The sequence below is a fragment of the Mycolicibacterium sp. lyk4-40-TYG-92 genome, assembly GCF_030209435.1.
Lineage (GTDB): Bacteria > Actinomycetota > Actinomycetes > Mycobacteriales > Mycobacteriaceae > Mycobacterium.
Genome location: NZ_JARVRX010000017.1, coordinates 169,472 through 226,720, shown reverse-complemented (window position 1 = coordinate 226,720; position 57,249 = coordinate 169,472). Strand labels below are relative to the sequence as shown.

Here is a 57,249-nt window from a genome sequence, read left to right as displayed (position 1 = left end):
TGGCGCTCAGCGGCGACAACGACGCCGGACTGCGGGTCAGCGACCTCGCCGCGCAGATCGGCTGGGAGCGCAGCCGGCTCTCACATCAGCTGCGGCGCATGGAGGAACGAGGCTTGACCGAGCGCCGCCCGAGTGCCGAGGACGGCCGCACCTCCAACGTCGTGCTGACCGCGAACGGTCGGCGCGCGATCACCGAGGCCGCACCCGGACACGTCGACCTGGTACGCGCGCTGTTCTTCGATCCACTGCCGGAGAACCTGGTCGGGCCGTTCACGGCCGCGTTGGAGCACATCCACGTCAACCTCGATCACAACAGTTCGCTCCCGCCGGCGCCGAGCTAGTATTAGGTGATCTATCACCTAATGTGCAAGGAGTGATCAGTGAGTGAAGTTGTCACCCGCCTGATGGAGGCCAATCTGCTGGCCGTGTTCGACGAACGCGATCCGCAGCGCCGGGCGGCCGCGATTGTCGACACCTACGCCGAGGATGTGGAGTGGATCGATGACGACGGCACCACTGTCGGCCGCGACGAGTTGAATACCAAAGCTGCTGAACTGCAGGAGAAGTTGGCGGGACTCCATTTCGTGAAGGCCGGTCCGGTCCGGCAGACCCGCGGCCTGGGCTTCCTGGCGTGGGAGGTTCGTACCCCCGATGACGCCACCGTCGCATCGGGTTTCGATGTCGCCGAGATCGCCGACGAGCGCATCGTCCGGTTGTGGACGGTCCTGAACGCCGGGGAATAGGTGATACATCACCTAAGTTGATACGGGCGTAAGCGCAATCCACACAGAAATGGAGCACGGTCATGGGACAGCTCGATGGCAAGACAGCACTGGTCACCGGAGGGACGTCAGGCATCGGACTGGCGACTGCCAAGCGCCTCGCCGCCGAGGGTGCGTACGTGTTCATCACCGGCCGTGATCGTGCCCGGCTCGACGAGGCCGCCGCAGCCATCGGCGCCCACGGTGTGCAGAGCGACATCAGCAAGCCCGAAGAACTCGACACCCTGGCCGCTGAAATCGCCAAGCACGGCAAGGGGCTCGACGTCGTCTTCGCCAACGCCGGCGGCGGCGACTTCGCCACCCTCGCCGATGTGACGCCGGAGCACTACCGGCTCAACTTCGACCGCAACGTGGCGGGCACGGTGTTCACCGTGCAGAAGACGTTGCCGCTGCTCAACGAGGGCGCGTCGGTCATCCTCGCCGGATCCACCGCAGCGTCCGAAGGGGTCCCGGCTTTCGGGCTCTACGCCGCGTCCAAGGCCGCGATCCGGTCTCTGGGCCGGACCTGGGCCGCCGAGCTGGCCGACCGCAAGATCCGGGTCAACACCATCGTTCCCGGACCGATCGAAACGCCCGGGCTCACCGGCCTGGCGCCCGCCGATCAGAAGCAGGATCTGCTCGACGGCATGGCCGCCCAGGTGCCGATGAAACGTCTGGGACATCCCGACGAGATCGCATCCGCGGTGCTGTTCCTGGCCTCGGACCAGAGCAGCTTCATGACCGGCGCGGAGTTGGCCGTCGACGGTGGCCAGATTCAGCTATAAAGCAAAATCGGGATGACGCCGGCCGGCGTCATCCCGATTTGGTGAGTGCGGGTTACGGCACCACCGACGACCCGATGGTGGGCATGAACTGGCACTGCTTCTCGGTCGTCGTCACCTGACCGAAGATGGTCGACATGATGCTGCCCGAGCCGGTGTCGACGATGGCGGTCAGCGTCGTCGGCCCCTGCGGGTTGATGTCGGCCTGCGGCTTGAGGGTCGCGCTGCCCGACTTGCCGGTGGTCAGGTTGACCCAGGTGACGTTGAGCGGCAGCTTCTGCTCGGCGGCCGGGCCGGGCGTGCCGACTGCGGTGAACACGTAGGCGGTCTGGCCGGGGCCGGGGCCCGGCGTGGGAATCTTCGCGGGGCCGGCCACGCTGATGGCCGTCGCCAGGACGTTGCCGCCGTCGGCGAGGCAGCCGTTGCTGATCGACGGGTACATGAAGTCCTGGGTGATCGGCGTGCCCGGGCCGAACGCGCCGGCCGGAGCTGGAGCGGCTTCGGGAGCGGCCGCCGGCGCCGCTGCGGGCGCGGCTTCGGGAGCGGGGACGGTTCCCGCGGCCTGGGTGACCGGGGCAGCGGCCGGAGCAGCTTCAGGAGCCGGAGCCGGAGCGGGCGCCGGAGCAGGGGCCGCGGCGGGCGCGGGCGCAGCCTCGGGGGCCGGTGCCGGAGCGGCCTCGGCCACCGGGCCGACGGCGTGCACCGGGTCGACGCCGGCGGGCAGATGGGCCTCGGCGCCCGGCACCGCGCCGGGAGCCGGTACGTGGTTCGCCGCCGGGTCGGCCGCGAACTGGTTCACGGCGTTGGCCAGATTCTTCGAATCCGACGTTGCGCCTTTGTTGCCGGCGAACGCCCGGGCTGCTGCCATCAGCAGCTCCGCGGCGCCCGCCGGGTCAGCGGCGGCCTGCTGGATCACCGGGGCGAGAGTCTGCATGGCCGGCAGGCCAGGAGCCTGAAGGCCATCGATGGGCAGCGGCAACGGCAGTGGCGAGGCCGGATCGGCGTGCGCGGCGGTCGCCACACCGATCGTGAGTGCGACGGACGCGCCGAGTGCGACGAACAGCTTGCTCGATTGCATGACTCTCTCTCCGGTTTCGTATCAGTTGTCTAGTTGCGGATCACGGCAGGCCGGAGGTGATGACCGGCGCCAAGCTGGTCAGGCTCATGAGTCCCGGCACGACACCCGGGATGGCCTGTGCCGCCGGAGCAGCAGCCGCCACCGCGGCGGGTGCGGTGGCCAGCGGCGAGGTCGCAGCCGGAGCGGCGAGCGGCGCCGTGGCGGCGGCCAGCGGAGCAGCGGCAGCCGGAGCAGCGGCAGCGAGCGGCGCGGCCAGTGGTGCGGTTGCGGCGGCGAGCGGTGCGGTCAGCGGCGAGGTCGCGGCGGTTGCGGCGGTCGCGGCGGGTGCGGCGGCAGCCGCCGGCTGCGGCAGGAGGTTCGCCAGCGGGGTGCCGGCCGGCAGCAGCGAGGTCAGGTCACCCGGGAAGGCGACCTGCTTCGGCAGCGGAACCGGCGAGCCCGGAATCTGCGGCAGGTTGATGTTGGCCGACGGGATCAGGCCCTGTGCCGGGGCGGGCGCAGCAGCGGCGGCCGGGGCAGCGGCAGCCGGCGCGGCGGCGCCGGGAACCAGGTTCTGCGGCAGGGTCACCGACGCGGTGGCGGCGGGAGCGGCCGGAGCGGCAGCCGGCGCGCCGGACGTCAGGGCCTGCGTGACACCCGACAGCGCCTGGACCGGAGCCTGGGCGAGTTCATTCACCAGCGGCGTGCCGGGCACGACGGGTGCCGGGGCCGCGGGGGCCGGGTCGGCGGCCGCGACCGCGCTCAGCGCGATCGCCATCGGGACTGCGCCGGCGGCGGCAATCATGCTGGTGGCCAACAATTTTCCAGTGCTACGTGTGCGCATTTTGGGGGTCCTCCCGGAGCGGTCGTGGTGCGTCAGGACCGACGCTATGCCGTTACTGGTGTTACTCAAGTGACACGTGTGGCATTTATGGATCCGTTACTGATCAGAAGGCGAAGGGTGACCGACCGTTACAGTCGTGCGATAAACACCGCCACGCGAGCAGTCCTCCGCTGGGCGCCACTGATGCTGGCGCTCAGCGTCGCCGCACGCTTTGCCTGGACCTACCTGGTGCCCAACGGAGCCAACTTCGTCGACCTCCACGTCTACGTCGGCGGCGCGGCATCTTTCGGCAGTGGTCACCCGCTGTACGACTACGTCTACGCCGACCAGACGCCGGACTTCCCGCTGCCATTCACCTACCCGCCGTTCGCGGCGGTGCTGTTCTACCCACTGCACTTCGTACCGTTCGGTTTGCTGGCGTTCTGCTGGCAGGTCGGCATCATCGGTGCGCTCTACGGCGTGGTGTGGATCAGCCTGCGGCTCATCGGATCCGCCGATCCCGCGCACCGGCTGGCCATGGCGTGGACCGGCGTCGGCATCTGGACCGAGCCACTGCGCAGCACGTTCGACTACGGGCAGATCAACGTCGTCCTCGTGCTGGCCGTCCTCTACGCCGTCTACAGCACGCGCTGGTGGTGGTCCGGCCTGCTGGTCGGTCTGGCCGCTGGCGTGAAGCTGACCCCGGCGGTGACGGGGCTCTATTTCCTGGGTGTCCGCCGCTGGGGTGCTGCGGTGTTCGCGGCCGTCACGTTCGCCGGCACCGTCTTGGTGTCGTGGCTGGTGCTGCGCGATCAGGCGCTCTACTACTTCACCGACCTGCTCGGCGACGCCAACCGCATCGGTCCCGTCGCGACGTCGTTCAACCAGTCCTGGCGCGGCGCGATCTCACGCATCGTCGGCCACGACGCCGGTTTCGAGCCCGCGGTGCTGATCGCGGTGGTGCTGACGGCCGTGCTGGCGGTGTTCGCGTGGCGCGCCGTCTACGGTCCCGACCGGCCTGATCGGCTGGGGGCGCTCCTTGTGGTGCAGTTGTTCGGGCTGCTGTTCTCGCCGATCTCGTGGACCCACCACTGGGTGTGGCTGATCCCGCTGATGATGTGGCTGTGGCACGGGCCGTTCGCGGCGCTGCGATCCGCGCGGGTGCTGCGCTGGACCTGGCTGGTGCTGCTGCTGATCGGGGTGCCGTGGCTGCTGAGTTTCGCGCAGCCGACGATCTGGGTGATCAGCCGTCCGTGGTACCTGGCCTGGGCGGGGCTGATCTACCCGGTGCTGACGGTGGTGACGCTGGCGTGGATGGCCCTACGAACCGGGCCTAGACGACCAGCCCGTTGATGTCCTGGGCCATCGCCACGTCCTTGCCGGTGATGCCGCCTTCGGAATGCGTGACGAGAGCGAAAGTCACTGTCCGCCAACGGATGTCGATGTCCGGGTGATGGTCTTTGGCTTCCGCGTGGATCGCGACCCGGCGGACGGCATCGATGCCGTCGAGGAACGCCGGGAACTTCACGGACCTGCGTAATGCACCGTCGGCTCGTTCCCAACCCTCGGGCAGTGCGGCGTCTACTTGTTCATCGGTGAGGACAGCCATGACCCCATTGTTCCGGCGAGCGTGGGGGATTACGAGGAATTCGTGCCGAATTTCCGCGTAACCCCCATGCGTGGCGGTGCTGGCGTTTGACGCCGACGTGACGGTGCGCGGGCAACATCCACCTTGACCCAGTCGGGAGACGGGCGGGAGGCGAACCCCGATGGCACTTGCGGTACACCCTGTTCATAGCCGGAACGCCGACAAAGCTGCCCACTCCGATGCCCACCACGCATCCGCTCGCAGTGGCGCGGTCGGGCAGCACAACGAATCCGCCAGCGTGGCGCCCTGGCCAACGCGCACCGATCGAGCAGCAAGCCCGCGGATACCTCCCTCGAGGATTCCCGCGACCTGGAAGTCTTCTACTCAGCACGGTACTGACGTGCCGGTCCGGCGCACCCTCGATGCGCCGTCACGGCTGCAGGCCAAGCTTGCCATCGGGCCCGTCGGCGATACCTTCGAGCAGGAAGCTGATCGGGTCGCCGAACAGGTCATGCGGACGGCCGACCCGAACCTGCAGGTCGGTTTCGCGCCGCCGCAGATTTCGCGCAAATGCGTTGAGTGCGAAGAGGAAGAGGCGGGCAACGGCCGAATTCAGAAGGCGCCGGCGGAGCTGCCGGCACCGTCGCACGCCGATGCTCCGCCGACGGTGTATGACGTTCTCGACGCACCTGGACAACCCCTCGACCACGCCGCCCGCGACTTCTTCGAACCGCGTTTCGGCAGAGACTTCAGCACCGTGCGCGTACACACAGATGCCGCAGCTGCGGCATCCGCGCGCGAGGTGAACTCGCTGGCGTACACCGTCGGGAACGACATCGTGTTCGCCGATCAGCGCTACGGACCAACAACTCCCACCGGGCAAAGGCTGCTGGCACACGAGCTGACCCACGTCGTACAGCAGGGTGCTGCGCCGAACGCCGTTTCGCCGGCTCGAACAGCTACTGCCGCCCGATCAGCCGGCGCGAATCCGACGGTTGCGCCGCGTGTTCAGCGTCAGCCCGCGACCCCGCTGCCGGTACCCGAGATCGTCCTGGAACAGGTGGTGATCAGAGGGACCGTGACGGTGGCCAATGACGTAGTCCCCGCAGCCACCGCTGCCGTCGCGGCAGAGGCGGGAGTGTCATTGGCGGCGCTCGGACTGGTCGCGATCGGCACGCTCGCAATGCTCGGCGCGACATATTTCGTCTGCAAGCTCATTGACGAACACCACGACCTGGACGAGTACGGCGGCACGCTTCCTCCGGGCGGGCTGCCGGAGCCCAAGACGCTGAAGGGTCCGGTAACGATCGGCGGGAAAGAGTACGGACCCGGTGAGTTCCAGCCCGATCCGCAAGGCGGTGCGCAACCGCAGCCTGCACCCGCCCCCGAGCCAGAGCCGAAGAAGAAAGAAGACTGTCCGCAGTGCAAGGCCGTCCGATTCGGTACCACGGCCGATTACGGGGCGTTGGACGACTTCCAGCGACCGCGTGGCATCAAGGCCCTGCTGAAAGGCATGCCCGACCAAGGCACAGAGGCGGATCAGTCGATCCGTCCGCCTGGCTGGACCGGCGGCGTGGTCAACCAGGCACGAGCACATCTGCTGGCGGCCACTCTCGGCGGATCCGGCTCAGAGCCGAGAAACCTGGTCACGATGGATCAGGGCGCCAATCTACGGATGTTCCATGAGTTCGAGGGCGAAGCCGCCGAGATCGCGGCCACGAACCCAACGCACTGCTACGCGTACACCGTGACTCCGGAATACCTCGGAACACCCGGGAAGGCGGAAGATCGATCCTTGATGATGCCGCACCGGGTGACGGGAAACCTTGTCGATCTCTGCACCGGCGAAGTGGAGATCAACCAGCGTCACGTCGACAATCTGTTGCCCCATTGATCCTGTGCCAAAGTCCTGAGACGGACGAATCGCGCACGTTCTGGCGCTCGGCGAACAAGTAATCTGACCGACGTGATCGTCGTCGCCGGAGCCCTGATCGCCGACGCCAGGCTGCTCGTTGCTCAGCGCAATCGGCCGCCGGAGCTTGCCGGCCTGTGGGAGCTGCCCGGCGGGAAGGTCGCGCCGGGGGAGACCGACGCGCAGGCGCTGGCCCGCGAACTCCATGAAGAACTCGGCGTCCTGGTGACCGTCGGGGAAAAAGTGGGCGAGGACGTGCCGTTGTCCGACACCGTCACGTTGCGGGCGTATCGGGTGTCGACCGACGACGCGCCCCACGCCCACGATCACCACGCCGTGCGCTGGGTGGGCGCGGCCGAACTCGACGACCTGCCCTGGGTGCCCGCGGACCGCGCGTGGCTCTCAGAGCTGAAGGCCACGCTGACCAAGAGCCCGACTCAGTAGCGCAGCTTGTCGCCGACAACGCGCGAAGACGCCATCGCCGTGCCGTGCTGCGCGGTGTAGAGCGGGTGCAGCAGCGCGGGGTACTTGCAATGCGGGCAATCGGTCTTCGGCTTGTTGACCGTGGAGAACGCCAAATGGTGACACGCAGCACACCTCACCACGAAGAAGCCGCCTGCCCAATTGGCCAATCCGGCGAATATCGCGGCCGTGGCGCCGAGCGCCAGGACGAACCCCACAACGCCGGTCAACACTTCGTAGATGGTCATGATGACGACCTCCCCGCGCTGGTTCCCTGGAACTGACGAGACGCTTCCACGGTACTCGTGAAACCAGTAAAGAGGCAGGTCAATAGCTCTACATCAAGCCTTGCGGGCGCGCTTGAAAACCTTCTCGAGATCCTTGCCGTGGACCCCGTGGTGCGCCGCCTTCTGCACCTTGTGCAGAACCAGCGGACACCGCTTGCACCGGGGCTTGCTGCGGCAGCACTTCTTCTTCGGTTTAGCCCCGGCGAGCTTGCTGGCCTTCATCGGTTAGCAGTTTTGCCAGGGCGTCCGCAGTTTCGCAAACCGACCCCCTCGCTGCGACAATCTTGGGCGTGAGTGAGCAGGCCAGCGCCGGATTCAGAAATGTCGCCATCGTCGCACACGTCGACCACGGCAAGACGACCCTCGTCGATGCCATGCTGCGGCAGTCTGGAGCGTTGACCCACCGGGGCGACGACTCGACCGAACGCATCATGGACTCGGGTGACCTTGAGAAGGAAAAGGGCATCACGATCCTGGCCAAGAACACCGCGGTGCACCGGCACAACGCCGATGGCTCCGTGACCGTCATCAACGTGATCGACACCCCGGGCCACGCCGACTTCGGTGGCGAGGTCGAGCGCGGTCTGTCGATGGTCGACGGCGTCGTGCTGCTGGTCGATGCCTCCGAGGGCCCGCTGCCGCAGACCCGCTTCGTGCTGCGCAAGGCCCTGGCTGCGCACCTGCCCGTCATCCTCGTGGTGAACAAGACCGACCGGCCCGACGCCCGCATCGCCGAGGTCGTCGAGGAGAGCCACGACCTGCTGCTCGACGTCGCTTCTGACTTGGACGAGGAAGCCCAGGCTGCCGCCGAGAAGGCGCTCGACCTGCCGACCCTGTACGCCTCGGGTCGTGCCGGCGTCGCTTCGACCGTCCAGCCCGCCAACGGTGAGGTGCCCGACAGCGAGAACCTGGACCCGCTGTTCGACGTGCTGCTCGAGCACATCCCGGCGCCCAAGGGTGACCCGGACGCGCCGCTGCAGGCGCTCGTCACCAACCTCGACGCGTCGGCCTTCCTCGGTCGTCTGGCGCTGGTCCGGATCTACAAGGGCAAGCTCAAGAAGGGCCAGCAGGTGGCCTGGATGCGTGAGGTCGACGGCGCACCCGTCATCACCTCCGGCAAGATCACCGAACTGCTGGTCACCGTCGGCGTCGAGCGCACCCCGACCACCGAGGCCGTCGCCGGCGACATCGTCGCCGTCGCGGGTATGCCGGAGATCATGATCGGCGACACCCTCGCCGACCCCGAGCATGCGCACGCCCTGCCGCGCATCACCGTCGACGAGCCCGCCATCTCGGTGACCATCGGCACCAACAGCTCGCCGCTGGCGGGCAAGGTGTCCGGCCACAAGCTGACGGCCCGAATGGTCAAGTCCCGCTTGGATTCCGAGCTCGTCGGTAACGTGTCGATCCGCGTCGTCGACATCGGCCGCCCGGATGCCTGGGAGGTCCAGGGCCGTGGTGAGCTGGCGCTGGCCGTGCTGGTCGAGCAGATGCGTCGCGAAGGCTTCGAGATGACCGTCGGCAAGCCGCAGGTGGTCACCCGGCAGATCGACGGCAAGCTGCACGAGCCCTTCGAAGAGCTGACCATCGACTGTCCCGAGGAGTTCCTCGGCGCCATCACCCAGCTGATGGCCGCCCGCAAGGGCCGCATGGAGCAGATGACCAACCATGCCGCCGGGTGGGTCCGGATGGACTTCATCGTGCCCAGCCGTGGCCTGATCGGCTTCCGCACCGACTTCCTGACGCTGACCCGCGGCACCGGTATCGCCAACGCCGTGTTCGAGGGCTACCGCCCCTGGGCCGGCGAGATCCGCGCCCGGCACACCGGCTCGCTGGTCAGCGACCGGACCGGCACCATCACCCCGTTCGCGATGATCCAGCTGTCCGATCGCGGCCAGTTCTTCGTCGAGCCGGGCCAGGACACCTATGAAGGCCAGGTCGTGGGCATCAACCCGCGCGCCGAGGACCTCGACATCAACATCACCCGTGAGAAGAAGCTGACGAACATGCGCAGCTCGACCGCGGACGTGATGGAGACGCTGGCGCGGCCGCTGGAGCTCGGCCTGGAACAGGCCATGGAGTTCTGCGCCGAGGACGAGTGCGTCGAGGTGACCCCCGAGGTCGTGCGCGTGCGCAAGGTCGAGCTGACCGCCAGCCTGCGTGCCCGCGCCAAGGCCCGCGAGAAGGCCCGCAACTAACTCTCACCACACCGAAAGGCCGGTTACCGCACGCATTTTCGCGACGTGTGCTAGCCGGCCTTCTGGTTTTGGTCCAGCCAGGCGACACCCTCGTCGGCCGCCTTGATCAGCGCACCGCGCTCACCGAAGTACGTCGACACCGCGCCGACCCACGGCAGCGCGCTCAAGCGCTGCCACCACTTGTTCGGCTGCGGCCGCTTGGCGATCTCCTCGAACGTCGCGCGCAGGATGCCGGCCAGCTGCCAGATGCTCTTGACGACGACGACCGGCAGCGACGACGTGACGGCCTCCAGGGGCTTCCAGCCGTCCGGCGGGGTTTCGGGCAGCGTTTCGGAATCGGCGGACGGCACGCTCAAGTTGTCGAGGTAGTCCGCGGGCAGCTGCCGTCGGCACAACACCGCGGCGAGCAGGCGGACCTGCTCGCGCTGATCGGTGACGCCGTACTCGCGGGCCACCGCGCACAACACGATGGCGTGGTTGACGAACCCGGCCAACTCGCTCACCGGCAGCACCCGGGCCAGCACGCCGAACGCGCCCGGCGTGGCCACCAGCAATGTGTTCAGCGCGCCGACGCGGTGCACCCACCAGTGGATGCGTTCGTCGCGGCTCAGCCGCTCCCAGGCGGCGGTGCCGGGCAGGTCGGCGGCGTTCATCAGGTGGGCGCCCGCGTTCAGCGCGCGGTCGGCGGTGCTCGGGCTGCGGCCGGCCTCGGCGCGGCGGTGCCCGACCCGCAGCCGGCGGACCAGGTCGCCCAGCCCGCGCGGCGGGCGCAACAGCCGGTGGGTGCGCCTGCGCAGCCCGATCGGATCGGCTTGGGACAGCACATTGAGCAATGGGTTGATGACGGCGACGGCGCGGCTCAGCGCGTCGGCGACGTCGGCATCGGACAGCGGGGTGTACGGCTTCGGCAGCAGGCCCATACCGGAGATTGTGGACCACATCTGTGGCGAGCGGAGCGACGGGGATTTGCCGCGGGGCCCTCGGATGGTGGTTCGGCGTCACCCTGCCGATACCCTGAACGGCGTGCCGACCGCCCGCCGCCAGCTGATGACGACCGGCGCACTGGTGTCGGTCCTGGCACTCGCGGGCTGCACCGTCAGCCCGCCCCCGGCGCCGCGCAGCACCGAGACGACCAAGACCGTCGTCCCACCGCCGCCGAAGATGAGCCAGATCATCATGGCCATCGACTGGATCGGCCCCGGGTTCAACCCGCATCTGCAGTCTGACCAGTCGCCCGTCAACGCGGCGGTCTCGGCGCTGGTCCTGCCGAGCTCGTTCCGGCCCATTGCCGATCCGGCGTCGCCGTCGGGGTCGCGCTGGGAACTCGACCCGTCGCTGCTGTTGTCGGCCGAAGTGACCAACCAGAGTCCGTTCACGGTCACGTACAAGATCCGTCCCGAGGCGCAGTGGACCGACAACGCGCCCATCGCCGCCGACGACTACTGGTACCAGTGGCGTCAGATGGTCAGTCAGCCCGGCGTCGTCGACCCGGCCGGCTACGACCTGGTGACCGGTGTCCAGTCGGTCGACGGCGGCAAGACGGCCGTCGTCACCTTCGCCCGGCCGTACCCGGCCTGGCGGGAACTGTTCAACAACATCCTGCCCGCGCACATCGTCAAGGACGTGCCGGGCGGGTTCGGCGCCGGACTGGCGCGGGCCATGCCGGTGACCGGCGGTCAGTTCCGCGTCGAGAGCATCGACCCGCAGCGCGACGAAATCCTGCTGGCGCGCAACGACCGCTACTGGAGCGTGCCCTCGGTGCCCGACCAGGTGCTGTTCCGGCGCGGCGGATCGCCTGCCGCCCTTGCGGATTCGATCCGCAACCGCGACACACAGGTGGCCCAGGTGCACGGCGGGCAGGCGACGTTCGCGCAACTCGCGGCCATTCCGGGCGTGCGGACGGCGCGGATCGTCACCCCGAGGGTCATGCAGCTGACGCTGCGCGCGCAGCGGCCTGGACTGACCGATGTCCAGGTCCGCAAGGCCCTGCTGGGTCTCCTCGATGTCGGCCTGCTGGCGGCCGTCGGCGCGGGCAGCGACAACACCGTGACGCTGGCCCAGGCTCAGATTCGGACGCCGTCGGACCCCGGCTACGTACCGACGGCGCCGCCGGCACTGGACCGCAACGCCGCGCTGGATCTGTTGGTGCGCGCCGGGTACAACATCGAGCCTGCCGTCGCGCCGCCGTCGCCTCCCGGCACGCCACCGCCGCCGGGCCACGATCGGCTGGTCAAAGACGGTAAGCCGCTCGGACTGGCCATCGGTGTCGCCGCCAACGATCCGACGGCGGTCGCGGTCGCGAACACGGCCGCCGACCAACTGCGCAGCGTCGGCATCGAGGCCACCGTGCTGGCCATGGATCCCGTCGCCCTGTACGCCGAGGGTCTGGACCGGGTCGACGCGATCGTCGGCTGGCGTCATGCCGGCGGCGATCTGGCGACGGTGCTGGCATCGCGCTACGGCTGCCCGGGATTGGACGCGACGGCGGTCTCCACCGCCACGCCCCCGGCGCCCACAGGGCAGCCGACGTCGACGTCGAAAACCGCTGTGCCCCAGCCATCGACGCCGTCGGTGACGTCCACGGCGCCGACCATCCCGCTGCCCAAGCCGCTCGGCGGCGATCAGTTGGTGCAGGCGCCCAGTAACTTGACCGGCATCTGCGACCACGCGATTCAGCCCAGGATCGACGCGGCGCTGGCCGGCACCGAGAAGATCTCCGACGTGCTCAACGAGCTGGAGCCCAAGCTCTGGGCGATGGAGACGGTGCTGCCGATACTGCAGGACACCACCATCGTCGCCGCCGGGCCGACGGTGCAGAACGTCAGCCTCACCGGCGCCGTCCCGGTCGGGATCGTGGGCGACGCCGGTAAGTGGGTCAAGGTTCCCTGAGCTGTGGGCGAGTCGGCTGTGGCTCAGGAGCTTTCGCGCGGGTAGCTGACTGTTCCCGCAACAGCCGGATGCCGTGCGACGCGTAGGCGGCCACCGCGAAAACCAGCAGCAGCCAGATTGGCGGATGCGCCAGTTCCCAGACGAACAGCGCCGCGAAGGCCGGCGCCCGCTGGGTGATCGCGAGGACGCCTGCCGCACACGTCAGGGCCACGGCGGGTACGTGCAGGTTCGTATCGGCCAGGCGGTTGAGGGTGAACGTCGCGACGGTGCCCGCGGCCGCGCCGGTGGCCAGCGCCGGGGTGATCAGTCCGCCGACCGCGCCGACCCGCAGATACAGCGCGGTGAGCAGTGGTTTGAGGACCAGGAGAACCGCTGCGGCGGCGAGACTCAGTTGCGCGTCGACGCTGACGATCAGCACGCTGCGGCCATTGCCCGGCAACTCGGGCCGGTAGATCGAGCAGATGCCGGTCACCAGCCCGGCCAGCGCGACGCCCGGGATGAGCACCCAGGAGGTCAGCTGCGGCTTGGGACCCGCGACGGCCATCAGCTTGTTGAAGATCAGGCCGATCACCACCGAGAGCGGTGCGATGGCCAACGCCAGCATGGTGAATTGGTACGACAGTGCCGGATCCGGCCAGATCAGGTCACGCTCGAAATGGGTGACCGGATGCGACACCGCGACCGCCAGGCTCGACGTGATGAGCGCCGTGCCGACGACCTTGGGATGCCAGGTGCCCATCATGACGCGCGCGGCGAAGAAGGCCCCGCCCAGCGGGACGCTGTACACCGCGCCCAGGCCGGCGCCCGCGGCGCAGGACAGCAGAATCTCGCGGTCGCGGGCCGTCAGCGTCCCGAGCGTCGACGACGTGAGCCGCCCGAGCCACGTCGTCCCGTAACTGCTGAGCACCGCGGCCAATTGGCGCGGCGCCGTCTCCCGGCCGAGCGATGCACCGGTACCGACGGCCAGCGCCTGCAGCGCGGCGTCGGCCGCCATCGGCAGATGCTGCATCGGCTTCTTGCCGGCGATGGTCGCCGACAGTGACGGAGTCCCGTTGCGGCGGCGCAGGATCCACCAGCCGAGTCCCGCCAGCGCCCCGCCGATCGCCGGCGCCAGCGCGCGCCGCACCGGCGAACTGGCGCCGATGCCGTCGAGGAGGAGCCCGTACGAATAGTGGTAGGCGAGGTGTTCGACGGCATGCAGCAGCGAGACCGTTGCCGCCCCGGCGACCCCGGCGAGCAGACCGGTGAGCAGCACCGCACTGCCGAACTCGAGCGCGCGTCGCGTCACTCGGTGAATGTATGCCAGCCTGGGTGACATGGAGACCCCACGGCTGCTGTTCGTCCATGCCCATCCGGATGACGAGACACTGACTACCGGAGCGACCATCGCGCACTACGCCGCCCGCGGCGCCGACGTGCGGGTGCTCACGTGCACGTTGGGCGAAGAGGGCGAGGTCATCGGTTCGCAGTGGGCGCAGCTGGCGGTCGACGGAGCTGACCAACTGGGCGGCTACCGCATCGGTGAATTGACCTCGGCGCTGAAGGAATTGGGTGTCGACCAGCCGCGGTATCTGGGCGGGGCCGGACGTTGGCGCGACTCCGGCATGGAAGGCAGCCCGGCCCGGCACCGGCAGCGGTTCGCGGACGCCGACATGGACGAGGCCGTCGCCGAACTGGTGGCCGTGCTGCGGGCCTTCCGGCCGCACGTCGTCGTCACCTATGACCCCAACGGCGGCTACGGGCACCCCGACCACGTCCAGGCGCACCGGGTGACGACGGCCGCGGTCGCCGCGTCGGCCGGCGACGGTCATCCGGGCGAGCCCTGGCAGGTCCCGAAGTTCTACTGGACCGTGATGGACGGTGAGTCGATGGCCGAAGCTCTGGACTCGCTGAACGGGATCGAGCTGCCCGAGAGTTGGATACGAATCCCGGCCAGTGCCCTGCCGTTCGACCTCGGTCACCGCATCGATGCCATCATCGACGCGCAGGACAGCCTGCCGGCCAAGGTCGCCGCCATGCGCGCCCACGAGACGCAGGTGACGGTCGAGGCGAGCGGCCGGGTCTTTGCGCTGTCGAACAACATCGCGCTGCCGATCAGCCCCGTCGAGCACTATGTCTTGGTCGACGGCACGGCGGGCGAGCGGGACGCCCGTGGTGTGGAAACTGACCTACTCAGCGGGATAAACCTGGCGTGACACCGGGAAGCGGGGGAGTAGGGTAGCCGCCATGGACGCGGATCTGGACCCCAACCTGCAGCACCTGCAGGGCCTCGGCGACAACTATCAGTGGGTCGTCGGTTCCCTCGTCGGACTGCTCGACAGCATCCCGACCTGACGTCTGCCCCGGTGCCCGCCGACTCCGGTCGGGCGCGTTCGTTGATGCTCGGTGTGCTGGCCCTCGATGGCGCCTTGTCGGCAATCGCCGGCGCACTGTTCCTGCCGCTCTATCTCGGTCCCGTGCCGTTCCCGATCAGTGGCCTACTCAGTGGTCTCGTCAACGCGGCCCTGGTCTGGGCCGGCCTGCAGTGGACGTCCCGTCCGCGCCTCGCCGCGCTACCGATGTGGGCCTGGTTGACGACAGTCGTGCTCCTGCTGCTCGGCGGCCCCGGCGACGACGTCGTGTTCGGCGGCGCCGGCATCATGCAGGCCTCACCGTTGATCTTCTTGCTGCTCGGTGCGACGCCGCCCGGTGTGGTCTTGTGGCGCCATGCCCAGCGCGCTGAAGTGTCGCGCTAGCGTCCGGTCTCTCTGCGCAACGTTCAGCCCTTGGCTGTGTGGCTGCCCGAACCCGCGTTTTGGCCCGCGCCGGCGCCCTGCGACTGGCCGGCGCCCTTCTCGCCCTGGGCCTTGCCACCCTGGGCCTTGCCACCCTTGGCGTTGCCACCCTTGGTCTTGTCGGCCTTGCCGGGCTTCGTCGCTCCGGTGCCGGCATTCTGGTTATCTGCGCCCGCGTTGTTGTTCGTGGCCTCGGTCTTGTCGCCTGGCTTCTTGTCGCGCGTCTTGGTGGTCTTGGGTGCCTTGACCTCGTCCTGCTGCTGGGTCGATCCGGCGGGGTCGCCGGCGGCCGGAGTACCGGCCTTGGGCTCGTCGGTCTTGGGCTCGGTCTTCGGGTCGGTGGCTTTCGGATCAGCCTTCGGATCGGTTTTCGGATCGGTCTTCGGGTCTGCCTTGGGGTCGTTCTTCGGGTCGGACTTGGGATCGCCGGCCTGCGGGTCGGTCGGCTGCTGCGCGGCCTCGGTGCCCGCGGGCTGCGTGCCCTTGTCGTCGGACTTGCCCTTGTCGTCCGTCTTGCCCTTGTCGTCCGTCTTCGTCGGGGTCTCGGCAGGCTTGTCGGCCGGGTTCTGCGCAGCGGTCGGCGCGAGTTTGGTCTCCGCGGTGGCTTTGGCTGGCGTCAAGCCTGCGGCCAGGCTGGTCAGCGTGGTCTGCACCGTCTTGGCGATCGACTCGAGTGTCGTCTGCGCGGCGGCCAGCGAGCCGATGGGCGGCAGCGGCGGAATCGGCGGGATGATCCAACCGAAGAAGTAGTTGAACTCCGCGATACCGAAGTTGATGACATCGTTGACCGAGTAGCGGATCGCATTGCCGATGCCGTTGACCCACACGCCCAGATTGAGCGGATCGTTCACGATCGGGACGACCGCCTGGTAGAAGATGTCGTTCGAGACCGGCCGGATCAGCGTCCAGTAGAAGATGTCAGTCTGCGCGGCGATGGTGCCCGCGAACGGCACGAACCAGTTCAGCCAGTAGAGAACGTCGGTGGCGTAGTCGACGCCCCAATCCACCCAGGCCTGAATGCCGGTGTACGCGTTGGTCAGCCAGTCACTGGCCGCGTTCTGGGGGGTGACGACCGGCCCGGCCGCCGACGGTGCGGCCGCCAGCGGGTTCGGCCCCACCTTGGGGGCGACGCCCGCGGCGGGCAGCCTGGGCGCCGGCGGTGCCATGGTGCTCGCCGCGGCCAGCAGCTTGACCATGGCCTCGGTCAGGTGCGGTTGGACTGTGGTCGGGTGCGCCGGGACCGCGACGTCGGCGGGAACCACCTGGATGGGGGTCAGGGCGAGGGCCGTGGCGGTCGCCGCGGCGGCGCCCGCCATGAGATACCTGCGGACAGAAACGGACACCATGGCTCCTCGAAATGATCGCGTCCCGACCCTCTGAACTTACGCGGTCGTCACCAAATTTGACCAACAGTCTGGGCGTTTGCTGTGTGTGTCGGGGCATGGGGCCCGCGCCACGCCGGCCGGCTGGCGCTACTGTGGCCGGTATGCCAGGCGCAGTGGTTTCAGAATGTGAGACGCGTGGATGAACGTCGACTTCATCGGGGTTACAGGGAAGTGGCTCTGAACCCCCAGAACGGCGCAGACCTGCCTCTCCCCGTGGTCCCACCGCTCGCCGCCCCTGCATCGTCGTCCGCCCTACGCCGCGTGCTGCGCCGCGCTCGTGACGGAGTGTCGCTCAACGTGGACGAGGCCGCCATTGCGATGACGGCCCGCGGCGATGACCTGGCCGATCTCTGTGCGAGCGCCGCCCGGGTTCGTGACGCCGGTTTGGAAGCGGCGGGACGACGGGGCGCCACCGGCCGGTTGCCGGTGTCGTATTCGCGCAAGGTGTTCATCCCTGTCACGCATCTGTGCCGCGACACCTGCCATTACTGCACTTTTGTGACGGTGCCCGGCAAGCTGCGTGCCCGCGGTATGGGCATGTACATGGAGCCCGACGAAATTCTTGACGTAGCCCGCCGCGGCGCCGAGATGGGCTGCCAGGAAGCGCTTTTCACCCTCGGTGACCGTCCGGAGGACCGCTGGGACGAGGCCAAGCAGTGGCTCGACGAGCGTGGCTATGACTCCACCCTCGACTACGTGCGCGCCATGGCCATTCGTGTCCTGGAGGAAACGGGTCTGCTGCCGCACCTGAACCCCGGTGTCATGAGCTGGTCGGAACTGTCGCGGCTCAAGCCCGTCGCGCCGTCCATGGGCATGATGCTCGAGACCACGTCACGCCGGCTGTTCGAGACCAAGGGACTGGCCCATTACGGCAGCCCCGACAAGGACCCGGCGGTGCGGCTGCGCACGCTCGATGACGCCGGCCGGTTGTCCATCCCGTTCACGACCGGCCTGCTGGTCGGTATCGGTGAGAATCTCACCGAGCGCGCCGAGACCATGCACGCGATCCGCAAGTCGCACAAGGAGTTCGGGCACGTCCAGGAAGTCATCGTGCAGAACTTCCGGGCCAAGGATCACACCGCCATGGCCCAGGCGCCCGATGCCGGGATCGACGATTTCCTGGCCACCATCGCGGTGACGCGCTTGGTGCTGGGACCCAAGATGCGCATCCAGGCGCCGCCGAATCTGGTGTCCCGCGAGGAATGCCTGGCGCTGATCGGTGCCGGTGTGGACGACTGGGGTGGCGTTTCGCCGCTGACCCCCGACCACGTGAATCCCGAACGTCCCTGGCCCGCACTCGATGATCTGGCTTCGGTGACTGCTGAGGCCGGTTATGACCTGGTGCAGCGGTTGACGGCGCAGCCGTCGTACGTGCAGGCCGGGGCGGCGTGGATCGACCCGCGCGTGCGCGGACATGTGGATGCCCTGGCGGACCCGGAGACCGGGTGGGCGCGCGAGGTCAACCCTGTCGGCATGCCGTGGCAGGAACCCGATGAGGCGTCGGAGTCGTTGGGCCGCACCGATCTGCACACCGCCATCGACACCGAGGGCCGGCTGACCGAGACCCGCAGCGATCTGGGCAGTGCGTTCGGCGACTGGGAGTCCATCCGGGAGAAGGTCTCCGAGCTGGCGGCCCGTGCCCCGGAGCGCATCGACACCGACGTGCTCGCGGCGCTGCGCTCGGCCGAACGCAACCCGGGTGGCTGCAGTGACGACGAGTACCTGGCCCTGGCGACCGCCGACGGTCCGGCGCTGGATGCCGTTGCGGCGCTCGCGGATTCGTTGCGGCGGGACGTCGTCGGCGACGATGTCACGTTCGTGGTCAACCGGAACATCAACTTCACCAACATCTGCTACACGGGCTGCCGCTTCTGCGCCTTCGCGCAGCGCAAGGGTGACGCCGACGCCTACTCACTGTCGACGGACGAGGTCGCCGACCGGGCCTGGGAAGCGCATGTCGCCGGGGCCACCGAGGTCTGCATGCAGGGCGGCATCGACCCCGAGCTGCCCGTCACCGGGTACGCCGATCTGGTCCGCGCGGTGAAGAAGCGCGTGCCGTCGATGCACGTGCATGCCTTCTCGCCCATGGAGATCGCCAACGGCGTCACACGCAGCGGGCTGTCGGTGCGGGAGTGGCTGACGTCGCTGCGGGAAGCCGGCCTGGACACCATCCCGGGCACCGCCGCCGAGATCCTCGACGACGAGGTCCGTTGGGTGCTGACCAAGGGCAAGCTGCCGACCGCCGAGTGGATCAACGTGGTGACCACCGCGCACGAGGTGGGGCTGCGGTCGAGCTCGACCATGATGTACGGGCACGTCGACACCCCCAAGCACTGGGTGGGACACCTGAACGTGCTGCGTGGAATCCAGGACCGCACCGGCGGTTTCACCGAGTTCGTGCCGCTGCCGTTCGTGCACCAGTCCTCGCCGCTGTATCTGGCGGGCGGGGCGCGGCCGGGGCCGACGCACCGCGACAACCGCGCGGTGCACGCACTGGCGCGGATCATGCTGCACGGCCGGATCCCCAGCATCCAGACCTCATGGGTCAAGCTCGGCGTCGAGCGCACCCAGGTGATGCTGCAGGGCGGTGCCAACGACCTCGGCGGCACGCTGATGGAGGAGACCATCTCCCGCATGGCCGGCTCGGAGAACGGCTCGGCCAAGACCGTCGCCGAGCTGGTCGCCATTGCCGAAGGCATCGGCCGCCCGGCCCGTCAGCGCAGCACCGACTACTCGCCCCTGGCCGCCTAGCCCCCTCTCCCGCGAGCGGCCGTGTTTGTACGGGCTTTCGCGGTGTGTCGCGTGCACTTTGCGCGCGCTCACGGGCCGCGAGTGTCACGCTTTGATGCGTGAACACCATCGGTGACATCCCCGCGCACCCGTTCTTTGTCCACTTCGTCGTGGTTCTGGTGCCGCTGACCGCGATCCTGGTGATCCTCTGCGCGGTCTGGACCGCCGCGCGAGAGCGCCTGGTCTGGCTGACGCTGGTCCTGTCTGTGGTGCTGACGGTGCTGACGCCGCTGGCGACCGAAGCCGGTGAATGGCTGGAGCACCAGCAGCAGGCCCGCACGCCGACCTTGCACGAGCACACCGAACTCGGCGACACGGCAATCTACTTCGTCCTCGGCCTGCTGGTGGTGTCGCTGGCGCTGGCATTCCTGCACCGCTGGGGCGCCCGCCTCGGCGAACGGCGTGGCCTGGGCGGCATCGTGGTGGCAGTGCTGGCAGTGCTGATCGGCGTCGCCTCGATCTACCAGATCGTGCGAATCGGTGACACCGGTGCGCACGCGGTGTGGGGCAGCAGCGGGTCGTAGCCCGCTACAGCTTGGCCGCCAACTCCGTGCCCTGCCGGATCGCCCGCTTGGCGTCCAGTTCGGCGGCAACGGCCGCGCCGCCGATAATGTGCGGTTCGATGCCGGCCTGGCGCAACGCCTCGTCGAGATCGCGCACCGACTCCTGGCCGGCGCAGATCACGACGTTGTCGACCTCGAGAACGCGTGCCCCGGACCGGTCCGGGCCGAAGCTGATGTGCAGGCCGGCGTCGTCGATCTTCTCGTAGTTGACGCCGGAAAGTTGCTGTACACCTTTGGCTTTGATCGATGCCCGGTGCACCCACCCGCTGGTCTTGCCGAGCCCGCGACCCTGCGCGCCCTTGGTGCGCTGCAGCAGGTACACCTCGCGGGCCGGTGGCAGTGGGATGGGCGTGGCCAGCCCACCGCGGGAGTCGCCGCCGTCGGCGATGCCCCACTCGGCCCGCCACTCCTTGAGGTTCAAAGTGGGGGATTCATCGACTGTGAGGAACTCACTGACGTCGAAACCGATTCCGCCGGCGCCGATCACCGCGACCCGCTTGCCGACCGCCGCTCCCGTCAGGGCCTCCGCATACGACAGCACCATCGGGTGGTCGATGCCGGGGATCGCCGGCATGCGTGGTGCGACGCCGGTGGCCAGGACGACGTCGTCGTAGCCCGACAGTTCGTCGGCCGACGCCCGGGTGTTGAGCCGGACATCCACGCGGTGCTTGGCCAGCATCGTGGTGTAGTAGCGGAGGGTTTCGTTGAACTCCTCCTTGCCGGGAATCCTTCGGGCCAGATCGAATTGGCCACCTATCCGATCGCCGGCCTCAAACAGGGTGACGGAGTGCCCGCGCTCGGCAGCGGTGACGGCGGCGGCCAGGCCCGCGGGTCCGGCGCCGACCACCGCGACCCGCTTCGTCACGCGAGTCTTGCCCAGCACCAACGTGGTTTCGTGCCCGGCCCGCGGATTCAGCAGGCATGACACGGTCTTGTGCACGAACGCATGGTCCAGGCAGGCCTGGTTGCAGGCGATGCAGGTGTTGATCTCGTCGGCGGCGTCATGCTGCGCTTTCCGGACCCAGTCCGGGTCGCTCAGCAGCGGTCGCGCCATCGAGATCAGCTGCACCGCACCGTCGGCCAGGATCTGTTCGGCGGACTGCGGCATGTTGATCCGGTTGGATGCCACCACGGGAATGGTGACGTGTTGCGCCACCGCGTTGCTGATATCGGCGAACGCGCTGTTGGGTACCGACGTGACGATGGTCGGCACCCGCGCTTCGTGCCAGCCGATGCCGGTGTTGATGATCGTCGCGCCGGCAGCTTCGATTTCCGTTGCCAGCGTGAGGATTTCCTCCCACGTCTGGCCGTCTTCGACATAGTCGGCCATCGACAGGCGGTAGCAGATGATGAAATCGCGGCCCACGGCCTCGCGGGTGCGACGGACGATCTCGACCGGGAAGCGGCGGCGCTTCTCGGGGGTGCCGCCCCAGGCGTCGGTGCGTTTGTTGGTGCGCGGCGCCAGGAACTGGTTCAGCAGATAACCTTCGCTGCCCATGATCTCGACGCCGTCGTACCCGGCTTCGCGGGCCAGCAGTGCACATCTCACGAAGTCGCCGATGGTGCCTTCGACGTCCCGCAGTGCCCGGGGCCGGAACGGGTTGATGGGCGCCTTGATCGACGACGCGCTGACTGAAAGTGGATGGTACGCATAGCGTCCCGCGTGCAGCACCTGCAGCAGAATCTTGCCGCCCTCGGCGCGGACTGCTGTGGTGATGCGCCGGTGCCGACGGGCATCGGAAGACGACAGCATCTCGGCGGCGAACGGGAGCAGCCAGCCGGTGCGGTTGGGGGCGTAGCCGCCGGTGATGATCAGACCGACCCGACCGCGGGCCCGCTCGGCGAAGTACTCGGCCAGCTTGCCGGTGTCGCGGGCGCGGTCCTCGAGGCCGGTGTGCATCGAGCCCATGATCACCCGGTTGCGCAGCGTGGTGAAGCCAAGGTCCAACGGCGACAACAGGTTCGGATAGGGATTGGTCATTGTTTTCCTTCTAGGGCGAGCAGAACTTCGTCCAACCAGTCCACTGACCCCTGCTCGGCGCGGATGCCGCCGCGCAGCACCAGGTATTGGTGCAGCGCGCTGCCGGTGAGCGCGGACGGGTCGGGGAACTGACGTTTTTCGTAGCCGCGATAGGTGTCGAGTAGTGCGGCACGTTCGGCGCGTAGCGCGCGAATCTGCTCGCGCAGTGCGGCGGTGCTGTCCGCGGATCCGTACGTCGCGCCGCGCAGCTTCACCGCGAGTTCACGCGTACGGGCGTCGGTCACGGAACTGCCGCGGCCAGTGAGGGGTTCGGCGATCCAGCGTGCGAGTTCGGCCCGGCCGGTGTCGGTCACCGAATAGACCTTCTTGTCCGGACGCCCGTGCTGCGCGACGACCTCGACGCTGACCCAGCCGTCGGCGCCCATGGTGCGCAGCGTCTTGTAAATCTGCTGGTGGGTGGCGGCCCAGAAGTAGCCGATCGATCGGTCGAACCGGTTGGCCAGTTCGTAACCGGAACCGGCTTGTTCGCACAACGCCACGAGGATGGCGTGGGGGAGGGCCACGGCACGAGCCTAGGTGCTACCGGCGGTCCTATGCAACAGATTGCAAAGCTAAAAGTGACACGCGTAAAAAGCTGCAGCGGGAACTAGTCGGACGGTATGTGCAACGTCTAGTATCAGTAACCACGCGCCACCCTTCCTGGGCGGCGCGTAAAGTTAGGTGACACTGAGCCAGACGCTTCGGTACGGGCGCACCATACTGACGTCTGCTCGTTGTATTCCTGACGAGCCAGCAGCCCACTGGAACAGGAGAACTACCGGTGACGTACGTCATTGCCGAACCCTGCGTCGACGTCAAAGACAAGGCATGTATCGAAGAATGCCCGGTCGACTGCATCTACGAGGGTGCACGCATGCTGTACATCCACCCCGATGAGTGCGTGGACTGCGGCGCGTGCGAGCCGGTCTGCCCCGTCGAGGCCATCTACTACGAGGACGACGTCCCCGATCAGTGGAGCGGATACACTCAGAACAACGCCGACTTCTTCGCCGAGCTCGGCTCGCCGGGTGGTGCGTCGAAGGTCGGCCAGACCGACAACGACCCGCAGGCGGTCAAGGATCTCGCGCCGCAGGGCGAGTGACCCTGTCCGCTCGAACCAGAGTCTCGGCTGCATTGCCGGTGTTCCCCTGGGACACCCTGGCTGACGCGACCGCGACCGCGCGTGCTCATCCGGACGGCATCGTCGATCTGTCCGTCGGCACACCCGTCGATGACGTCGCTCCGGTGATCCGGGAGGCGCTGGCCGCTTCCAGTGCCTCACCGGGTTACCCGGCGACAGCCGGTACGCCGGCCGTGCGTGCGTCGGCAGTGGCTGCGCTGCAACGCCGCTACGGCATCACCGGCCTGCCGGAGCAGGCGGTACTGCCGGTCATCGGCACCAAAGAGGTCATCGCCTGGCTGCCGACGCTGCTCGGCTTGGCGGCCGCCGACACCGTCGTGGTGCCCGAACTGGCGTACCCGACGTACGACGTCGGCGCGCGGCTGGCCGGTGCGCAGGTGCTGCGTGCCGATTCGCTGACCCAGATCGGGCCCCAGGTGCCCGCGCTGGTGTTCCTGAACTCGCCCAGTAACCCGACCGGCAAGGTGCTGGGTGTCGACCACCTGCGCAAGGTCGTCGGCTGGGCGCGCGAGCGCGGTGTCGTCATCGCGTCCGACGAGTGCTACCTCGGTCTGGCGTGGGATGCCCAGCCGCTGTCGGTGCTGCATCCCGACGTCTGCGATGGCGACCACACCGGTCTTCTGGCCGTGCACTCGCTGTCCAAGACCTCGTCGCTGGCCGGCTACCGGGCCGGCTTCGTCGCGGGGGACCCGGCGTTGGTCGCCGAACTCCTTGCAGTGCGCAAGCACGCCGGGATGATCGTCCCGACGCCCGTGCAGTCCGCGATGGTCGCCGCCCTCGACGACGACGAACATGAACGCATCCAACGGGATCGCTACGCAAAGCGTCGCGACGCACTGCTGGCGGCAGTCCGGGGTGCCGGCTTCACCGTCGAGCACTCCGAGGCCGGCCTGTACCTGTGGGCCACCCGCGGCGAGTCCGGGCGCGCGACGGTCGCGTGGCTGGCTGAACGCGGCATCCTCGTCGCGCCCGGTGAGTTCTACGGCCCGGCCGGTGAGCGGTTCGTGCGCATCGCGCTGACCGCGACTGACGAGCGCATCGCCGCCGCCGTTTCCCGCTTGGCTTAGTTCAGCTAACCCGCGCGTCCGCGTGCTGCTGCGTTCGCGACAATTTCGGGGACGGCCAGCGCTGCAGATGATGGTGGCGCACAATGGGCTCTCGCCATGATTGATGCCCTCGCTTCCGACGCCTCGCGACGGAACATGCTGCGGCAGGCAAACCGCATCACGTTATTCATGCGTCATGGTGCCAATCTGTTGGTCTGCGCGGTCGTCGTCGTGATACCTCCGCCGCCCCATGAAACTGCAGCCCGGATATGTGCCGCTGCGCTGGGCGCATGGGCTGCTTACCGACTGGGCTCCCGTTCGCATGGTTCGCGTCTGGTGGCGATCGACTACGTCACCACGCTCGCCGCGTGCCTGGCCACCCCGGTGTTGGTGGCCGGCCCGCAGTTCTACCTGTCGAACAGTGTTCCGGTGGTGATCGCGGGCACCGCTGTTGTCAGCTTCAGTCTCTCCTTGCCGGCCGCGGTCAGTTTCGCGATGAACCTCGGGATCGCCGCCGCGTTCGCCGTCGGCTCTTCGGGAGCCGTCGGCTGGAGTCATGTCGGCGACATCTTCAACTTGTACTACTTTGCGTTGCAATGGGTGACCGGGGTGTCGGTCCGAATGATGGTGTTACGTGTGGCCGACTCTGTCGACGCGGCGCGCGCGGATCGAGTGGCCGCGGAACTGCAACAGGAGGTCGCCGCCGCGGTCCGCGAGTATGACCGTGAACAGACGCGGCTGCTGCACGACACCGTCGCCTCGACCCTGCTGATGGTCGGTGATGGCACCTCATTGGCGCCCGAGCGCGTCGCCGCGCAGGCCCGTCGCGACCTGGAGGTGTTTTCCGACAGGCCCTGGGTGCCGCGGGCGCGCGCTGATCTTGTTGCGGCTGTTCGTCACAACGCTGATCACATCGCGACACCGATGACATTCACCGGGGCCGAAGTGCTGTGGCTCGACGGTGTGACAGTGGCAGCGGTCGCCGCCGCGGCCCGAGAAGTGCTCAACAACGTAGACCGGCATTCCGGTGCCACCACGGTGGCGATCACGATCGCACCGGGGCAGCTGCGCATCACCGACGACGGCTGTGGCTTCGACACCACGCAACCCGCTCACGGACACGGGATCGCGAACTCGATCACTGCCCGCATGCGCAGCATCGGCGGCGGAGCGGCAATTCATTCACGTCCCGGGTACGGCACGTCCGTCGAATTACGTTGGCACACAGACACACCGGCGACTGCGGAACCGCCTGCCGATCCAGAGAGACTGATCGAACGCACCCGGGCGGGCTACGGCCTGGCGCTGATCGCGTATGCCTGCGTGAACCTGCTGGCGATGGTGCCCGCCGCCGTATCAGCGACCGGGCAGCCACAGCTGCAGTGGGCGTTGGCGGCGATATCCGCAGCGGCAACGCTGTCGGCGATCACCGGAGTGCTCGGGCGACCAGGGATGCCACCCCGTATAAGCGCCGCGGCACTGGTGCTCGTTTCGGTGGTGCAAGCAATGACGCTGCCCGTTGATCTGCTCGGCACCGCGGCCCAGTGGCCACAGAGCACCCTCGGCTGGTGTGTGCTGCCGCTGCTTCTCAATGAGCGGGTACGTGTCGGTGTCGTCGTCCTGATCGGCTGCTGGACCATCCCCGGCGTCTACGCCCTGATCCGGGACCCGTCGGCGCACACCGTGGCCAATCTCGGCTACGGGACGGCCAGCATCCTGCTGGTGCAGTTGTGTGCGCTGCTGTTCGACAACCTGATCCGGCGGGCGGCAGTATCCGCCGGTGCTGAAGCCGATGCCCGGGCGCGTCTGGTTGCAACTGATCGCATCGGTGCCGCCGTGGAAGCGGAGTACCAGCGTCGCTACGCAGAGCTAGCGGATTCGATCCGTCCCCTGCTGCTCGTCCTTGCGGACGGTGGCACGGTCGATGCCACCATTGCGCGGTCTGCGCAAATCGAATACCAGCGCCTGCGTGCGCTTTTCGACCAATCAGCTGCCTTCGATCACGTCCTGATGCGTGCGCTGCGCCCCGTCGTCGATGGCGTCCAGGGCCGCGGCCTGGCGGTATCGACCAGTGTTGCCGGAACCTTGCCCGCCATCGATGACGTGGTGGCACGGCAGCTCACCGACGTGATTCACCGGGTGCTGACGGCTCCCTCTATTTTTGCCTCTGCCCGAATCACCGTGTCCGGCGACGCTTTCGCAGTCAAGCTCAGCGTGATCTGCCGAGCGGTGCAACACCCCGAAATTCTCACCGAACACATCGCCGATGGCGAAGATCAACTCGACCTGACCGTTCTCGACGACACGGTATGGATCACCGTGCGACACCAGCTCACAGGAGGAGCCCCCGAGTATGCCCTTGCCGGACATGCACCCTGATTCCCTGGGGATCGCTGTGGTCGATGACCACGACATCATTCACACCGGGGTAGCCGCTCGATGTGCCCAGGCCGACCCGCCCGTCGGGGTCGTCTCCAGCCATCTGACGGCCGAATCCTTCCTGGACGCCCATCCGACGGCCACTCCCGGCCTGTCGGCCGTTGTACTTGACCTCGAATTACGCAGCCGGAAAACAGATTTCGAGGCTCTCGCTGCGGTCGTCGATGCCGGCCACACCGTAATCGTGTACACGCACCTGGAAAACGACGAGATCATCCTGCGCTGCATGGACCTCGGTGCGGTCACCTATCTGGCCAAGAGTGAAGGTCAGCATCATCTGATCGAGGCGATCCGCGCCGCCGGCACCGGCGAGCCCTACATCGGACCCCGCATGGCTGCGGCGATCTGGGCTGACTCCACCGTCGGCCGGCCACGCCTCACCGATCGCGAACTCGAAGTGCTCAGTGCCTGGTTCCAGACCGAGAGCAAGGACATCGTCGCCAAGAGCCTGTACCTTTCGCCCGCCACCGTCAAAACCCACCTGCAACGCATCCGCGCCAAATACGCTGCCGTTGGCCGACCAGCCCCGACCAAGGCCAAACTCGTTGCGCGAGCGGTGCAAGACGGCCTGCTCAGTATCGACGAGCTTTGAGGCACGTGCGGCGCGAACACCTGGCGCGCGCACTCGCGGATTGGACCGCCGACGATCCGCGTCAGCTCGACGTGCTGCCGAACCGGTTCGTCAGCGATACGAAAGGGACTCCCGCCGAGGGCGCGACGGACGGCAACGTCCACGTCGAGGTAGCTCTGAAGTTACTGAAATATAGCTGTCGATCTCCTGTCAAATCGCCTGAAGGGTGGCGAATTTTTCGTAACCCGTTGTGCGCTAGTAATTTTCCTACACCTGCGTCAATGTCATCCGAACGGTTGACTTGCAGTCGCAGGGTCGTGAACTTTGCGGAGATCTGCCGCTGATTAGCTGCATCCGGTGATATACCTGGGCGCAAATCACGCTGCGCATCCTCGTGGCGGGGCACTTGAGCCAGGAGGGGCATAGATGGCCGGTCGTCGCAGGGCAGGTCGGACAGCGGCACGTGCGAAGTACGCCGGACGTCATCGCGCTACTTCACGGCGCGAGCCATATCGCTGGTTGGGCACCGGCGCAGTCACCTTCGGTATGGGTATTGCGTTGGTCAACGGCGCAGGAATTGCTCTCGCCGATGACGCCGCCGGTGCGCATGAATCGTCATCGCCCAAGGTGAGTGATTCTTCTTCGCAAGGCATTTCGCGTCACCATCCGAACACGCCGCCAGTCACTTCGCCGGCGGTCCACGCAGCGACTGACTCGACGCCGAACGCGAGCGCGACGGAGTCGAACGCCGATGATGCTGCACCACCTGGGAGTGCGCGAGCGTCATCGAGAAGCCATGGAAAGAACCGAGGGAAATCGTCTGACGAAGGCGGGAATTCACAGTCTGATCCCACTGGCGGCTCCGTCGGCGGCGGTGCGCAGCAGACGGGCGCCCAGGCCTCGAGCCCAAGTGAAGATTCGGGACCGGGCCGACACGCCACATCATCCAAGTCGTCAGCCAAATCGCAAGTGGAACAGTCTGATACGACAAGCAAAGCACCGCGAACTCCGGTGGCCCACTTGGCTACGCAGGTGGTGGCAGCCACGGCCGAGTCGGCGTCGCAGGCCGCGCCGCCTGTGACCGCGGTGGCGCCGAAGACGGCTCAGGTCGATGCGGTGGCGCCGAGTCCCGTGCTGCCGGCGGTGGTTCATTCCGCCTACGCCGTTACGGCGTACACAATGCCTACGGGGGTGGTACCGCCGGCCTTGTCGGCCGCTCCGCTCAGCGCTGCACCTACGACGATGCCGTCGGCGCCGGTGTCTCTCGCGCCCCTCGCGCTGGTACTCGCCGCGGCCTACCCGCAGTCGAGTGCGTCGAGTGTGACGGCAACCGCGCCGGCGGCGACCGTCACGACGAGTGCACCACCTTCGGCCGGCACCCCGACAGTGGTCGCGACAATTCCCGTTGACCCTTGGGCGATTGCGATCACCAAGGACGGCAAGACCATTTATGGCACCAGTTCGCCGTACGCTACGGATGCAAACGGAACGCCGGTTGCGACTGTCCAGGTTGTCGACGCCAGCACCAATACGCAAGTGGGTGAACCCATTCCGGTTGGGCAGTTCGTCGCGCCGGGAAATATCGTGACCAACCCCACGATGAACCGCGCCTACGTCGTTGCCTATAACCCCGCTACGATCACCAATCCGTCCACTGGATATTCCCAGACCGGATACCTACCGTCGCTTGTGGTCATCGACACCAGTACCAACAAGACGATCGGTAGTCCCATCCCGCTGGTGACATCGGATCAGAACTCGACAACCATGACGTCGCCCGGTCCGTCTGCACTGGCCGTCAGTCCCGACGGCAGTCGCGTCTACGTCGCGGGTGCCACGGTGACCAGCTCCTACACCGGCCAGGTCACCAGCTGGCGGCCGACCGTGACCGTGTTTGACACCACGACCAACACGCAGGTCGGCGACACGTTAGGGATCGGGCCGGTGTCGACGAATTTGTATTCGGGTACGGGTGCCACTTCGGTTCTGGTCAGCCCCGACGGCAAGCGGCTGTATGTCACGACGGCGTCCAATCTGACGTCCAGCAGTTCTTCGTCGCCTTCCGTGACGACGACCATCTATACCGTCGACTCCAAATCAGGTGCCCCGGTAGGGAACCCGATCATCCTGACGAATGACGCGGGTGCCCTCATCCCTCAAACCGAGGCGCTGAGCCCGGACGGCACAAAGCTCTACGTAGAGTCCTTGTCGTACCCCGCAATCACGATCGGTGCTCAGAACACCCAGCCCCAGAGTGCGCAAGAAATAGCAAACGCAACGGTTTTGACGTTCAACACCAGCACTGGACAGCAGGTCGGCACTCCCATCAACGTCGTCGGCTACGGGGTGATGACTCTCAGTCCTGACGGAAAGACCCTCTACGTCTCCGATGTCGCCGATTCCCGCACCGGGAAAAAGGCCTCATACCAACCGTATGCCGGTTTACCGACTCAAACCATGTACGACGGCAGCGTCACGGGCTACGACCTGAGTACCGGCAAGGGCATCGGGGCGCCGACGACCGTTGGTTTGGGTCCGACCTCAATGGTGGTCAACCCCGCGGGGACCCGCCTCTACGTCGCCAACATGGCGGATAACACGATCTCAGTCATTGATCTTGCTGATGGAAGTAGCGGCGGTCTCACGCCGATAGCCACCGTGTTTCAGACTGCCGGTGCCGCACTGCACGCGGCAGTTGTTCAGCTGCAGACTTTCGTTACCGCAGCACAAAAGAGTGTCGTTGCCGCAGTGCAAAAGACTGCTGCAGTAGTGCAACAGACGGTTTCCCATGTGCAGCAGCAGGTAGTTGCTCAAGTGCAACAGATCGTTAATACGGTGAAAAGCGCTGTGAATTCGATCGTTACCTTTGTGGCCAGTGCCATCCACCAGTCGTCGCCGTCGGCGCAGCAGTTCAACCCAACGGCGCAGGCGCTATACACACGACTGCGGGACACAGCGGATACTAAGAGTGGAATCTGGGTAGATAAAATCGTCAATAGCAACAACAAGATAAGCTATATCGTGTACCTTGGCGGAACTCAGTTGGACCCCGGGGCGCAACAGAATCTTGGTAGTAACATCCCGTCTGCATTGCATCAAGTGAAGTCTGCAGAATTGCAGACGATCGTGAACGCGATTTATGCCAAAGGTGGAGATCCGCATGCTCCCATAATGCTTGTCGGGTTCAGTCAAGGGGGAATCGATGCGCAGAATATTGCCGAAAGTGCGACGGGGCTCAACATAAAGTCAGTGGTGATGTACGCGGCCCCGTTAGTGTACTGGTCACCGAACAGTCGGTTTACTCAGATTGATCTTGTCGCCACAGGTGACCCCGTTCCTGGGTTAACTCCGTTGCAACAGACTCAGCAGCAGTTGCATGGCCACGTCTATGGACCCGCGATTCCGTCGGATTACTGGAGGTATACAGCTGCTGAAGCAGCAGTTGTAGGAATTCCCTATGTTGGTGCTGGCCTTGCCGGCAAGATAGCGCTTGATTACCACGGTGATCGGGAGACGTATTCGAGCGTTGCAAAAATGTTCGACCAAGATAAGGGATATCGTGACGTCAAGGCTTCAATAGCTAATTTCTCAGGCAAGGTGTTTCGGCCTTGATGTGAAACGTGTCGAAGCCTTCAGGCAGTAGCGCTCGGTATTCGGGTAGAGGTACAGGCTGTCGTCCGCGGGGTCTTGCAAAACTCGTTGTCCTGCAAGGGATTGATACCCGCATCTAACTGACTGTCCCTCGCGGCCGCGATGTTGGTCGATCAGTCCACGTCGAGCTGCGGGGGCACGGCTGAGGCCAGCGCCGCCCGGCACGCCACGATGGCCGGTGTCTTGCTGATGGCGGTCCGCGTCGCTGTGAACACCACCCGCCGACGCGGGTCGACGTCCACGACGCGGACATCCGGACGGCGCCGCACCCGCATCAGGTCGGGCAGGATGGCGACCGCGTTGCCGTTCTCGATCAGCGCGATCTGGGCTTCGAGGTCGTCGGTCTCGAAGCGGACGTCGGGCTCGAAACCTGCTCGGCGGCAAAGCTGTTCGGCCCAATGTCGGGACGCCGTGCCTTCGGGCTCCATCGTCCACGGCAGGTCGGCGGCATCTTTGACCGAGGAGATGCGGTCCCAAGGTTCTCCGGTGGGTGGTACGGCCAGCCGCAGCAGGTCGGTGGTCAGCGGTGCCCGGTGCAGTTCCGGATACGCGCGCGCGGCGTGCCCCGGATATTCCTCGGCGATCACCAGATCGAACTCGCGCAGCCAGGTCTCGTAGAGCGCCTGCTCGGGTTCGCGTTGCGACATCGTCACGCGAAGCCGCGGATGGCGGGTCGCCAACTCCGTCAGCATCTGCGGCATGAAGGCCGAGGCCGCGGATTGGAAGACGGCGAGCCGAACGGTGCCGGAGGCCTCGTCGCTCTGGACTGCGACATCGGAGGCGGCCTGCTCGAGCCGCGCCAGGATGACCGCGGTGTGCTCGACGAGCACCTCGGCCGCGGGGGTGAGCCGCAGCCGACGCCCGACCTTCTCCAACAGTGGCACGCCGACCTCGCGTTCGAGCTGGCTCAGCGCCTGCGATATCGATGACGGGCTCTGGTGCAACGCCTCGGCGACCTCGGACAACGTGCCGCGCAGGCTCAGCTCGTGCAGCAGGCGCAGCCTGCGGGTGTCGAGCAGGTCAGCACGCTGATATTTCATTCCTACTTAAGCTTTCCTGTCAGAAATCATCGCTTTATTTTAAGTGTCTGGCGCGCTCATGATGGACAGATGACACAGCTGAGCCGTGAGAAGGACGACCTGCTGACCGAGGTCGTAGCCCAGGTCCGGTCCTGGCTCGACGAATCAGCCCGCCTGCCCGTCGCCCCGGCCGGCCGGCGATTGGCAGACGTTCTGCGCGACCCGAGCGGACTGGATTTCACCGTCGGCTTCGTCGACCGCGTGATCCGGCCCGAAGACCACCGGGTCGCAGCAGCCAACCTGCGTGCCCTCGCGCGTAACGCCCCTGGCTTCCTGCCGCCGCATGAACGGCTGTTGATCAAGCTCGGTGCCCTGGTGTCGGTGATCGCGCCCGGCCTGGTCATCCCGGTCGCCCGGAAAGCGTTGCGACAGATGGTCGGTCACCTTCTCGTCGACGCGACCGATGCCCGCCTCGGCCGATCCATCGCACGTATCCGCGAGCGTGGTGTCAGCCTCAACATCAACCTCCTCGGTGAGGCCGTGCTCGGCCGGGCCGAGGCGGCCCGGCGGCTGAAGGGCACCGAACAGCTGCTCGCCCGCGCCGACGTCGACTACGTGTCGATCAAGGTTTCGGCCACCGTGCCGCCGCACTCGCCGTGGGCGTTCGACGAAGCCGTCGACCACATCGCGGCGAACCTGCTGCCGTTGTTCACCCAGGCGGCGACCGCGCCGACGAAGAAGTTCATCAACCTCGACATGGAGGAGTACCGCGACCTGGAGCTGACGATCGCGGTGTTCACCAAGCTGCTGGACCGGGCCGAATTGCTGGACCTCGAGGCCGGGATCGTCTTGCAGGCGTATCTGCCCGACGCGCTGAGCGCGATGATGCGCCTGCAGGACTGGGCTCGTGCGCGCCGCGAGCGCGGTGGCGCGGGCATCAAGGTTCGGCTGGTCAAAGGTGCGAACCTTCCGATGGAGCACGTGGAGGCCTCGCTGCACGGCTGGCCCGTGGCGACCTTCGCGACGAAACAGGACACCGACACCAACTACAAGCGGGTGCTGGATTACGCGCTGCAGCCCGACCACACCGCGAATGTGCGGATCGGTGTCGCCGGGCACAACCTCTTCGACATCGCCTATGCGTGGGCGCTCGCCGGGCGTCGCGGCGTCCGGGATCGTGTGGAGTTCGAGATGCTGCTGGGGATGGCCGAGGCTCAGGCCGAAGCCGTCCGGCGCACCGTCGGCGGTCTGCTGTTGTACGTACCGGTGGTGCACCCCAAGGACTTTGATGTCGCGATCGCCTACCTCGTACGGCGGCTGGAGGAGGGCGCCAGCCAGGACAATTTCATGTCCGCGGTGTTCGAGCTGCACGACGACCAGTCGCTGTTCCAGCGCGAGCAGGACCGTTTCGTCGCGTCGCTCGCCGAGTTGGGGAAGTCCGCTGACGTCGTTCCGGCACCCAACCGTCGCCAGGATCGTCGCACCGACGATCCGTGGGCAGCGATGAGCCCGGCCGGGGAGTTCGCGAATGTCGCCGACACCGATCCGGCCCTGCCCGGAAATCGACTGTGGGGGCGGGCGATCACCGAGCGGATCGCCGCGTCGATGGCCGGAGCCGAGTTGGTCGCCGAGCACACCGTGTCGAGCGCGACGGCGCTCGACGGGATCATCGCCGATGGTGTGACCGCGGGCGCGACATGGGCTGCGTTGACCGGTACAGACCGGGCAGCGGTCCTTCGGCGCGCGGCGGGAACACTCGAGGCAGCGCGGGCGCAATTGCTGGAGGTGATGGCGTCCGAATGCGGCAAGACGCTGGACCAGGGCGATCCAGAGGTCTCCGAGGCTATCGACTTCGCGAATTACTATGCGACGCAGGCGGGGGATCTCGACGCCATCGACGGTGCCGTCGCGGCGCCGGCCGGGTTGGTGGTGGTCACGCCGCCATGGAACTTCCCGGTCGCGATCCCCGCCGGATCGGCATTGGCCGCGCTGGCCGCGGGCAGTCCTGTCATCATCAAACCTGCCATTCAGGCCCAGCGGTGCGGATCCGTTATGGTGCAGGCGCTTTGGGACGCAGGCGTGCCGCGCGACGTGCTGCAGCTGGTGCACCTTGATGAGGGCGAGCTCGGTACGCAATTGGTGTCCGACCCGCGGGTTGGCCGCCTGGTCCTCACCGGCGCGTTCGAAACCGCGGAACTGTTCCGCAGCTTCCGGCCCGACTTGCCACTGCTGGCCGAGACCAGCGGCAAGAACTCCATCATCGTCACCCCACATGCCGATCTCGATCTCGCGGTGAAGGACCTGGTGTACTCGGCCTTCGGGCATGCGGGACAAAAGTGTTCGGCAGCGTCGCTCGGCATTCTCGTGGGCTCCGTCGCCCGGTCGGCGCGGTTCCGCGACCAGCTGGTCGATGCCGTCACTTCGTTGAAGGTCGGCTACCCGTCAGACCCGACCGCGCAGATGGGACCCATCATCGAGCCTGCGCACGGCAAGCTGCTGCGGGCCCTCACGCAGCTCTCGCCCGGGGAGCGGTGGCTGGTGGAGCCGCGCCAACTCGATGACAGCGGACGGCTCTGGTCACCGGGAGTGAAGACCGGAGTGCGGCGTGGCTCGGAGTTCCACCGCACCGAGTACTTCGGTCCGGTTCTGGGCCTCATCGCCGCCGCTGACCTCGACGAGGCGATCGCCATTCAGAACGAGGTCGACTACGGGCTGACGGCAGGGCTGTACAGCCTGGACCGCGATGAGATCGAACGGTGGCTCGACCGGGTCGAGGCCGGCAACGCCTATGTGAACCGCTCGACCGTCGGCGCGATCGTGCGGCGTCAGCCCTTCGGCGGGTGGAAGAAGTCGGCGGTCGGTGCGGGCGCGAAGGCCGGTGGCCCGAATTACCTGATCGGGCTGAGTGATTGGCGTTCCGCCCGGGCGACGCAGACGGCCCCGGTGTCGCCACCGGTGCGAGCGATCCTCGACGCCGCACCGGCTGTCGGGTCGGCACCCGGAGAACTGGAGTTCCTCGAACGGTCCTTCGGATCCGACGCACATGCCTGGGCGACGGAGTTCGGCGTCGCGCGCGATGTGTCGGGCCTGATCGCGGAGAAGAACGTCTTCCGCTACCTGTCGGTGCCGGTGACGGTGCGCACCGAGAATGCTGATCCGGCGGCCGTACTGCGCGTGGTGGGGGCGGGAATCCTGACCGGTTCCGGTGTCACTGTCTCCACTCCGGTTCCGCTCGATCCGGCGATTGTCGACGCACTGGCAACGGCCGGCGTCGTCTGCAGGCTGGAAGATTCGGCGTCATGGCGGAACACCCTGCGCGACAACGCTCCTGGCCGGGTTCGCCTGCTCGGCGGCAGCCGCGAACAGTTCGCACGTGACAGCGCCGGCAATGTCGGTATCGCGCTCTACGCGGGGCCGGTGGTCGAAGCCGGGCGGATCGAGCTGCTGACTTTCCTGCACGAGCAGGCGATCGCGGTGACGGCGCACCGCTTCGGCTCTCCGACGCCGTTGTCCGAGAACCTGTTTCGGTGACGTCGCGCCTAGAGGGCGTAAGCGAGCTTGAACTTGTCGAGCAGATACGGCCCCGACACCACCGGCTCGTAGCGCGGCGGATTGTCTGCTGTCGCGCAGGTGGGGATGCACTCGATGACGGCGTCGAAATTGGGCTGGTGGAAGAACGGCAGGCTGAACCGCTCTCCGCCGGCACCGTTGCTCACCACACGGTGCACGGTGCTGACCCAGCGGTCGTTGGTCCACCGCGCCAGCAGGTCACCGATGTTGATGACGAACGCGCCGGGAACCACGGGCACATCGAGCCATTCGCCGCGGTCACTCCAAACCTGTAGCCCGCGTTGCGATTCGTCCTGCAACAGGATCGTGAGATTGCCCCAGTCCGTGTGCTGGCTCAGCCGGATTTCGCCGGCCGGCCGGTCGTCGGCGGGGTAATAGTTGGCCATCAGGTTGGAGTTGTGCCGGTCGATCGATGCGTCGAACCAGTCTTCGCGCAGGCCAAGGGCGAGCGCGAACAGCCGGGACAATTCGGTCGCCAGCAGTTCCATCTCGGCGTAATAGCGTTCGTAGGCCACGCGAAAGCCCGGGAGTTCGGGCCACCGTTCGGCGACCGCCACCCGCTCGTCGGTCCAGCCGTCGCCGCGTAGTCCTTCGGGGTTGCCGAGCGGGAAGTGGACGAACTTCTCGACGCGGTCCGGTGCCTGGTGTTCGGCCTCGACGTCCGCGCCGTCGTTGGTGGCCGCGAGCTTGCCTGCGCTGCTGAAGCCACGGGCCAGCGGGTCGCCGGGCACTGCCCGGGCGCGGTCCTTGCCGACCTGCGGCAGGGCGAAGAACTCGCGCAAGGCACGCTTGACGTCGCTGATGGCCTTGTACGGCACGCCGTGCCCGACCAGGATCAGGAAACCACTGCTCTCGCAGCACCGACCGATCGCGTCGGCCACCGCCTGGCGGTGCGCCGCGTCTCCGCTGCGGGCGCTGCTGATGTCTATCACTGGGACGAAGCCGTCCTGCAGGACGACACGGTCGACTATCACGTCTGGTCGGGTCACGCGTTCGACGCTAGAACCTCAACCATGGTTGAGATCAAGTGCCGAAATCCTTCGCGCACAACGGCGCCGGCCGGAATCGCGAATCACTGGCTCTGGTGCACCGTGGTGTCGACGCGCGGTGCCTGAGCGTGCGGCTGAATGTCCTGCAGCCACTGCAACTGATCGATGCCGTGGTTGTTGTGTGATGCCACAACGGTTTCCGGTAGCGCCTTTTGCTCGCCGTCGGTGAACGACCACACGATCGGGGACACCAGAATTCCGACACCGAGTGCGCCTGCGAGAACGTAACGACCCACCGGCTGCTGTGTGAAACGGCTCGTCGTCTTCATGTCGTTGCCTCCTGCTGGGTGTTATGCCCACATCAACAGGTGGCCGGAACGGCATCATCCCAGGTGGCGTGATGTTTACCCGAGTTGGCAGGATCGCCTTACCGAGCCGTGTGCAGCCGCAGCAGAGTCCACGCCGCGAGCGTCTGCGCGTCGGTGATGTCCCCGCGGCGGATCATGTCCTCGATCTCGTCGGCGGTGAACCACTCGCTGTGCATGTCCTGCTCTTCATGCTCACGTTCGTGTTCGCCCTCGGTAATGGCCGTCGCCAGATAGGCCCAGCCGCGTTGGCTGCACATCCCCGGTGCGACGTCCAGTTGACCCAGGACTTCCCACGTCTCGGCACGGAGCCCTGTCTCCTCTCGGAGTTCCTGCGCGGCCAGGTCGGCGGGCGCGGGCTCGTCGCCGTCCAGTGACCCCGGCGCGGTGCCCTGGACAAATTCCCAGCGCCGCAGCCCAATTGGATAGCGAAACTGCTCCACCATGCGATACCGGTCGCCGTCGTGGGCGATCACCAGGGCGTACGTGGGTTTGTCCACCACTCCGTAGATGCCGGTGGTGCCGTCCGGGCGGCGGATGTCGTCTTCGCGCACCGACATCCAGTTGTTGCGGTACACCTCACGACTGGACAGTCTCTCGATCGGGTCCACCTGCCCAGAGTAGCCTCACGCACATGCTGCTGGCCTCCCTCAACCCCGCCGTTGTCGCTGCCGGACACGACCTCGAAGACGCGGTACGTATCGACGGCGCGGTCCTGTCGCGCAGCGATCTGGTCGGGGCTGCGACGTCGGTGGCTGAGCGAGTGGCAGGGGCTGCGCGGGTGGCGGTACTGGCCCGGCCCACCGCCAAGACCGTGCTGGCCATCGCAGGCTGTCTCATCGCGGGGGTGCCGGTAGTGCCGGTGCCGGCCGATGTCGGCGCCGCCGAACGCCGGCACATGATCATCGACTCCGGGGCGCAGGCGTGGCTGGGGGAGGCGCCTGCAGAAGAAGGAGCAACCGAAGGGCTACCCGTTATCCCGGTGCGGTTGCACGCCCGGTCGTGGCATCGCTACGCCGAGCCCTCGCCGGATTCAACGGCGCTCATCATGTACACCTCGGGCACCACGGGTCTGCCCAAAGGCGTGCTGATCAGCCGCCGTGCCATCGCCGCCGACATCGACGCACTGGCCAAGGCCTGGGCCTGGACCCCCGCCGACATCCTGGTGCACGGCCTGCCGTTGTTCCACGTGCATGGCCTGATCCTCGGGCTGCTCGGCTCGCTGCGTATCGGAAATCGCTTCGTGCACACCGGAAAACCCACTCCGGCCGCGTACGCCGCAGCGGGCGGCTCGCTGTATTTCGGGGTACCGACGGTGTGGTCCCGCGTGGTGGCCGATGCCGCGGCCGCTGAAGCGCTGCGGGGCGCCCGGCTGCTGGTGTCCGGCAGTGCGGCGCTGCCGGTGCCGGTGTTCGACGACCTCGTGCGGCTCACCGGGCATGCGCCGGTGGAGCGCTACGGAAGCACCGAGTCACTGATCACGCTGTCGACCCGAATCGACGGCGAACGCCGGCCCGGTTGGGTCGGGTTGCCGCTGGACGGCGTGCAGACCCGACTGGTTGCCGAGGACGGTTCACCGGTGCCGCACGACGGGGAAACCATTGGGCGCCTGGAGGTTTCCGCACCGACGCTGTTCAGCGGCTACCTCAACCGGCCCGACGCGACGGCTGAGGTGCTGGGAGACGACGGCTGGTACCGCACCGGCGACGTCGCGGTCATCGATGCCGAGGGCATGCATCGCATCGTCGGCCGCGAGTCGGTGGACCTCATCAAGTCCGGTGGTTTCCGGGTCGGCGCCGGGGAGATCGAGACCGTACTGCTGGGCCACCCGGGCGTCACAGAGGCCGCCGTGGTCGGCGTGCCGGACGACGACCTCGGCCAGCGCATCGTCGCGTTCGTGGTCGGCTCCGCGTCGGAGCAGGAACTCATCGACTTTGTCGCGGGGCAGCTTTCGGTGCACAAGCGACCGCGCGAGGTGCGCCTCGTCGACAGCCTGCCCCGCAACGCCATGGGCAAGGTGCAGAAGAAGCTCCTCGTCTAGGGCAGACGACTGGCCGGGCCACCCTCGATCTCCGGCTGGACCAGCCGGAAGTGAGACTCGCTGCGCTGCATGTGCCGTCGCTGATAGTCGCCCTCGATGTGCTTGCCGTCGACCGTGCCGGTCAACATCAGCCGGTCGGGACCGTCCAGACGAAAGTGCAGCACGATGGGCGGATCCGATTTGTGCCTCTTGATCTCCAGTCGGTCGTCGTGGATCTCGAACAGGTAGACGGTCACGTAGCCCGCCGGGACCTGGGTGACGAAGCTCGTGTAATCGCCGACCCGGTCGGCGATCCCGACATTCGTCCACGGTGACGGCGAGGTCTGCTGCAGCGTCGCCTGTTCGCCGTCCACCGTGAATGACGTTGCGCGCCAGACTCCGTCGATGTCCGATTCCCGGTGCCGAATTTGCTGGTAGGTGACGACGCTGAACGTCGCGACCAGCGCGGTGACGACGCCGGCGATGGTGAATTTCGCCACGGTGCCGGTCCGGCGCAACCACCGCCTGCCGGAACCGGACGCCGGCCACAGCGCCACCGGTTCGGGAGTGCCAAGCTGGAACACCGTTTGAGCCAGGCTTCGCCAGTACGGCGTGGTGATCGCGACGGCGATGAACAACAGCTGGCCGGAGACCAGCTTCACCGGGACGTCGTAGAAGAGGTTGAGCAGGAACACCTGGCCCATGGCCACGATCGCGATCAGCGCGCCCAGCAGCCACGTTCGCCGCCACAGCAACAGGACACCGGCGACGAATTCGACCAGACCGGCGGCCACCGAGTAGGGGTCCGAGGCGCCCATGAAACCCCACAGCGTGTTCATCAGGCTGACGTCGCCGACCATCTGGATCTGGTAGCCGGGCAGCATCATGTAGGCCATCTGCGTCGGAATGAGCTTGGCCAGACCGTAGAGCAGCATCGAGACGGCCAGACCGAACCGGGCGAACACCAACAGCAGTGCGGCAAGGCCGCGGTAGTTGGGCCGATGCCGGTCCAGCGCAGTCCACACCGCGGTGATCACCAGGGCCACCAGGATCCAGCCGAGGTGCAGGCACCACTCCGCCATGGAATCAGCGCCGCCGTTGATGTTGAGGTACGCGCCCTCGCCACGGGTGACGAAACTGCCCAGGTTTGCGAGCCCCTGAAGAAGCGGGGCCAGCAACAGGCTCAGGCCCAGATTGCCGTACACCGAGAGGATCAGGATTCCGCCGCCGATGGTGAAGAACAGCCGGAACGCCAGCTTCTGCTTGCCAGTCCATTCGGGCGCCGAGATCTCGTCGGGGTCGGTAGGTGTCAAAGTGTCCGCGTCGCCGGTCGTCGTGCTCACCGGATTGACGCTAGTGATGAATATGCGCCGGTGTCCCCGGGGAAAACCTCCAACTTCCCGGCGCACAAGCTCAGTCCCGGCGGGAATGGCTGGGGAAGCAGATACCTTGTAGATGCCATGCAACTCAGCGACGAAGCCCGCGCCCTCATCGGAGACGGCGCCAACGCGACTCTGGTGACCTTGAACGCCGACGGCAGCCCGCAGGTTTCGGTGGTGTGGGTTGAACTCCAGGGTGACGAGCTGGTCAGCGCGCACCTCGGCGACTACAAGAAGCTGCGCAACATGCGCCGCGACCCCAGGGTTGCGGTCACCATCATCGGCACTGACCGGGGCGCGGCGTCGGTCAACCCCTACCTCGCGATCAGCGGTACCGCCCGGATCGTCGAGGGCGGGGCACCCGAGGTGCTGACCCGGCTGACCGACGTCATGGCACCGGAGTTCAAGGGCAAGTTCCCGCCGGCCGGCGCGCCCCCGGGATTCCTCACGCGCATCACCATCGACAAGGTGACGGGCGTCGGCCCCTGGGCATGAAAAAGCCGAGCCCGAGCCGGCACTCCGCCTCAGGCTCGGCGGGCAGAACTAGTTGGCGTGCAGCGCCTCGTTCAGCGTGATGCCGGTGCCGTCGCGCTTGACGACCTCGACCGCGCCGCTGACCGAGTTCCGGCGGAACAGCAGGTTGTTCGAACCGGAGAGTTCCTTGGCTTTGACGGTCTGGCCGTCGGCGGTGGTCACCTTGGTGCCGCCGGTGACGTACAGGCCGGCCTCGATGACGCAATCGTCGCCGAGTGAGATGCCCAGACCGGCGTTGGCGCCCAGCAGGCAGCGCTTGCCCACCGAGATGACCTCTTTGCCGCCGCCGGAGAGCGTGCCCATGATCGACGCGCCGCCGCCGACGTCGGAGCCGTCATCGACGACGACACCCGCCGAGATGCGGCCCTCGACCATCGACGTGCCCAGCGTGCCGGCGTTGAAGTTGACGAAGCCCTCGTGCATGACGGTGGTGCCCGACGCCAGGTGCGCGCCCAGGCGGACGCGGTCGGCGTCGGCGATGCGCACGCCGGTGGGCAGGACGTAGTCGACCATGCGCGGGAACTTGTCGACGCCGAACACGGTGACCGTGCCACGACGGCGCAGCTTGGCGCGGACGGTCTCGAAGCCCTCGACCGCGCAGGGACCGAAGTTGGTCCACACCACGTTGGTCAGGAGGCCGAAGATGCCGTCCAGGTTGGCGCCGTGGGGCGCCACGAGGCGGTGCGACAGCAGGTGCAGGCGCAGCCAGGCATCGTGGGTGTCGGCAGGCTTGTCGTCGAGCGAGGCGATGGTGGTGCGCACGATCTCGGTGCGCACGCCGCGGTCCTCATCGGTGCCGACGAGGGCTTCCAGCTCGGCGGGGACCGGGCCGGCCGCGGCGTCAGCGTTCAGTTCGGGTGCCGGGAACCAGGTGTCGAGGACGGTTCCGTCGGCGGTGATGGTGGCGATGCCGATGCCGGATGCACCAGAAGAAGAAGTCACGTTGGCCAAGGTTACTGAACCAGCGCTGAGCTGGGGGCACCACCCACAAGCGGGCGGCGCCCCCAGGCTCGCGAGGGAACCAGCTCACTGCAGGTGATGGACCTCCTGCAGGCCGTAGACCGGCGTCGGGATGCCTTCGTAGCGGGCCTTGAGCTGCAGCGCCAGATACAGCGAGTAGTGCCGCGACTGGTGCAGGTTGCCGCCGTGGAACCACAGGTTCTCCTGCTGTGTGGGCTTCCACATGTTGCGCTGCTCGCCCTCCCACGGGCCGGGATCCTTGGCGGTCCCACTGCCCAGGCCCCACACCTTGCCGACCCGGTCGGCGATCTCCTGGCCCATCAGGTCGGCGGCCCAGCCGTTCATCGAGCCGTAGCCCGTGGCGTAGACGACGACGTCGGCCGGCAGCTCGGTGCCGTCGGCCAGCACCACGGCGTTCTCCGTCAGGTGCGACACCTGGCCGTGCGCCAACTTGATCGAGCCGTCGGCCACCAGGTCGCAGGCGCCGACGTCGATGTAGTAGCCCGAGCCGCGGCGCAGGTACTTCATGAACAGGCCGGAGTCGTCGTCGCCGAAGTCGAGCTCGAAACCGGCGGCCTCCAGCCGAGCGTAGAAGTCCTTGTCCCGCTCCCGGATTGCGTCGTAGATCGGCCGCTGGAAGTCGGCCATGATGGCGTAAGGCAGCGATGCGAAGGTCAGGTCGGCCTTCTCGGTCGTCATGCCGGCAGCCACCGCGCGCTCGGAGTAGAGGTCACCGAGCCCGAGCTCCATCAGTGAATCCGATTTGACGATGTGCGTCGACGAGCGCTGCAGCATCGTGACGTCGACGCCGTTCTCGTACAGCGCTTTACAGATGTCGTGCGCGGAGTTGTTGGAGCCGACCACGACGACCTTCTTGCCGACGTACCGGTCCGGCCCCGGGTGCTGACTCGAGTGGTGCTGTTCGCCGGCGAAGATATCCTGGCCGGGAAGCGTTGGCACGCTGGGCTTCCCGGACATCCCGGTCGCCAGCACCAGTTGCGTCGGGTGCAGCGTCATGCGCTCGCCGTCACGGTTCACCTCGACGGTCCAGCGGCCCGCTTCCGAATCGTAAGTCGCCGAAAGGCATTCGGTGCGCGACCAGTACGGCACCTCCATCACCTTGGTGTAGAACTCCAGCCAGTCGCCGACCTTGTCCTTCGGCGCGAACACCGGCCAGTTGGCCGGGAATGGCAGATAGGGCAGGTGGTCGTACCAGACGGGGTCGTGCAGGCACAGCGACTTGTAGCGCCCCCGCCACTGGTCGCCGGGCCGCTCGTGCTTGTCGACGACGATGGACGGCACGCCGAGCTGCCGCAGGCGAGCACCCAAGGCGATACCGCCCTGGCCGCCGCCGATCACCAGCACATAGGGCTGCTTTTCGCGCCCCAGCGTCGCCTCTTCCTCGGCGCGCTTCTCGGCCCACGAGCGCGGGTCGGGATCGGACCCGTGCACGGCACCGAGCACCCGCGTCGCGCCCTTGCGCTCCTCGTGACCCTTGAGTTCCTGCAGCGTGGTCAGCAGCGTCCAGCCTTCGTCGCCGCGCAGCCGCAGGTGGCCCGAGCCGCGACCGGTGGCCGTCTCGAACTCGATGAACGCCGACGTCACGTCGCCGTCGGCGGTGGCGGGTTCGCGGGTCCGGAACCCGAATGGGGTGGTGTCGGCCAGCCGTGCGCGCAGCATCTCGGCGACGGCCCCGCGTCCTTCCAAGGTCTTGATGTTCCAGGTGAAGGCGACGAGGTCACGCCAGAAGCTGTCGACGGCGAACATCCCGATGACGCCGTCGATGTCCTGTGCGGCCAGCGCCGCTTCGAAGTTGGCGAGCCAAGTCTCGACACGCTGCTGCGGCGAGACGGCGGTGGTGGGTTCCAGTGTTGCGGTCATGTGACTCAGAACACAGCCAGGGCGCGATGCCGGGCAAGAGTTGCACCACGTTGCAGCGTTGCAACCTCCTGCAACTCTGTCGTGGTGTGGTCGCGGTCACATACAACTGGTCGCATGAGAGCAGCTGTGTACTACGGACCCAACAAAGTCTCGGTCGAGGACGTCGCCATCCCGACTCCCGGGCCGGGCCAGGTGCAATTGCAGGTCGGCTTCAACGGCATCTGCGGCACCGACCTGCACGAGTACTACGCCGGCCCCATCTTCGTCCCCACGGAGCCGCATCCGCTGACCCATCGGGAGTTGCCGCTCACGCTGGGTCACGAGTTCTCCGGCACCATCACCGCCGTCGGCGCCGGCGTCACGGGCTGGAGTGAGGGCGACCGTGTGGCCGTCGAACCGATCTACAAATGCGGCCACTGTGGCCCCTGTGCGGCAGGCAACTACAACGTCTGCCAGCAGATCGGCTTCCACGGCTTGATGTCCGACGGCGGCATGGCCGAGTACACCGTGGTGCCGGCGAACATGCTGCACCGGTTGCCCGACAACGTCTCGCTGGAACTCGGGGCACTCGTCGAACCGATGTCGGTGGCCTACCACGCGGCGACCCTCGGCGACGTTGGCCCCGGTGACACCGCGATGGTGTTCGGCGCCGGTCCCATCGGCATCGGATTGTGGTTTGCCCTGCGCGGCAAGGGACTTCAGGAGATCTTCGTTGTCGAGCCGTCGCCGACGCGGCGGGCCGCCATCGAAGAGCTCGGCGCCGTCACGCTCGACCCGACCGTCACCGATGTGCCCGGCTTCATCGCCGACCACACCTACGGCGCCGGGGCCGACGCCGCGTTCGACGCCGCCGGCGTCACTCCCGCAGTGGAGACAGCACTGGCCTGCGTCGGCTCCCGCAAGCCCATGGTGAGCGTCGCGATATACGAAAAGCCATTGCAGACACCACTTTTGAACCTGGTGATGAACGAGTCCCGCATCCAGGGCTCGCTGTGTTACACCGGTGCCGACTTCGAGGCCGTCATCGCATTGATGGCGCAGGGCGCCTACGACACCACCGGATGGGTGGCCCAGATCCCGATCGGGGATGTGGTCGCCGAGGGATTCGAAGCACTACATGCGGGGAACAAGATGAAAGTTCTGGTCGACCCGACGCGATGAGCGGAGAAACAGCAATGGCATTGGCAGGAAAGGTAGCCCTGGTCACCGGGGCCGGACGCGGCATCGGACGCGGCATCGCGCTGCGGCTGGCGCGTGACGGCGCCGACGTCGCACTCGTCGACGTCGAAGCCGATCCGTTGGCGGAGGTGGCCGCCGAGGTATCCGAAATCGGCTGCAAGTTCACCACTTTCGTCGCCGATGTCGGTGACCGGGACCAGGTGTTCGCCGCCGTCGACTACGTGGCAACCGAACTCGGCGGCCTCGACATCATGGTCAACAACGCCGGTGTCGCGCTGGTCGGCCCGCTCGCCGACGTCACACCCGAGGACCTCCAGCGGCTGTGGTCGATCAACGTCGACGGCGTGTTGTGGGGTATTCAGGCCGCCGTCGCGAAGTTCAAGGAACTCGGGAACCAGGCAAACGGCAAAGTCAGCAAGATCATTAACGCCTCATCGATCGCCGGGCACGACGGCTTCGCCATGCTCGGGCCGTACAGCGCCACCAAATTCGCGGTGCGCGCCCTGACGCAGGCCGCCGCCAAGGAGCACGCCGCCGACGGCATAACCGTCAACGCCTACTGCCCCGGCGTGGTGGGCACCGACATGTGGGTGGAGATCGACAAGCGGTTCTCCGAACTCACCGGCGCCCCGGTCGGTGAGACCTATGCCAAGTTCGTCGGCGGCATCGCGCTGGGCCGCGCCGAAACGCCCGACGACGTCGCGGGGTTCGTGTCGTATCTGGCCGGACCCGACGCCGACTACATGACCGGGCAGGCCGGTCTGATCGACGGCGGTCTGGTTTATCGCTGACATGCGGAGCACAATCGGCGATGATGCAGAGCCCGGCCGTGCCTGAACCAGCAGTAGCTGTTGGCGAGGACCCGCGCAGTTACGCGCGGTTGATGTCGGCTGTCTACGACGCGACGATGTCCGGCGGCCGGGCCCCCGCGCGGCCGCGGGACGTCATCGGCGAGTCGTGGCAGCGCATGCTGGCCCGTGGCGTCAACCCTGACACCCACATCCCGCCGGTCATCGAATCGTCCGGGCTGGATGCGCTACGCAGGTCATCGGGCCTGCTGGCCGTGCTGGACGACGTGTCGCGCGGGCTGGAATCCATTGTCGCCGAAGGGGATAACATCCTGGTGCTAGCCGACGCGCGGGGCCGGGTGCTGTGGCGGTCCGGGTCCGCGGCCGTGCTGGGCAAGGCCGATCGCCTCGGGTTCGTCGAGGGCGCCAACTGGGGCGAGGGCGCCGTCGGCACCAACGCCATCGGGACGGCGCTGGCGTCCAACCGGGCCGTGCAGGTCTTCTCCGCCGAGCATTTCCTGCGCAGCCACCACGCCTGGACGTGCGCCGGCGCCCCGGTCCGAGACCCGCGCACCGGCCAGGTCATCGGCGTCGTCGACGTCTCCGGCCCGGCCGCGACGGTGCACCCCACCACCGTCGCGCTGGTCGACGCCGTCGCGCGCCTGGCCGAAGCGCACCTGCGCGAGCAGCACGAGGGGACCCTGAACCGGTTGCGGATGGTCGCGGCCCCCATCCTGGCGCGCATCGGCGCTCCGGCGCTGGCGGTCGACGCCGACGGCTGGGTGGCCGCCGTCGACCAGATGCCGCTGCACAACCGGATTCTGCTGCCCGACGAACTGGCTCCGGGGCGGGCCTGGATCCCGACCCTCGGGCGGTGCGACGTCGAGATGCTGCCCGGCGGGTGGCTGGTCCGGCCATCCATTGCCGCAACCGACGACGACGCGACTGCCACCCGCGTCGTGCTGGACCTGCGCGGGGCTCCAGTCCTCGAGATGGCCGGGCAGTTCGGTGGGTGGCGCCATGACATCTCGCTGCGGCACGCCGAAATCCTGCTGGTGCTGGCGATCCACCGCAACGGGAGGTCGGCATCGGAGCTCGCCGAGGACCTCTACGGCGACCGGAGTCGGGTGGTCACGGTGCGGGCCGAGCTGTCCCGGATGCGAAAGCAGTTGGCGGGCTTGATTCTTGGCAAGCCCTACCGGTTCGGCGACGATGCCGTCATCGACGTGCGTTACCCGGCCGACCGGTCGACGCTGCTCGGTGCGTCCACAGCACCGGCCATCCGGGCCCTGCGCGCCGTCGCCTGAACCGGCCGACCGACTAACCTGGCTGAATGCTGGATCTCACCGCCGACCCGATCGCTCTGACCGCCGCGCTGGTCGACATTCCCAGCGAATCACGGCACGAGCAGCTCATCGCCGACGAGATCGAGGCCGCGCTCAAGGCCCAGGCGCCGCATTTCGAGGTGATCCGCAACGGCGACGCCGTGCTGGCCCGGACCAACCTCGGCCGGCCGTCGCGCGTGCTGCTGGCCGGGCACACCGACACCGTCCCGGCCGCGGACAACCTGCCCAGCCGGCTCGAGGGCGACGAACTCTGGGGCTGCGGCACGTCCGACATGAAGGCCGGCGACGCGGTGTTCCTGCACCTGGCCGCCACCATCGCCGAGCCGACGCACGACATCACCCTCGTCATGTACGACTGCGAGGAGATCGAGTCCAGCGCCAACGGCCTCGGCCGCATCGAACGTGAACTGCCCGACTGGCTCGAGGCCGACGTCGCGATCCTGGGCGAGCCCTCGGGCGGTCTCATCGAAGCCGGCTGCCAGGGCACGTTGCGTGTCATCGTCCATGCCACCGGCACGCGTGCGCATTCGGCGCGATCCTGGTTGGGCGACAACGCGATTCACAAACTCGGCGCGGTTCTCGACCGGCTCACCGCCTACCAGGCCCGGCAGGTGGACATCGACGGCTGCGTCTACCGCGAGGGCCTGTCCGCGGTAGACATCGACGGCGGTATCGCCGGCAACGTGATCCCGGACGCCGCGTCGGTCACCGTCAACTTCCGGTTCGCGCCGGACCGCAGCGTCGAGCAGGCGCTCACGCATGTGCACGAGGTGTTCGCCGGTCTTGACGTCCGCATCGAGCTCACCGACTCCGCCGCCGGTGCACTGCCGGGACTGAAGCAGCCCGCCGCAGCCGCGCTGGTCGCCGCCGCCGGGGGACAGGTACGCGCCAAGTACGGCTGGACCGACGTGGCCCGCTTTGCCGCCCTTGGCATTCCGGCCGTCAACTACGGACCCGGCGACCCCAACCTCGCGCACAAGGTCGACGAGAGGGTGACGACGGCAGACATCACCGCGGTCACCGACATCCTGCGGCGGTACCTGACACGTTGAGTAGCGTCCGCGTCGACAGCTGGATTTTCGCGGTCCGGATCACCAAGACCCGGGCCCTGGCGGCGGCGGCCTGCCGGGCCGGGCATGTGCGCGTCAATGGTGTCACCGTCAAACCGGCGCAGCTGGTCAGCCCGGGTGACGAGGTCCGGGTCCGGATCGAGGGCCGTGAGCGCATCGTCGAGGTCATCCGTCCGATCGCCAAGCGGGTGGGTGCGGCCATCGTGCCGGAATGCCTGATCGATCGCAGCCCGCCGCCACCGGCTAAAGAGACGATGCCTGCCGTGCCGGTCCGCGACCGCGGCGCTGGCCGGCCCACCAAACGTGAACGGCGGCAGCTGGATCAGTTGCGGGGATACTGACCCCGAATAATCAGTTGCGTCGGTGAGTACCGTGGGTGGTGCAATTGCTGTCAACCGAGGTGGGCCGAAACATGCTGGGAGAAGACATCTCCGGATAACCGGAGTACGCACTCGCCCCGTTCACTCTCACGAGAGCTTTTGCATGTCTTCTATTGCGTGTTCCCATTTGTCGTTCTCCTGGCCCGACGACGCCGAGCTGTTCTCGGACTTGTCGTTCACCGTGGGCGCCGGTCATACCGGACTGGTCGCCCCCAACGGCGCCGGTAAGAGCACACTGCTCAAACTCATTGCCGGAGAGCTGAAGCCCACGAGCGGCTCGGTCACCGTCGACGGCTCTCTCGGCTACCTGCCGCAGACGCTGCCGTTCGCCACCGACCTGACCGTCGCCGAAATACTCGGAGTCGCACCCGTATTGGCTGCTCTGACGGCACTGGCGGACGGTGACGCCTCCGAGGCTGTGTTCACTGCCATAGGCGATGACTGGGACATCGAAGAACGCAGTACCGCGCAGTTGGCGCGGCTCGGCCTCGACGTCCCCCTCGACCGGGTGCTCGGCACCCTGTCCGGGGGCGAGGTCGTCACCCTCGGGCTGGCCGCGCAATTGCTCCGGCGTCCCGATGTCCTGCTGCTCGACGAACCCACCAATAATCTGGATTCCGCTGCACGGCAACGGCTGTACGACGAACTGGACCGCTACCCGGGCACCCTGCTGTTGATCAGCCACGACCGCGCGCTGCTCGACCGCATGGACCGCATCGCCGAACTGCGCGACGGTGACATTCAGTTCTACGGCGGTAATTTCGCGGCGTACCAGGACGCGGTCGCCGACGCGCAGCGCGCGGCAGTGGATGAGATGCGCAATGCAGAGTCGCAACTCAAACTCCAGAAGCGGCAGATGCAGCAGGCCAGAGAGCGCGCGGCCCGCCGGGCGGGCACGGCTGCCCGCAACGTCAAGGACGCCGGGCTACCGAAAATCGTTGCAGGCAAACTGAAACGCGATGCTCAGGAGTCTGCGGCGCGCGCTGATGAGGTCCATGCCCGACGCGTCGGCGACGCGAAAGCCCGCCTCGACGCTGCCGAACGCGCGGTGCGCGATGATGACGTCATCGCCCTCGATCTGCCGAACACGGAAGTGCCGGCGGGTCGGACCGTGCTGACCGCCAGCGGCCTGAACATCCAGCGCGGTGGACGGACGTTGTTCGCCGATAATGGAATCGACCTCGATATCCGCGGACCCGAACGGATCGCCCTGGCCGGCCCCAACGGCGCGGGTAAGTCCACCCTGCTCAAGATCATCAACGGCGACCTGCAACCTGATACCGGAACGCTGACCCGGGGCGACGGCCGGATCGCCTATCTGTCGCAGCGCCTGGACCTGTTGGACGGGCAGCGCAGTGTCCTGGAGAACCTGATGGCCTGGGCGCCGACCCTGAGTATCACCCGCAGACGGCATCTTCTGGCGCAGTTCCTGTTCCAGGACAACAGGATTGATCTGCCGGTTTCGGTCCTGTCGGGCGGGGAGCGGTTGCGCGCGACGCTGGCCTGCGTGCTGTACGCCGAACCCGCGTCGCACCTGCTGTTGCTCGATGAACCGACCAACAACCTGGACTTGGTCAGCGTCGCGCAACTGGAATCCGCGCTGAATGCCTACCGCGGTGCCTTCATCGTCGTCAGCCACGACGAGCGGTTCCTCGACGCGATCGGCATCGACCGCCGGATGAGGCTGGGGGACGCGGCCGACGAACCCGAGACCGTCGGGTGATCATGCGGACGGTTCTCTACCACTAGTTGTGGTGTTCCACCAGGTTGGTTACACGGACGTTGACCGCTGATGCCAGTCGTACCACGAACGTTGCGCCCCGCCAGCGCGTTCACTTCCATAGCCACGGACCTCACCGGTAACGCTGCTGGCCGCCGACCGACAAGCAGGTCGCGATCAAGCCGGGGACTGCCCCCGCCGCCGATGACGCGCTCAGCGCCCGGCACCACCCCGCACAGCACCGTGCGCCCACAACATGAGGCCGCATAACATCGAGCCGTGACAATGGCACTACAGCCCCGAAATCCCGTTCAACTCCCTCGATGCGGATGAGCGGCGAACGCACCACCGAGCCGGTCCCGTCGCCGTCAATGCCCGCGCGCGGTGGGACTGGGTGGGGGTTGTGGGCGGTGGCCGTGGTGGCGTCGATCGCGGCCGCGGTGCTGGTGGCAATGACGATCTGGCCGGCCCCGCGCGCCGAACTCACCCCTACCCCTGCGCCGTCGGCCGAGCAACTGCACGCCCAGCAGGTGGTCACCGCCTGGCTGCAGGCCGCCGACAGCGGCGACACGGCGACGGTGCGGCAGCTGACGTGCGCCAACCCCACCGGCACCATCGCCCGGGACCTGCCAACAATCCTCGACCCAACCGGGTACCGGGTCGAGGCCCGCGACCACATCGACGGGTTCTTCCGGTACGCCAAGACCCGCAACGGCGCCCAGATCGACGTGATGTACCGGCAGATCGGCCTCACCCCGACCGGACGACAACACGCCTCGGTCGGCGCCAACAACTTCTTCGGCGACACGTACGTGCTGGTTAACGAGGACGGTGAGCTCAAAGTATGCGGGGCGATCTCATAACACCCCGACCGGCCGGGTACCGCTGGCCGCTACTGGCCGCGATCGTCGCGGTAGCAACGCTCTGTGCGGCAGTCGGATTCGCACTGACCCACGAGCGAGTGACAATACGGCCCATCGCCGCGGCCGCAGCGATGAGCCGCGATCAAGGTGAAGCCGTCGCCCAGAGCACCGTGCGGCTGTGGGCACAGCAGCTCCGCGACCGCCAGGACGCCAACGTGCGTGCGCTGACGTGCGCGGCGTCCGGCCCGGACACCGACGCCGGTAAGCGCCTGGCCCAGGTCGGGGCACCCGGTTCGTCGATCGAGATTCTCGGGTTCGGCGACTTCACCGAGGACGCCGCCACCAGCTGGTCGATGATGGTGTTCTTCTTCCGGCCGGGCGGCAGCGACAACGGCAAGGTTTTCCACTTCGCCGTCGAAGACGACGAACTTCGCCTGTGCGACATCACCGACCCACCGACGCTGGACTGAAAGGTTTGACAAATGAAGGCGATCGAGGGCCCCGTCGACCGAGCGAAGGTCCACGCGCTCGCGGTGGACTGGGCCGATGATCCATCATCGGTCGTGGAGGTGACCCACGACGGATTCAACGGCGATGAACTCAACGGCGGCTACGCATTTCGCTGCGACCGCGGAATGTTCATCTGCAACATCCATGGCGGCCGCACGTGGACGATCGATCCGGGAACTACCGCAGGCAGGCGGGCGAAAATCGAGGAATTCTGGCGTCAAACCCAGCACCAGCATCGACGACTTCGCCTCGAAGATGTCAGCGTGTGGCATCGCGCTGCGATCGCCGCACTGGTGCGAGGCGCCGTGAGTGTCGGGGACTTACCCGAGTCCGAGCGCCTCGGCGTCACCGATATCGCGAGAGCGGACACCGTGCTGATTCGATTGCGAAGGTGTACAAGCGAATCCACCGAGGCTGCGGCGCTGCGCAGTCTGGCTGCCGCAGACTGGCTGGCTGCAGTGCCCGCGGAAGATGAAGGGGCGCATCCGTGTCCGCTCTGCGGGCTTCCCGCGATCGGAAGGTACCGGCAGTACACCAGCGTGTGCGACGACTGCTACGCCAAGACTGTCTGCACGGATGGCCGAATCGTAAAGGGCTACAACACCGACTTCTCGGGCGGCTTCGAGGCGGTGCACGCCGATGACCGCAGCGTCTGCGCACAAGTCACCCATAACGGCCTGGTGTCGGTCGATGGCGGGCTCTGCCACATGGGCGAAGCCAGGTTCGGTGGCGTGTTCGTCGGAGTCGATTGCACCGAGCGCTAGCTGTGGTGTTCCATCACATTGGTTACGCGCGCGGTTCCACGCATTTGAGCCCCGCTCATCGGTGCCTGTTCCCTGACAAACAGGACTGATCCACCGGTGCTTTCGCTGAATGAGTACGTCGACGCGCGCCCTGGCTCAACGCCCCGCAGTCGATGGCCCAATTAGGTACTAGAGGTCAATAGCTACCGGACAGCACGATGGCCGCGATGGCCACGGTGATGCCGGCCAGGCCGGTCGCGAGGCCGGCCACGGCAGAGGTACCGTTGCTGGCGTCGCCACGTTGGGCCCGCCGGCGACCGATGATCCCGGTGGCAACCGCGGGCACTCCAACTAGGAATGTGCGCAACTGCGCGCCGATCGGTACAGGCCCTGACATCCCGGTTGCTGCGCCGTGAATTTCTATCGCCAGAAACCCCGCGCCAAGAATCGTGAGGATACCCAGGACGAGCGCGGCGGTACCGGCCCCGTTGCGTGGACCGGGGCCGAGGGGGTCGTCCGAATATGGTTGCCCGGGTTGATGTTTGGACTGCTGAGACATAGTTGCGCTCCCTAGGTGTGCTATCTCGTTCGGGTGCCGTCAAATGCCGTGAATGTCGTATCTAGTGGGCATTACCGCGGGGGTTGCCAGGGCCATGTGCCCTCCCGTAGACGCCAGCGCCCGAACGCGATCGCAAAGGCCAGTCCGCCGACGGTCGCTGCCGCGCCCCAGGTCATGTGGAAAGACAGCAGCGCAAGAAAGAGCAGAACCGGCGCGACGACCAGGAGAAGCACACCGGCGATGCGGGCGCGGCGTCGGCGGATAGCTTCGAAATCGTTGGCCATGTCAGCGCTCCACCCCGTTGAGTTGCGTGTCGGAGTACTGCACCAACGACGTGTTGACTTTCACGATGCCGCCGCCCTGGGCATCCATCGACCACAACGTCTGGCAGCTGGACGGGTCGATGGCGTTTTCGGTGATGTGCCCGGCCTCGCCCATGGTGCCTGACAGGATGGTTTTGCCGTCGGAGGCGACGTAGCCGCGCAGGTTCAGGTCGGCGCAGGTGCGCAGGATGCTGGCGGTGGCCAGATCGATTTGCTTCCACGGGTTTTCTTTGGCGGTGTTCTCGATGCCGACGGTGTCCGAGACGTACATCTTGTCGCCGATGATCACCGCCCGGGTCTTGCTCGGCTCGCCTTGCGAGGGCAGGTCGGCGATCTTCTTGCCGGTGGCGTCGAATACCAGCCAGCGCATCTGGTCGGGGGCCTTGGGGTCGCCGTACTGGACGACCAGCAGCGCGCCGCGGCTGATGACCTGCCACGCACCGCGGCCGGTTCCGACGGTGAAGTGCGACAGTTCTTTTCCGGTGTTGTCGTAGAACGTGATTCGGCCCTCGGGATCGCTGGCGCTGCGGCCCGGTACCGCGTATCCGCCGTCGTACACCCACGGCCGGGCGGTGAGCTTGTCGACGATGACCGTGCCGTCGCTGACCGAGTACACCAGGTAGGTGCCATCGGGTCGGTCACCGACCACCAGCCGCTGCGGGGGGATGTCGCGGGACCAGAAGGTGTCGTCGCTGGCCTTGCCGCTGCCGGGCACGAACCAGGTCTTCTCACCGGAGGCGCCGATGCCGTACCAGCCGGTGCCGGGTACTGCGACCACTGGGTATTGGCCGACCTTGTACACGCTCATCGTGTCGCCGTTGACGATGTCGGTGGGCCCGTTGTAGGTCACCTTGCCACTGTGGCTGTCGAGCACCCACGCCCACGGATGCGAATCGGCGACCGCAGCGTTCTGCCGTCCCAGGCAGGTGAGCTGGTCCGAGCCGTTGATGTAGCAGCCCGCCACACTGCCCGATAATTCGACGCCACTGAACAGGACCGCGCCGGTGTGCGGGTTGAACGAGTACACCCAGGAGGTGCCCGGCCCGGCAGGGTCCGGATGGGCCGGGTAGGCCAACGCGAACGCCCGGTCATCGACGCTGCCGGGCAGGATGCCCTGTTTCAGATCGGGCGCGCGGACCACGTCGGCGAGTTTGATCGTCCACGACGGTTTCGGCGTCGTGGTGGGGATCGCGACCAGCAGGTCCGCCGGGGTCCCCACCGTCGGCGCCGATGAGCCGCCCGAACCGCTACCCGCATTACCGCAACCGGCGACCACCAACGCCGCCAGAACCCCCACGACAGCAAGCCTTTTCACAACCATCCCCTTCCACCTATCCAGCAGGATCGGTGCAGTCGAGCCACGCGCTACCGTCTTGTGTCTCAAACGTCTTGTGCACCATCACCGTCTGCTCGGGCTGCCCGTCCCACTGCGTCGTCGTGGTCACATCCGCGGTTGCCGAATGCGGCTGGCTGCCTCCACTGTTCACCAGGTTGTCGACCGACTGCTTCTTCACCTGGAACACTCTGCCCATCAGCCTCATCGCAGCGGTGCGATACGCAGCCGGGTCTTGGCGACCGGCCGCGTCGACGACGGCCTTGATCTCATCGCTGTAGGTGTTCGGATAGCGCTCCTTGAGCACACCTGGCAGCGCCGCCATATACGCGGGGTCGGCCGCCTGCTCACGGGTCGCAACCGACGCCATTGACGGAAGCTGAGCCTCGTACTTGGTGCGGTAGGCATCGCGGTACTTCTCGCACACGAGCGCGGCGCCACCGTCGATATCGAAATCCTCCAGCTTGGCGCGCTGCTGCATAATCGCATCGCGCAGCTCGGCGTCGTAATCGATCGCGATGGTCGGAATCTTGGACACCGGCCCGCCGGGCCCGGAACCTGTTCCGCCACAACCGCTGATCACAAGTACGCCGGCGAGCGCCACCACCGCAGCCTTCACAACCATCCCCCCTGAGATCACCTTGCTGTCGAGTATTACAGCTCCGCGGGCCCCGACCGACACCAGTTTCCTGCCCAGACCCGACCACCACCTGATACGTGCGGACGAACACCGGCGCCGAGATCGGTACGGTATGAGGGCCACCCACGGTCGTCGATAACCCGTGGGCGGCTGCAAGGGGAGGCTTCCGGGGATGATCGAAATTCTGGCGGCCAGTGATGCCGCTGAAACGACCGGCTACATCGTCGGCAGGCTGTTGTGCTCGGTGCCACCGCGATAACTGCCCGAGCGTCCCGAGCGAACTGACAGAAGAGGCAGTCCCATCATGACCACACCCAACACTCATCAGCGTGATCGAGCAGGGCGTACGCCGCTGCACTACGCCGCCGGTGACGGAAAACTCGACGCCGTGACAGCACTAATCGCCGCAGGCGCCGAAATCGACGCGCGCGAAGACACCGGCCAAAACACCCCACTCATGTTCGCCGCGCAACGTGACGACAACATCGATGTCATCACCGCACTCGTCGAAGCGGGCGCCGACGTCAACCTCACCAACAACAAAGGCGAAACACCGCTGTTCATCGCCACTAGGTCGTACGGCACATCAGGCATCGGCGCAGCAATTCTCCGTTACCTCCTCGACCACGGCGCCGACCCACATATCAAGGCCGCTGACGGCGATACCGTCATCGATTACGTGAAGTTCGTGAACGATAAGCCGGGGCGGCGCGCGGCGTTCGGATCACTGCTCGATGACTAACTCATTTACGATCGGGGTGCCATGAGTGGTGACCATTGGTGGTGGGAGATGCCCGAATTTGTTGCCGCCCAACGCGATCCGGGTTTCCGGGCGTGGGTGCAGTCCATCGAACTCGGGATGGAATTGGGTGAGGAACCCTTCGACGAGATCATTCCCGGCTTGCCGATCCGGGATCCGTTCAGCGACGAAGGGATTACCGCGGCCGAGACCGCGTTCCTGCACACCTTCCCCGACCGCCACGCCCTGGACGCCGACTGGCATCTGATGATGCGGTTCGTCCAATACCTTGGCCAAGCGTTCGTCGAGAAGCTCGAATGCCGTTGGGTATGGCAGCCCAACATCAAACCCTGGAGCCCGTCCAGCCCCGCCATCGAACGCCCATGGCCGGGAACCGACATGCTCTTCGACTTGGTTCCCGTCATGAACGCGACCGTCATGCGCAGAACCGGAAAGCAATGGCTATGGGTGTTCAGCAACAACCGAAAGGACTACCAGGAGTGGGTGGAGCAGGGCCGGCCAGGATTCGCGCAGTGGAAAGCCCACGACCAGGAAACCGGCGCGGCCTAGAGCGCTGATCAGCTTCATCGGGATTTTCAACCGGTCCCCCCGTTACGATTCCGCGTTGATTGCTTCGCTGTGCGGGCGCTGTTGGATTGCGGCCGAGTGAGGTCAGTTCCCGGTAGGTCGGACCCCACTCGGACAGACCTCGCTTCGCACTAATATTCGGTGTCGTGGACGACGATGCATCGACGAGTGCACCGTTGCCTGCGGCTTTCCCCAGAGTCCGACTCGAGCACTTCGCCCGAGCCGCGCAGCCACACCAGCGGGCACTATTTTCCGCCTCCTGCGCGGAATGCGCGGCCTTGCTCGCACGGCGGGTCGTGGGCCGCGACCGGACCTATCTCCTCGACTACCTGATCGATGTTCATTGGCTGGCCCTGGACGGTGACGGCGAACTCCCACCGGTCCACGACGTGGTCGCCCTGCTGATTGACGAGGACGCCCCCGGCGCCGAACCCGACGACGTGTTCCTCAACGAAGCTGTCATCTGCGAATACCGTGCACTGCAAGCTGCCGGACACGATGGCGCTGAGCACGTGGTGCCCACCGTGGCCGCCTTATTCAATCTCGCCGACGCGCTCATCCACCGGTTCCGCGCCGATTACGTAGCCGATCTGAGAACACAACCCCTGATCG

At 66.9% G+C, this 57,249-nt stretch carries 53 protein-coding genes (2 of these 53 only partly in view); 32 read left to right on the top strand and 21 right to left on the bottom strand.

Annotation, left to right across the window (positions count from 1 at the left end; all coding sequences use genetic code 11):
• From QRN63_RS23350 to QRN63_RS23340, 3 genes are all read left to right on the top strand, one after another.
• Nucleotides 1–341 carry the 3' portion of a MarR family winged helix-turn-helix transcriptional regulator gene (locus QRN63_RS23350; protein WP_285033402.1) on the top strand. Its footprint begins 88 nt before the window's first position, so 341 of the gene's 429 nt are visible here — the last part of the coding sequence; its start codon lies off the left edge, out of view; the stop codon is at nucleotides 339–341.
• Nucleotides 342–380: 39 nt separating this feature from the next.
• Nucleotides 381–743 (top strand): nuclear transport factor 2 family protein, encoded by a 363-nt coding sequence (locus QRN63_RS23345; RefSeq protein WP_285033380.1) that lies wholly within the window; start codon nucleotides 381–383, stop codon nucleotides 741–743.
• A gap of 62 nt (nucleotides 744–805) precedes the next feature.
• Nucleotides 806–1,546: an SDR family NAD(P)-dependent oxidoreductase gene (locus QRN63_RS23340; RefSeq protein ID WP_267315336.1), complete on the top strand. Its 741-nt coding sequence runs from the start codon at nucleotides 806–808 to the stop codon at nucleotides 1,544–1,546.
• 52 nt (nucleotides 1,547–1,598) lie between these two features.
• On the opposite strand, the gene QRN63_RS23335 is transcribed toward QRN63_RS23340, so the two are convergent.
• A complete protein-coding gene (locus QRN63_RS23335) occupies nucleotides 1,599–2,621 on the bottom strand; it encodes an Rv1157c family protein (RefSeq protein ID WP_285033379.1) in 1,023 nt (340 codons plus the stop codon).
• Between the two features lie 40 nt (nucleotides 2,622–2,661).
• Nucleotides 2,662–3,444, bottom strand: a complete 783-nt coding sequence (locus tag QRN63_RS23330; RefSeq protein ID WP_267315334.1) for a hypothetical protein — start codon at nucleotides 3,442–3,444, stop codon at nucleotides 2,662–2,664.
• 87 nt (nucleotides 3,445–3,531) lie between these two features.
• Between QRN63_RS23330 and QRN63_RS23325 the strand changes: the two genes are divergently transcribed.
• On the top strand, nucleotides 3,532–4,776 hold the full coding sequence (locus QRN63_RS23325) for a mannosyltransferase (protein ID WP_502888180.1): 1,245 nt from the start codon (nucleotides 3,532–3,534) through the stop codon (nucleotides 4,774–4,776).
• On the opposite strand, the gene QRN63_RS23320 is transcribed toward QRN63_RS23325, so the two are convergent.
• Nucleotides 4,757–5,032 carry a 4a-hydroxytetrahydrobiopterin dehydratase gene (locus tag QRN63_RS23320; protein ID WP_285033377.1) on the bottom strand — a complete coding sequence of 92 codons (276 nt, stop codon included), beginning with the start codon at nucleotides 5,030–5,032 and terminating at the stop codon, nucleotides 4,757–4,759. The genes QRN63_RS23325 and QRN63_RS23320 overlap by 20 nt on opposite strands.
• A gap of 379 nt (nucleotides 5,033–5,411) precedes the next feature.
• Between QRN63_RS23320 and QRN63_RS23315 the strand changes: the two genes are divergently transcribed.
• Together QRN63_RS23315 and QRN63_RS23310 are read left to right on the top strand one after the other, a co-directional pair.
• Nucleotides 5,412–6,905 (top strand): eCIS core domain-containing protein, encoded by a 1,494-nt coding sequence (locus QRN63_RS23315; RefSeq protein WP_285033376.1) that lies wholly within the window; start codon nucleotides 5,412–5,414, stop codon nucleotides 6,903–6,905.
• A 63-nt stretch (nucleotides 6,906–6,968) separates the two neighbouring features.
• Nucleotides 6,969–7,367, top strand: a complete 399-nt coding sequence (locus tag QRN63_RS23310; RefSeq protein WP_285033401.1) for a (deoxy)nucleoside triphosphate pyrophosphohydrolase — start codon at nucleotides 6,969–6,971, stop codon at nucleotides 7,365–7,367.
• Here QRN63_RS23310 and QRN63_RS23305 read toward each other — a convergent pair.
• Both QRN63_RS23305 and QRN63_RS23300 read right to left on the bottom strand, forming a co-directional pair.
• The gene (locus tag QRN63_RS23305; protein WP_267315330.1) at nucleotides 7,361–7,633 is read right to left on the bottom strand and encodes a hypothetical protein; all 273 of its coding nucleotides are present in this window, start codon (nucleotides 7,631–7,633) and stop codon (nucleotides 7,361–7,363) included. The genes QRN63_RS23310 and QRN63_RS23305 overlap by 7 nt on opposite strands.
• 93 nt (nucleotides 7,634–7,726) lie before the next feature.
• On the bottom strand, nucleotides 7,727–7,894 hold the full coding sequence (locus QRN63_RS23300) for a hypothetical protein (protein WP_165605901.1): 168 nt from the start codon (nucleotides 7,892–7,894) through the stop codon (nucleotides 7,727–7,729).
• Between the two features lie 68 nt (nucleotides 7,895–7,962).
• Between QRN63_RS23300 and typA the strand changes: the two genes are divergently transcribed.
• Entirely contained in the window at nucleotides 7,963–9,870 is a 1,908-nt protein-coding gene (gene typA, locus QRN63_RS23295) for a translational GTPase TypA (RefSeq protein ID WP_267315329.1), read from the top strand.
• A gap of 50 nt (nucleotides 9,871–9,920) precedes the next feature.
• On the opposite strand, the gene QRN63_RS23290 is transcribed toward typA, so the two are convergent.
• The gene (locus QRN63_RS23290) at nucleotides 9,921–10,790 is read right to left on the bottom strand and encodes a hypothetical protein (protein WP_267315328.1); all 870 of its coding nucleotides are present in this window, start codon (nucleotides 10,788–10,790) and stop codon (nucleotides 9,921–9,923) included.
• Between the two features lie 64 nt (nucleotides 10,791–10,854).
• Here QRN63_RS23290 and QRN63_RS23285 point away from each other — a divergent pair, with 64 nt between their 5' ends.
• The gene (locus QRN63_RS23285) at nucleotides 10,855–12,759 is read left to right on the top strand and encodes an ABC transporter family substrate-binding protein (protein ID WP_285033375.1); all 1,905 of its coding nucleotides are present in this window, start codon (nucleotides 10,855–10,857) and stop codon (nucleotides 12,757–12,759) included.
• Here the strand turns inward: QRN63_RS23285 and QRN63_RS23280 are convergent.
• Nucleotides 12,746–14,047: a chloride channel protein gene (locus tag QRN63_RS23280; RefSeq protein WP_285033374.1), complete on the bottom strand. Its 1,302-nt coding sequence runs from the start codon at nucleotides 14,045–14,047 to the stop codon at nucleotides 12,746–12,748. The genes QRN63_RS23285 and QRN63_RS23280 overlap by 14 nt on opposite strands.
• Nucleotides 14,048–14,075: 28 nt before the next feature.
• Here QRN63_RS23280 and mshB point away from each other — a divergent pair, with 28 nt between their 5' ends.
• The gene (gene mshB / locus QRN63_RS23275) at nucleotides 14,076–14,954 is read left to right on the top strand and encodes an N-acetyl-1-D-myo-inositol-2-amino-2-deoxy-alpha-D-glucopyranoside deacetylase (protein WP_285033373.1); all 879 of its coding nucleotides are present in this window, start codon (nucleotides 14,076–14,078) and stop codon (nucleotides 14,952–14,954) included.
• Nucleotides 14,955–15,044: 90 nt separating this feature from the next.
• The gene (locus QRN63_RS23270; RefSeq protein WP_502888179.1) at nucleotides 15,045–15,494 is read left to right on the top strand and encodes a hypothetical protein; all 450 of its coding nucleotides are present in this window, start codon (nucleotides 15,045–15,047) and stop codon (nucleotides 15,492–15,494) included.
• A gap of 23 nt (nucleotides 15,495–15,517) precedes the next feature.
• On the opposite strand, the gene QRN63_RS23265 is transcribed toward QRN63_RS23270, so the two are convergent.
• Nucleotides 15,518–16,876 (bottom strand): cell envelope integrity TolA family protein, encoded by a 1,359-nt coding sequence (locus tag QRN63_RS23265; RefSeq protein ID WP_285033372.1) that lies wholly within the window; start codon nucleotides 16,874–16,876, stop codon nucleotides 15,518–15,520.
• A 213-nt stretch (nucleotides 16,877–17,089) separates the two neighbouring features.
• Here QRN63_RS23265 and QRN63_RS23260 point away from each other — a divergent pair, with 213 nt between their 5' ends.
• Entirely contained in the window at nucleotides 17,090–19,669 is a 2,580-nt protein-coding gene (locus QRN63_RS23260; RefSeq protein ID WP_285033371.1) for a bifunctional FO biosynthesis protein CofGH, read from the top strand.
• A 98-nt stretch (nucleotides 19,670–19,767) separates the two neighbouring features.
• A complete protein-coding gene (locus tag QRN63_RS23255; protein ID WP_267315322.1) occupies nucleotides 19,768–20,232 on the top strand; it encodes a DUF2231 domain-containing protein in 465 nt (154 codons plus the stop codon).
• A 4-nt stretch (nucleotides 20,233–20,236) separates the two neighbouring features.
• On the opposite strand, the gene QRN63_RS23250 is transcribed toward QRN63_RS23255, so the two are convergent.
• Both QRN63_RS23250 and QRN63_RS23245 read right to left on the bottom strand, forming a co-directional pair.
• Entirely contained in the window at nucleotides 20,237–22,252 is a 2,016-nt protein-coding gene (locus QRN63_RS23250; RefSeq protein WP_285033370.1) for an NADPH-dependent 2,4-dienoyl-CoA reductase, read from the bottom strand.
• Nucleotides 22,249–22,815, bottom strand: a complete 567-nt coding sequence (locus tag QRN63_RS23245; RefSeq protein WP_267315320.1) for a PadR family transcriptional regulator — start codon at nucleotides 22,813–22,815, stop codon at nucleotides 22,249–22,251. Before QRN63_RS23245 ends, QRN63_RS23250 begins: the two co-directional genes overlap by 4 nt.
• Before the next feature lie 257 nt (nucleotides 22,816–23,072).
• Here QRN63_RS23245 and fdxA point away from each other — a divergent pair, with 257 nt between their 5' ends.
• The 5 genes from fdxA to QRN63_RS23220 all read left to right on the top strand — a co-directional run bounded on the left by fdxA (nucleotide 23,073) and on the right by QRN63_RS23220 (nucleotide 31,100).
• Nucleotides 23,073–23,393 (top strand): ferredoxin, encoded by a 321-nt coding sequence (gene fdxA / locus QRN63_RS23240; protein ID WP_029121628.1) that lies wholly within the window; start codon nucleotides 23,073–23,075, stop codon nucleotides 23,391–23,393.
• 32 nt (nucleotides 23,394–23,425) lie between these two features.
• Nucleotides 23,426–24,499 carry a succinyldiaminopimelate transaminase gene (dapC, locus tag QRN63_RS23235; protein ID WP_285033369.1) on the top strand — a complete coding sequence of 358 codons (1,074 nt, stop codon included), beginning with the start codon at nucleotides 23,426–23,428 and terminating at the stop codon, nucleotides 24,497–24,499.
• Nucleotides 24,500–24,814: 315 nt separating this feature from the next.
• On the top strand, nucleotides 24,815–26,857 hold the full coding sequence (locus tag QRN63_RS23230; protein ID WP_285033368.1) for a sensor histidine kinase: 2,043 nt from the start codon (nucleotides 24,815–24,817) through the stop codon (nucleotides 26,855–26,857).
• The gene (locus tag QRN63_RS23225; RefSeq protein ID WP_285033367.1) at nucleotides 26,832–27,509 is read left to right on the top strand and encodes a response regulator transcription factor; all 678 of its coding nucleotides are present in this window, start codon (nucleotides 26,832–26,834) and stop codon (nucleotides 27,507–27,509) included. Before QRN63_RS23230 ends, QRN63_RS23225 begins: the two co-directional genes overlap by 26 nt.
• Nucleotides 27,510–28,574: 1,065 nt before the next feature.
• Nucleotides 28,575–31,100 carry a hypothetical protein gene (locus tag QRN63_RS23220; protein ID WP_285033366.1) on the top strand — a complete coding sequence of 842 codons (2,526 nt, stop codon included), beginning with the start codon at nucleotides 28,575–28,577 and terminating at the stop codon, nucleotides 31,098–31,100.
• 152 nt (nucleotides 31,101–31,252) lie between these two features.
• Here the strand turns inward: QRN63_RS23220 and QRN63_RS23215 are convergent, their stop codons facing one another.
• Nucleotides 31,253–32,179, bottom strand: coding sequence for a LysR family transcriptional regulator (locus tag QRN63_RS23215; protein WP_285033365.1), 927 nt, complete (start codon nucleotides 32,177–32,179; stop codon nucleotides 31,253–31,255).
• A 69-nt stretch (nucleotides 32,180–32,248) separates the two neighbouring features.
• Between QRN63_RS23215 and QRN63_RS23210 the strand changes: the two genes are divergently transcribed.
• Nucleotides 32,249–35,689, top strand: coding sequence for a proline dehydrogenase family protein (locus QRN63_RS23210; RefSeq protein ID WP_285033364.1), 3,441 nt, complete (start codon nucleotides 32,249–32,251; stop codon nucleotides 35,687–35,689).
• An 8-nt stretch (nucleotides 35,690–35,697) separates the two neighbouring features.
• On the opposite strand, the gene QRN63_RS23205 is transcribed toward QRN63_RS23210, so the two are convergent.
• From QRN63_RS23205 to QRN63_RS23195, 3 genes are all read right to left on the bottom strand, one after another.
• Nucleotides 35,698–36,717: an isopenicillin N synthase family dioxygenase gene (locus QRN63_RS23205; protein ID WP_285033363.1), complete on the bottom strand. Its 1,020-nt coding sequence runs from the start codon at nucleotides 36,715–36,717 to the stop codon at nucleotides 35,698–35,700.
• An 83-nt stretch (nucleotides 36,718–36,800) separates the two neighbouring features.
• Nucleotides 36,801–37,046, bottom strand: a complete 246-nt coding sequence (locus tag QRN63_RS23200; RefSeq protein WP_267315312.1) for a hypothetical protein — start codon at nucleotides 37,044–37,046, stop codon at nucleotides 36,801–36,803.
• Nucleotides 37,047–37,144: 98 nt separating this feature from the next.
• Nucleotides 37,145–37,693: an NUDIX domain-containing protein gene (locus QRN63_RS23195; RefSeq protein WP_267315311.1), complete on the bottom strand. Its 549-nt coding sequence runs from the start codon at nucleotides 37,691–37,693 to the stop codon at nucleotides 37,145–37,147.
• 23 nt (nucleotides 37,694–37,716) lie between these two features.
• Between QRN63_RS23195 and QRN63_RS23190 the strand changes: the two genes are divergently transcribed.
• Entirely contained in the window at nucleotides 37,717–39,123 is a 1,407-nt protein-coding gene (locus QRN63_RS23190; RefSeq protein WP_285033362.1) for an acyl-CoA synthetase, read from the top strand.
• On the opposite strand, the gene QRN63_RS23185 is transcribed toward QRN63_RS23190, so the two are convergent.
• Nucleotides 39,120–40,463, bottom strand: coding sequence for a hypothetical protein (locus tag QRN63_RS23185; protein WP_502888186.1), 1,344 nt, complete (start codon nucleotides 40,461–40,463; stop codon nucleotides 39,120–39,122). The genes QRN63_RS23190 and QRN63_RS23185 overlap by 4 nt on opposite strands.
• Before the next feature lie 99 nt (nucleotides 40,464–40,562).
• Here QRN63_RS23185 and QRN63_RS23180 point away from each other — a divergent pair, with 99 nt between their 5' ends.
• Complete coding sequence (locus tag QRN63_RS23180) at nucleotides 40,563–40,976, top strand: PPOX class F420-dependent oxidoreductase (RefSeq protein WP_267315305.1); 414 nt, start codon at nucleotides 40,563–40,565, stop codon at nucleotides 40,974–40,976.
• Between the two features lie 48 nt (nucleotides 40,977–41,024).
• On the opposite strand, the gene dapD is transcribed toward QRN63_RS23180, so the two are convergent.
• Both dapD and QRN63_RS23170 read right to left on the bottom strand, forming a co-directional pair.
• Nucleotides 41,025–41,957 (bottom strand): 2,3,4,5-tetrahydropyridine-2,6-dicarboxylate N-succinyltransferase, encoded by a 933-nt coding sequence (gene dapD, locus QRN63_RS23175; protein ID WP_285033360.1) that lies wholly within the window; start codon nucleotides 41,955–41,957, stop codon nucleotides 41,025–41,027.
• Between the two features lie 84 nt (nucleotides 41,958–42,041).
• Nucleotides 42,042–43,856, bottom strand: a complete 1,815-nt coding sequence (locus QRN63_RS23170; protein ID WP_285033359.1) for an NAD(P)/FAD-dependent oxidoreductase — start codon at nucleotides 43,854–43,856, stop codon at nucleotides 42,042–42,044.
• Between the two features lie 114 nt (nucleotides 43,857–43,970).
• On the opposite strand from QRN63_RS23170, the gene QRN63_RS23165 reads away from it, so the two are divergent.
• The 9 genes from QRN63_RS23165 (at nucleotide 43,971) to QRN63_RS23125 (ending at nucleotide 52,476) form a co-directional block, all read left to right on the top strand.
• Nucleotides 43,971–45,017, top strand: a complete 1,047-nt coding sequence (locus QRN63_RS23165; RefSeq protein WP_267315302.1) for a 2,3-butanediol dehydrogenase — start codon at nucleotides 43,971–43,973, stop codon at nucleotides 45,015–45,017.
• A gap of 14 nt (nucleotides 45,018–45,031) precedes the next feature.
• Entirely contained in the window at nucleotides 45,032–45,826 is a 795-nt protein-coding gene (locus QRN63_RS23160) for an acetoin reductase (protein ID WP_285033358.1), read from the top strand.
• Nucleotides 45,827–45,849: 23 nt separating this feature from the next.
• Complete coding sequence (locus tag QRN63_RS23155) at nucleotides 45,850–47,130, top strand: GAF domain-containing protein (RefSeq protein WP_285033357.1); 1,281 nt, start codon at nucleotides 45,850–45,852, stop codon at nucleotides 47,128–47,130.
• A gap of 26 nt (nucleotides 47,131–47,156) precedes the next feature.
• The gene (dapE, locus tag QRN63_RS23150; protein WP_285033356.1) at nucleotides 47,157–48,221 is read left to right on the top strand and encodes a succinyl-diaminopimelate desuccinylase; all 1,065 of its coding nucleotides are present in this window, start codon (nucleotides 47,157–47,159) and stop codon (nucleotides 48,219–48,221) included.
• Nucleotides 48,218–48,580: an Hsp15 family ribosome-associated heat shock protein gene (locus tag QRN63_RS23145; protein WP_285033355.1), complete on the top strand. Its 363-nt coding sequence runs from the start codon at nucleotides 48,218–48,220 to the stop codon at nucleotides 48,578–48,580. Before dapE ends, QRN63_RS23145 begins: the two co-directional genes overlap by 4 nt.
• Nucleotides 48,581–48,722: 142 nt before the next feature.
• Nucleotides 48,723–50,342, top strand: a complete 1,620-nt coding sequence (abc-f, locus tag QRN63_RS23140) for a ribosomal protection-like ABC-F family protein (protein WP_285033354.1) — start codon at nucleotides 48,723–48,725, stop codon at nucleotides 50,340–50,342.
• A 320-nt stretch (nucleotides 50,343–50,662) separates the two neighbouring features.
• A complete protein-coding gene (locus QRN63_RS23135; RefSeq protein WP_285033353.1) occupies nucleotides 50,663–51,202 on the top strand; it encodes a hypothetical protein in 540 nt (179 codons plus the stop codon).
• Nucleotides 51,184–51,672 carry a hypothetical protein gene (locus QRN63_RS23130; protein ID WP_285033352.1) on the top strand — a complete coding sequence of 163 codons (489 nt, stop codon included), beginning with the start codon at nucleotides 51,184–51,186 and terminating at the stop codon, nucleotides 51,670–51,672. The genes QRN63_RS23135 and QRN63_RS23130 overlap by 19 nt, the downstream gene beginning before the upstream one ends.
• A 12-nt stretch (nucleotides 51,673–51,684) precedes the next feature.
• Complete coding sequence (locus QRN63_RS23125) at nucleotides 51,685–52,476, top strand: hypothetical protein (protein ID WP_285033351.1); 792 nt, start codon at nucleotides 51,685–51,687, stop codon at nucleotides 52,474–52,476.
• A gap of 175 nt (nucleotides 52,477–52,651) precedes the next feature.
• Here QRN63_RS23125 and QRN63_RS23120 read toward each other — a convergent pair whose 3' ends face one another.
• The 4 genes from QRN63_RS23120 to QRN63_RS23105 form a co-directional block, all read right to left on the bottom strand.
• Complete coding sequence (locus QRN63_RS23120; protein ID WP_285033350.1) at nucleotides 52,652–52,801, bottom strand: hypothetical protein; 150 nt, start codon at nucleotides 52,799–52,801, stop codon at nucleotides 52,652–52,654.
• A 284-nt stretch (nucleotides 52,802–53,085) separates the two neighbouring features.
• Nucleotides 53,086–53,298 carry a hypothetical protein gene (locus tag QRN63_RS23115; protein WP_285033349.1) on the bottom strand — a complete coding sequence of 71 codons (213 nt, stop codon included), beginning with the start codon at nucleotides 53,296–53,298 and terminating at the stop codon, nucleotides 53,086–53,088.
• Nucleotide 53,299: 1 nt separating this feature from the next.
• Nucleotides 53,300–54,634: a 9-bladed beta-propeller domain-containing protein gene (locus QRN63_RS23110; RefSeq protein WP_285033348.1), complete on the bottom strand. Its 1,335-nt coding sequence runs from the start codon at nucleotides 54,632–54,634 to the stop codon at nucleotides 53,300–53,302.
• 34 nt (nucleotides 54,635–54,668) lie between these two features.
• Entirely contained in the window at nucleotides 54,669–55,274 is a 606-nt protein-coding gene (locus tag QRN63_RS23105; RefSeq protein WP_285033347.1) for a hypothetical protein, read from the bottom strand.
• A 340-nt stretch (nucleotides 55,275–55,614) separates the two neighbouring features.
• Between QRN63_RS23105 and QRN63_RS23100 the strand changes: the two genes are divergently transcribed.
• The 3 genes from QRN63_RS23100 to QRN63_RS23090 form a co-directional block, all read left to right on the top strand.
• Complete coding sequence (locus QRN63_RS23100) at nucleotides 55,615–56,052, top strand: ankyrin repeat domain-containing protein (protein ID WP_285033346.1); 438 nt, start codon at nucleotides 55,615–55,617, stop codon at nucleotides 56,050–56,052.
• Between the two features lie 21 nt (nucleotides 56,053–56,073).
• Nucleotides 56,074–56,619: a hypothetical protein gene (locus QRN63_RS23095; RefSeq protein WP_285033345.1), complete on the top strand. Its 546-nt coding sequence runs from the start codon at nucleotides 56,074–56,076 to the stop codon at nucleotides 56,617–56,619.
• Between the two features lie 296 nt (nucleotides 56,620–56,915).
• Nucleotides 56,916–57,249 carry the 5' end (the start) of a pentapeptide repeat-containing protein gene (locus QRN63_RS23090; protein WP_285033344.1) on the top strand. The gene runs 1,046 nt beyond the window's last position, so 334 of the gene's 1,380 nt are visible here — the first part of the coding sequence; it begins with the start codon at nucleotides 56,916–56,918; its stop codon lies off the right edge, out of view.

What these genes read in the sequence shown, in the direction of transcription:
- QRN63_RS23340 (WP_267315336.1), top strand. Translation starts at nt 806, where the DNA reads ATGGGACAGCTCGATGGCAAGACAGCACTGGTCACCGGAGGGACGTCA.
- QRN63_RS23335 (WP_285033379.1), bottom strand. Translation starts at nt 2,621, where the DNA reads ATGCAATCGAGCAAGCTGTTCGTCGCACTCGGCGCGTCCGTCGCACTC.
- QRN63_RS23330 (WP_267315334.1), bottom strand. Translation starts at nt 3,444, where the DNA reads ATGCGCACACGTAGCACTGGAAAATTGTTGGCCACCAGCATGATTGCC.
- QRN63_RS23325 (WP_502888180.1), top strand. Translation starts at nt 3,532, where the DNA reads ATGGATCCGTTACTGATCAGAAGGCGAAGGGTGACCGACCGTTACAGT.
- QRN63_RS23320 (WP_285033377.1), bottom strand. Translation starts at nt 5,032, where the DNA reads ATGGCTGTCCTCACCGATGAACAAGTAGACGCCGCACTGCCCGAGGGT.
- QRN63_RS23305 (WP_267315330.1), bottom strand. Translation starts at nt 7,633, where the DNA reads ATGACCATCTACGAAGTGTTGACCGGCGTTGTGGGGTTCGTCCTGGCG.
- QRN63_RS23300 (WP_165605901.1), bottom strand. Translation starts at nt 7,894, where the DNA reads ATGAAGGCCAGCAAGCTCGCCGGGGCTAAACCGAAGAAGAAGTGCTGC.
- QRN63_RS23290 (WP_267315328.1), bottom strand. Translation starts at nt 10,790, where the DNA reads ATGGGCCTGCTGCCGAAGCCGTACACCCCGCTGTCCGATGCCGACGTC.
- QRN63_RS23285 (WP_285033375.1), top strand. Translation starts at nt 10,855, where the DNA reads ATGGTGGTTCGGCGTCACCCTGCCGATACCCTGAACGGCGTGCCGACC.
- mshB (WP_285033373.1), top strand. Translation starts at nt 14,076, where the DNA reads ATGGAGACCCCACGGCTGCTGTTCGTCCATGCCCATCCGGATGACGAG.
- QRN63_RS23250 (WP_285033370.1), bottom strand. Translation starts at nt 22,252, where the DNA reads ATGACCAATCCCTATCCGAACCTGTTGTCGCCGTTGGACCTTGGCTTC.
- QRN63_RS23225 (WP_285033367.1), top strand. Translation starts at nt 26,832, where the DNA reads ATGCCCTTGCCGGACATGCACCCTGATTCCCTGGGGATCGCTGTGGTC.
- QRN63_RS23215 (WP_285033365.1), bottom strand. Translation starts at nt 32,179, where the DNA reads ATGAAATATCAGCGTGCTGACCTGCTCGACACCCGCAGGCTGCGCCTG.
- QRN63_RS23210 (WP_285033364.1), top strand. Translation starts at nt 32,249, where the DNA reads ATGACACAGCTGAGCCGTGAGAAGGACGACCTGCTGACCGAGGTCGTA.
- QRN63_RS23200 (WP_267315312.1), bottom strand. Translation starts at nt 37,046, where the DNA reads ATGAAGACGACGAGCCGTTTCACACAGCAGCCGGTGGGTCGTTACGTT.
- QRN63_RS23190 (WP_285033362.1), top strand. Translation starts at nt 37,717, where the DNA reads ATGCTGCTGGCCTCCCTCAACCCCGCCGTTGTCGCTGCCGGACACGAC.
- QRN63_RS23180 (WP_267315305.1), top strand. Translation starts at nt 40,563, where the DNA reads ATGCAACTCAGCGACGAAGCCCGCGCCCTCATCGGAGACGGCGCCAAC.
- QRN63_RS23170 (WP_285033359.1), bottom strand. Translation starts at nt 43,856, where the DNA reads ATGACCGCAACACTGGAACCCACCACCGCCGTCTCGCCGCAGCAGCGT.
- QRN63_RS23165 (WP_267315302.1), top strand. Translation starts at nt 43,971, where the DNA reads ATGAGAGCAGCTGTGTACTACGGACCCAACAAAGTCTCGGTCGAGGAC.
- QRN63_RS23160 (WP_285033358.1), top strand. Translation starts at nt 45,032, where the DNA reads ATGGCATTGGCAGGAAAGGTAGCCCTGGTCACCGGGGCCGGACGCGGC.
- QRN63_RS23155 (WP_285033357.1), top strand. Translation starts at nt 45,850, where the DNA reads ATGCAGAGCCCGGCCGTGCCTGAACCAGCAGTAGCTGTTGGCGAGGAC.
- dapE (WP_285033356.1), top strand. Translation starts at nt 47,157, where the DNA reads ATGCTGGATCTCACCGCCGACCCGATCGCTCTGACCGCCGCGCTGGTC.
- abc-f (WP_285033354.1), top strand. Translation starts at nt 48,723, where the DNA reads ATGTCTTCTATTGCGTGTTCCCATTTGTCGTTCTCCTGGCCCGACGAC.
- QRN63_RS23135 (WP_285033353.1), top strand. Translation starts at nt 50,663, where the DNA reads ATGCGGATGAGCGGCGAACGCACCACCGAGCCGGTCCCGTCGCCGTCA.
- QRN63_RS23130 (WP_285033352.1), top strand. Translation starts at nt 51,184, where the DNA reads ATGCGGGGCGATCTCATAACACCCCGACCGGCCGGGTACCGCTGGCCG.
- QRN63_RS23125 (WP_285033351.1), top strand. Translation starts at nt 51,685, where the DNA reads ATGAAGGCGATCGAGGGCCCCGTCGACCGAGCGAAGGTCCACGCGCTC.
- QRN63_RS23115 (WP_285033349.1), bottom strand. Translation starts at nt 53,298, where the DNA reads ATGGCCAACGATTTCGAAGCTATCCGCCGACGCCGCGCCCGCATCGCC.
- QRN63_RS23100 (WP_285033346.1), top strand. Translation starts at nt 55,615, where the DNA reads ATGACCACACCCAACACTCATCAGCGTGATCGAGCAGGGCGTACGCCG.
- QRN63_RS23095 (WP_285033345.1), top strand. Translation starts at nt 56,074, where the DNA reads ATGAGTGGTGACCATTGGTGGTGGGAGATGCCCGAATTTGTTGCCGCC.